The organism is Dehalobacter sp. TBBPA1 (assembly GCF_040931655.1).
Taxonomy (GTDB): domain Bacteria; phylum Bacillota; class Desulfitobacteriia; order Desulfitobacteriales; family Syntrophobotulaceae; genus Dehalobacter; species Dehalobacter restrictus.
In genome coordinates, this window is the sequence record NZ_CP162385.1 from 257,843 (window position 1) to 300,000 (window position 42,158).

The following is a 42,158-nucleotide window of genomic DNA, read 5'->3' on the forward strand; positions in this document are numbered from 1 at the left end:
TACGCTGGAAGATTTCTGGCGCAGAGAGCACCAGAAAAGAGGCTATGTCGAGATCAGAACGCCTATCATTTTGAATACAGCTCTCTGGCAGCAGTCCGGGCACTGGGATCATTATAAGGAAAACATGTATTTTACGAAAATAGACAATGAGGACTATGCCGTTAAACCGATGAACTGTCCCGGTGGTATGATTATGTACAAGACAAAACTGCGCAGCTACCGGGATCTGCCGATCCGCTGCGGAGAACTAGGTCTGGTGCACAGGCATGAACTATCGGGTGCCCTTCATGGTTTGTTGAGAGTAAGAAACTTTACGCAGGATGATGCCCATATTTTTATGCTGCCTTCCCAGATCAAAGATGAGATCATCGGCGTTATTAATTTAGTTGATTACTTTTATAAAATATTTGGTTTTGCGTACCATGTTGAGCTTTCCACCCGTCCGGAGGATTCCATGGGTTCGGATCAGGATTGGGAAATGGCGACAAATGCGCTGAAGGAAGCGCTGGAAGCTAAAGGGATGGATTACAAAATTAATCCTGGTGATGGAGCCTTCTACGGACCGAAAATTGATTTTCACCTGAAGGATTGTCTCGACAGAACCTGGCAGTGCGGAACCATCCAGCTGGATTTCCAGATGCCTGAGCGATTTGACCTGACCTACATTGGGGAAGACGGGGATAAACACCGTCCTGTCATGATTCACAGGGTCGTTTACGGCAGCATTGAGCGTTTTATTGCACTTCTGACCGAGCAGTACGCCGGTGCTTTCCCGGTTTGGCTTTCGCCTGAGCAGGTGCGCATTCTGCCGATCAGTGACAAGCACAGCGCCTATGCTGAGAAAGTTAAGGGACTGCTTATGGACCGGGATATCCGCACCGCGCTTGATGAACGCCGGGAGAAAATCAACTATAAGATTAGGGAAGTACAGACCGATAAAATACCTTTTGCTTTGGTCGTCGGAGATAAGGAAGCCGAAGAGGGTACGGTATCCGTCCGCCGTTATGGAGAGCAGAAGACCAGCGTCATGGAATTGGAAGACTTTATTTCCTTGATTCTGGACGAAATAAGCACCAAAAAAATTCCTGCAGGCAATCAGGTCTAAATCGGATTGACCAGCGGAAAACAATACAAATTCCGGAGAGTGGTGGGTAACTTGACTGAGAAAAAGAATTGGAATGAGTTGAAGTCAGGAGAATCTTTGGTCGCATTTTTCCTGATTCGCAGGGTTGAAACGAAGACTACGGCTGGCGGAAACCGGTATCTTGATATCGTCTTAGGTGACGCCGGCGGGGAGATAACCGCAAGGATGTGGGACTGCAAGCAGGAAGATGAAACACTATATCAAAGCAATATGCTTGTAAAGATCAAAGGCAGTATTGCGGAATGGCAAGGCAAGAGACAAGTTAAGATCGATAAAATCCGTGCAGTTGTTGAGGACGATCAAGTTGACATTAATGCGTTTATACCTGTTGCACCGTATAGTCCGGAAGCAATGTACGCTGAGCTTCTGCAATACCTCTCCGGGATGGAGAATGTCAAACTAAGAGAAACAGTCCAGCTTCTCCTGACAGAAGCCGGAGAGAAACTGCTGATTCATCCGGCTGCTGTGCAGAATCATCATGCCTTAAGGTCGGGACTGCTGTATCATACGCTGACGATGCTTAAAGCTGGAGAAAAACTAGCGGATGTCTATACTTTCCTGGATAAAGATCTTCTTTATGCCGGGATCATGCTGCACGATGTTGCCAAGCTTGATGAAATTGATGCCAATGCCCTTGGGATCGCTACGGAATATACAGTTGAGGGGCAGCTGCTAGGCCATATTGTTCAAGGAATCAAGAAAATTGAAAAGGCTGCAGGCAAGGCGGGTCTCGATGAGGAGACCAGTCTCCTTCTTCAGCATATGCTGCTTTCGCACCATTATGAGCCGGAATATGGCAGTCCCAAGAGACCGATGTTTCCAGAGGCAGAAATCCTTCATTATCTGGATATCATTGATGCCAGGATGTTTGATATGCAAAAAGCCCTGAATGAAACCGAGCCTGGGAATTTTTCCGATAAACTTTGGACACTGAACAACAGAAGGCTATACAAGAGGTGAAAAAATGTTAAAAAGAAATGCAGTGAAAATATGGGGAAAAATGCTTTGTTTGCTTGTTATAGCCTTACTGTTACTGACTGGCTGCGGGATTCTGGGCGGAGGCGGTCAGGACGCACCTTCGGATGACTCGGGAAACTACGCGATCAAGGTCGGCCTGATAACCGGCCAGGACGGAATAGAGGATATTTATTCTGAAAAGGCCTGGGAAGGACTGCAAAAGGCACAACAGGAACTAAACGCCGGGATCGGCTATGCTAAGGTCAAAAATGATAAAGACTATCCGTCAGGACTTGCCGAGCTTAAATCCCAGAACTGTCAGGTCATATTCACCATAGGTCCTGCTGCCGTTCCGGCAGCTCTGGAAGCGGCAGAAAAAAACCCTAAAATTACCTATGTCTGTCTGGACAGCACCATCGAGGGAACCATTCCTGACAATGTTCTGGCCGTGTCGTATAGAGTAGAGGAAGCGGCTTTTCTGGCAGGGTATCTGGCGGCAAAAAGGACGGAAACAAATGTCGTTGGTTTTATCTCAGGGGACAATAAAGAAGCAGCACAGCCTTACTTTTATGGTTTCAAGAGCGGAGTACGGTTCGTCAATCCCAACTGTGAGCTTTTGAAAGGAAATGCCGCCACTTTCACCAATAAGACCAGGGTCGAAGAGATGGCGGAAGCGATGGTCAATTCTGATGCCGATGTTATTTTTCATAACGCAGGTCTGGCAGGAAAAGCAATGATTGAAGTCATGGAGGAAAAAGGCAAGTATGCCATAGGTGCTGACATTGATCAAAATAGTCTGGCACCTGAGACTGTCCTTACTTCAGTCATCAAAGAAAACGGCGAGGTCGCTTACAGCATCATCAAACAAATTGAAGAGAAAACCTTGGCGTCCGGTAAAAATGTATCGTATGGCTTAGCGGAGAATGCCGTCGGTTTGGCAGAGACAACTGAATCTATGGTTTCGGAAGAAACCTATACCAAAATAAATGAATATAAACAAAAAATGATTGACGGAAAGATCACGGTTCCAGCCAATGAAAATGAAACATTTAAAATCACATATTAGATGATTGACATTGAACGCTATACTATGTATAATACTTATGCCAAGTAGAAGCCATCCGCTTCTCACCTCATGACATAATGCCGATGAGGTCCTAGTGAGTTTTCCAGTATGGTTATGCTCATTTTGTATGATGAAGACGGGTGGAATACCGTCTTTATTTTTTTATACTCTTTGGCTCGTTGTAAGCAAAAAATTGGAGGTGATTCACTATTAACAAAGATTTACGGATTAATGAAGAAATCCGGGCTCGGGAAGTTCGATTAGTAGGTGAAGAAGGAGAACAACTCGGGATCATTTCTATTAAAGATGCCTTGAGCGTCGCTGCTGAAAAAGCGCTTGATTTAGTGGAGATTGCTCCTGCTGCCAAACCACCGGTTTGTAAGGTGATGGATTATGGGAAATATAAATATGAACAGGCGAAGCGTGATAAAGAAGCCCGTAAGAAGCAGAAGGTTGTTGAAATTAAAGAAGTCAAGCTCCGCCCGAACATTGAAGACCATGATTTTATGACCAAAGCTCGCAATGCCCAGCGCTTTTTAGGCGATGGCGATAAAGTAAAAGTTACCATCATGTTTAGAGGACGGGAGATAACACACCCAGACCATGGTAAAGTATTGTGTTTGCGAATGGCTGAATTTCTTAGTGAAGAAGCTCTTGTCGAGCGTGAACCCAAAGTCGAAGGTCGCAATATGGTTATGATTTTAGCTCCTTCCGCACATAAACACGATTAAAATGAAAAGGGGGTTATCATAAATGCCTAAAATGAAAACACACCGTGGAGCTGCCAAACGTATTAAGAAGACTGCTACCGGCAAAATTGTTTGTTATCATGCATATAAAAGCCATATCTTGGAGAAGAAGTCGCCAAAGCGTAAACGGAATCTTCGTAAAGCGGCGATTATGCATAGTACCGATGCGAAGCGTATTGCTCGCCTGATCGCTTATGTTAAGTAAGAATATCACTTAAAGGAGGTCTTTAAAAATGGCCCGTGTAAAAAGAGGCGTCAGAGCACATGAACGCCATAAAAAAATATTAAAATTAGCCAGAGGATATAGAGGACGTAAGAGCAAACTTTTCAGAATGGCCAAACAGCAAGTCGTTAAATCGATGGCGTATGCTTATGTTCACCGCAAACAGAGAAGACGCGATTTTCGTAAGCTGTGGATCACCAGGATTAATGCAGCTGCCCGAATGAATAACATTACGTATAACCGGCTGATGTACGGTCTGAAGCTGGCCAATGTCAATATCAACCGCAAAATGCTGGCCGATTTGGCAGTTAATGATGCTGCAGCTTTTACGAAGCTTGTAGAAGTTGCCCAAAGCAAACTCGACAACACCAATGCAAAAGCTCAGGCGAATGCTTAAGTCAAGAATATCTATGATGAACTTGGAGTTCGGTCTTTTCAGGACCGGACTCTTGCTCTATCTATTCCAGGTAATCCGGGAGGATCATCATGATCGTTTCTTTGCAAAATGAACAGGTCAAGCATGTAGTATCCCTGCATGATAAAAAAGGCCGTAAAGAATATAGGGAATTCCTTGTAGAAGGCAAACGTTTTGTACAGGAAGCTATTCTTAGGCAAGCGCAGCTTAAGAAGATTTATTATACGGCTCAGGACGCGGCGATGGAAAAATCGGATTTGCAGCAATCCTTAAGTATTGGCGGACTGGTGACGGAGATACGAGCGCTGGGAATAGAAGCTGAAGAGGTGTCTGAAGCGGTAATGCGCAAAATGAGCGCTACGGAAGCCCCTCAGGGTATCCTCGGAATGATCCGAAAAAACGAATTTGACTGGCAGGATATCAAGGTTCGGAAGGATACCATTCTTCTCGTCGTTGACGGAATCCAGGACCCGGGTAATTTGGGTACGATTTTGAGAACCGCCTTGGCTGCAGATGTCAAGCAAATCATTCTGACAAAAAAAACGGTGGATCTTTATAATCCCAAAGTTCTGCGCAGCAGTATGGGCTCCGTTTTTTCCCAGGTGATTCTGGCGGATAAAACGCCTGAAGAAATAGCAATTTTTTGCAGACAAAAAGAATGTTCCATGGTCGTATCCACCATGGGTGGAACTTCCATATTTAAGACGAACATTCGTGAAGACTATCCTTTGGCATTAATTATGGGAAATGAAGCAACAGGGCCGTCAGCTTTTTTTATGGAAAAGGCCGCTAAGCACTATTCCATTCCAATGTTTAACAATGTTGAATCGTTGAATGCGTCAATGGCTGCCGGAATATTCCTTTATGAAATGCGAAGACAGGGACAATTCTTGTAAACCATGATTGAAAATGATATAATTCTGATCAGGCAAAGAAAACAATTACTTTGCTTTCCGGACCTAAGCCGAGGAAAGGTGGGCTCAAAATGTCAGCGCCTGATTATTTTTGGAAAGCCTTCGAGGCAACCGGTTCTCCCCAATTATATCTTTGGTACAAGAACAACGACAAATTGACAAGTGACAATGAACGGAACAAAAAGCAGGCAGGCCTCTAAAGGGAGGACCGACTCAGACTGAAAGTCGGCCAGGCAGGCAGCTACCTCAACATGGGAGTCTTGAGGTTGAAGTTCATTCCGGGAGTTATATCGGTTGGCAGCCGTTACCAGCTTATTAAGTGTGAACTATGATTTGACGCATGGTCAAAAAAGGGTGGTACCACGGGAATACGAACTCTCGTCCCTAGTCGGACGAGGGTTTATTGTTTTTTTACATAATTAATTGCTGAAAGGGTGACCGCGATGCGAGAAGAAATTCAAAAAATAAAAGAAGATACACTGGCGCAACTGACCAAGCTGACTTCGTCGGAAGAGCTTCAGGAGCTAAAAGTTCGCGTGATGGGCAAAAAGGGATCACTCACATCCTTGCTGAAGCAGATGGGTCAGCTCAGCGCGGAAGAGCGTCCCAAAATGGGGCAGATCGTTAATGAACTGCGCACGCAGCTCGAAGATGCCTGGGACAAAAAATGGAGGGAATTTGAAAAGAATGCTTTGGAAAGCAGACTAAGGGAAGAACGGATCGATATCAGTCTGCCGGGGTATTCTTTGCCTCAAGGACACCAGCATCCTTTAAGCAAAGTGATTGAGGAAATTGAAGATATTTTTATGGGCATGGGTTTTACCATTGCTGAGGGACCAGAAATAGAAACGGATTACTATAACTTTGAAGCGCTGAACCTCCCGAAAGACCATCCGGCCAGGGATATGCAGGATACATTTTTTATCACCGAGGATATTCTGCTTCGGACGCAGACCTCGCCGGTCCAGATCAGAACCATGGAGAAACAAAGACCCCAGCTTCCGGTCAAGATCATTGCGCCAGGTAAAGTCTTCCGCAACGATGATGATGCAACCCACTCGCCGATGTTCCATCAGGTAGAGGGGCTGCTGGTCGATAAGGGAGTCAGAATGTCCGATCTCAAAGGACTGCTTCTGTATTTCTCCAGACAAATGTTTGGCGAATCTCGCGAAATCCGCTTGAGGCCGAGCTTCTTCCCATTTACTGAGCCCAGTGCTGAAGTTGATGTATCCTGCATGCTTTGTGGTGGTGCAGGCTGCAGGCTGTGCAAAGGGACCGGCTGGATTGAAATCTTGGGGGCCGGAATGGTTCATCCGCATGTGCTGGAGATGGGAGGATATAATCCTAAGGAAGTAACAGGCTTTGCTTTCGGTATGGGCGTAGAACGGATTGCAATGCTGAAATACGGCATTGAAGATATGCGGCTGCTTTTTGATAATGATATCCGCTTCCTGGAGCAGTTCTAGGACATTGATCTTTAAATAATTTGATATTTGAGTGATTACAGATAGATTGTTTTTATTGATCCTATAACATGTTAATGTATGGAGGATACTCTGATGAGAGTAAGTATGGAATGGCTAAAACAATACCTCGAGCTTTGTCTCAGTCCTGAAGAACTGGCAGAAGTCCTGACCGGGGGCGGGATTGAAGTTGAAGGGGTAGAATGCTTGAATAAAGGCTTTGCAGAAGTCTATATCGGTGAAATTCTGGATATCCAGCCCCATCCCGATGCCCAAAAACTGCAGGTATGCCGTTTGAATACCGGCAGGGAAGAACTGACCATTGTAACGGGTGCATCAAATGTCCTTATCGGGGATAAAGTACCGGTAGCCGTTCCGGGAGCGGTGCTTCCAGGGGGTAAAGAGATTCAACCGGTCAATATGAGAGGCGTAAAATCGTATGGGATGCTTTGTTCCGACAAGGAACTTGAGATCGAAGCTGTCGGTCAGGAACGCAGTAAAGGCGGGATCCTGATCCTGTCTCCTGACGCGCCTGTCGGTGAGAGCCTGGAAACCTATCTCGGTTTGCAGGACAGCGTCCTGGAACTGGAACTTTACCCTAACCGACCGGATTGTCTGGCGATGGTCAATGTTGCGAGAGAAGCCGGGACTTTGCTCGGGAAGAAGCCTGTTCTGCCGGAATGGGCCCGGGAGGAAATGCCTTCCTGGCCGGAAGATGTCAGGCAGAAGGTTGAAATTGAAGATCCGGAACTTTCCTGGCGTTATTCGGCCCTGCTGGTGGATGATGTCGTCATTCAACCCTCGCCGGTTTGGATGCAGAATCGGCTCCGGGCTGCCGGAGTCCGTCCGATCAATAATATTGTCGATATTACCAACTACTGCATGCTGGAAATGGGACAGCCGCTTCATGCGTTCGACCGGGATAAACTTCAGGGTACGGTCAGAGTCCGCAAAGCCAAACAAGGTGAAACCATGGTCAGCCTGGACGGCATCGAAAGAAAATTGGAACCCGATATGCTGGTTATTGCCGACGATAACGGGCCGCAGGCCATTGCCGGTGTCATGGGCGGACTGGAAAGCGAAGTGACCGGCAAGACCTGCAGGATCCTGTTTGAATCAGCACATTTTCTCGGTTCGAGTGTCCGGCGTACCAGCAGAAAGCTGGGACTCCGTTCGGAGTCTTCCAGCCGTTTTGAAAAAGGCGTCAATCCTTACTGGACAGTCCCAACCCTGGGCAGAGTGGCAGAATTGCTGCTGGAACTCGAGGCGGGTGTACCGATGTCCTTTACGGAAAAAGTCTGTGCGCTTCCGCCCAAGGTTCGGATCGAAATAGCGGTTTCCACGGTCAATCAGGTCCTAGGTGTGGAATATACGGATCAGGAAATTGAAAAGGTGTTTGAAGCTCTTGATTTTGAATATCTGAAATTGTCTGATTGCCGGTACAGTGTTGAAATTCCTTCTTACAGGCAGGACCTTAAAATTGAAGTTGACTTGATTGAAGAGATTGCCCGCATCATAGGCTATGATAAGATTCCTACCACCCTGCCGCAGGGCAGCCAAACGCAAGGGTGCAGGACACCTGAACAGGTTTTCCGGCGCAAACTGCGTAAAATCCTGATCAAAGCCGGGATGAACGAGGTTATTTCCTACTCTTTCAGCAATAAAGAAATGGATGATCAATGGGGGTCAGAAGGCCGGAATATCCCGCTCTTAAATCCATTAAGGGAAGAATTAGGAACGATGAGGACGTCACTTCTGCCCGGACTATTGGAGATTGCGTCCAGAAATACCGCCAGACGCAACACGGATCTGCTGCTGTTTGAAATCGGCAATGTCTATTTGCCAAAAGAGCTGCCGTTAAAGGAGCAGCCCAATGAGGTTTCCCGGATTGCTGGCTTGGCGCAGGGGGAAAGCAAACGCCACTGGCTGAATTCGCAGGTGAAATTTGATTTCTTTTATGTCAAAGGGATCCTGACACAAATTGCGGAAGAATGCGGAATGGAATTTGAATATCGGAGAATTGAGGAAGGCAAGTACTGCAGCCTGCTTCATCCCGGAAGGTCCGCAAGCATTTACAGCAAAGGGGAGTACCTTGGTATTCTCGGGGAAATCTATCCACAGCTCGACCAGAAATGGGACCTGCAGTGTCCGGTGCTGTTTGAGCTCGATTTTGGAGCGCTTTCCAGGAATGCCAATCTCGCGGTTATTGCCAAATCGTATCCGCGTTATCCGGCAATTCAGCGTGACCTGGCCGTTGTGGTTCCTGAAGAGGTATCCGCAGAGGATATTAAGAAAAAGGTCATGGCACTCGGCGGGGAATTCCTGAAAGAAGTAGAGCTGTTCGACGTGTATCAAGGACAGCCCGTTCCGGCAGGACACAAAAGCCTTGCCTTTACGATGCGTTACCAGTCTGCAGAACGAACCTTGAAAGATGAAGAAGTGAACACTTTTAATTTCGACATCCTTTCGGGAATACAGCAGGAATTTGGGGCAAAATGGCGAAAATAAACAATAATGATGATGTAACAAGGTACTAGACAGGAGAGCGGGTGAAGACAGTGAATCCGGAAGAACAAAAAGTATCGGTTCTGATATTCGGAGAACTTCATGTTATTCGCGGCAAGGGATCTGAGGAATATATCAAGAAACTCGCCCATGATGTCGATAAAAGAATGGAAGAAATTGCGTTGAAATTCCCGAGGATACCAGCACATCAGGTAGCTATCCTGGCAGCACTCAATTTTGCAGATGAATTGGCAAAAATAAAAGAAGAACAGATGACGCTTCTTAACATGTTAGGAGAAAGCGGCGGCGAATAATTTTTTTTACATCTGACGGTGATTAAGAAATGGTCGATCCCGCTTATTATTCGGCCATTTCTTTATTATTTTTCGCAGGCACCTAATATTTGAGAAGGACTGCGCTATTTTTGCTTTTGTTTATCAGGAAATGATAGAATAAAATGAAACAAACGGAGGTGTTACAATGAAAGGAATTGTCACTGTAATAGGAAAAGATAAAGTCGGGATCATCTATGGCGTTACCAAGATCCTGATGGAGAATAATGTAAACGTGGAGGATATCAGCCAGACGATTTTGCAGGATTATTTCACCATGATGATGCTGGTCAATCTTTCCAATATAAAATGCGATTTCAGTGTCCTGAAGGAAGAGCTCGATGCCTTCGGTAAAGAGATCGGATTGTCGGTGAAGATTCAAAGAGAAGAGATCTTTGACTACATGCACAATATTTAACTTACAGTTAACAAGGGTTGACAAGTTGCCAGCCAGAAACAGGGGAAGTCTTTTGGAGGTAAATAATGAGTCTCTATAAAAATATTTTTGAAACCACCCGCATGATCGAGAAAGAAAAACTGGATATCAGGACCATCACGATGGGCATTTCTTTGCTTGATTGCATTGACGCTTCAGGAGAAAAGGCCCGCCGGAGAATTTATGACAAAATTACCAGGTTGGCACAAAATCTTGTCAAAGTCGGCAATGAAATCGAAACTGAATATGGCATTCCCATTATCAATAAACGAATATCCGTTACGCCGATGGCTATCATCGCCTCCGGGAGTGAAGACGAAAGCTATGTCGAGTTTGCGAGAACGCTGGACAAAGCAGCCCGGGAGGTCGGCGTTAACTTTATCGGAGGCTTCTCCGCTCTGGTGCAGAAAGGCTTTACAAAAGGTGACAGAATCTTAATCGAATCCATCCCTGAAGCTCTGAATGAAACAGAACGGGTATGTTCGTCTGTGAATGTGGCCAATTCCAAAGCCGGCATCAACATGGATGCAGTCAAGATGATGGGAAAAGTCATTAAAGATACAGCTTATTTGACCAGGGACAGGGATTCTCTGGGTTGTGCGAAGCTGGTGGTGTTTGCGAATGCCGTCGATGACAATCCGTTTATGGCAGGCGCCTTCCACGGGGTTGGTGAACCTGAAGTTGTGATCAATGTCGGGGTAAGCGGTCCCGGCGTCGTTAAATGTGCCATGGAGAAGGTTAAGGGAGAACCCTTGCATGTCGTAGCCGAGAATATTAAGAAGACTGCCTTTAAAATTACCCGGGCCGGCCAGCTGGTTGGCAACGAAGTATCCAGAAGACTGGATGTACCGTTCGGCATTTTGGATTTGTCCCTGGCCCCAACACCGGAAATCGGAGACAGTGTGGCCAGGATTCTTGAAGAAATGGGCTTGGAAGCCTGTGGAACCCATGGCACGACTGCAGCGCTGGCCATGTTGAATGACGCTGTTAAAAAAGGCGGCATCATGGCCTCCTCCTCCGTAGGAGGACTAAGCGGAGCGTTTATTCCGGTCAGCGAAGATGAAGGGATGATCAATGCGGTCAAGTGCGGCGCACTGACCTTTGACAAGCTCGAGGCGATGACCAGTGTCTGCTCCGTAGGACTGGATATGATTGCGATACCCGGAGATACCAAGGAATCGACGATCTCGGCCATGATTGCAGACGAAGCCGCCATCGGCGTCATCAATCATAAAACCACCGCAGTCCGCGTGATTCCTGTCCATGGCAAAGGGGTCGGCGATACTGCCGAGTTCGGCGGCTTGCTGGGCTATGCACCGATCATGGCGGTCAATCCATACAGCGCGGAAGAGTTCATTAACCGGGGCGGCAGAATTCCGGCACCGATCCACAGTTTCAGAAATTAACTGTTTTTAAATTTCAACCAAGAAACCGCAGGGAGTGTTTCCCCTGCGGTTTCTTGCGCTTCAATATAAGCAGCCTCTTCCAGCAAAGGGCTGCTTTGTTATTTTTAGAATTAATTTCCACATATTTTAATTTTTTAGAAGGATAGCAGTGAAGTTTCACGAATATCAAATTAAAAAGTAACCGTTACCAAATTAAGTGCATTTCTGACAAACCAGATCAGTTTATCGAAGGAAGACTTGATGAAAGAAGTTTATAAGGCTGTTTGGATTTGTTGTGGGCTTAAATGGAAAAACTAATTTCTAATATAGTAAGTATTTCCGAACTAGTTCGGAAATACCGTCGTTCTACGAAATCGTACGCATGGCCGCGCCTCCATGCGCGGATTATTCTGGAGGATAGCTTTGTATAAAATTTCAAGAGGAGTACAGATATGCAAAAATTGATAGTAATTATCTGTATGGCAGTTTTTTTGGTAGTTATGCAGACGGGATGTAGTAATAATGCATCTGAAACATCGTCTGCGCTGACACAACAGGAATCACTTTCGGAAACTCCACAAACGCCGAGGACAAATGCTGTTGAAAGTCCTCAAAATAATTTGCATTCAAATAGCTCGTCGGCTCCTAGTGAGGATATAGCGACCATTCCTTATGACCCAAGTAAATACTTTACTGATGACGAATTAGTATTTACCGGAGGTGTTCGTCTAGAGATGAGCTATGAAGAGGTACTCGGAATTATTGGCGGCTATGATGAGTTTTTTGATAACGCCCCTGGAGTGAAATCTTTTAAAAAGAACGGTGTCCTTTACGGCTTTTATGAAAGTGATGGTGTCTACCGCTTGAAGAATCTAAACTTGTCTGTATCTTCGAAGGAAATCTTTCCTAGAGGAATCAAGGTCGGAGATAAGATTGAAGACGTGCTGAATAAATTCCCTGGAGATGATAAAACGTTGCGTAAATGGGCTTATCAAAATATCTATGGCGGGGATCATATGGAAATGTTCTATGCGAAATTGGAATTTAGAATGTATGATGAGTGTTATCATTTAACGGTAAAAACCCCAAAATCTATGATGGCAGTGAATTTCGATAAGAAAAATTGTGTGCGTTTCATAGAAATTTACGGTGAGGGTTTGTAATTAATATAAACCTTTAAAAAACAAAATATTTCCTATCAAGTAGACAGCAGAAAAAAATCTCTGACACCGATTATTTAATTGTAGTTGGTGTCTTTTTTTGTTTAAAAACCAAAATTTTTATCGATTAAAAAAAATATATATAGTGCTCAATGCACTAAAATAAATGATAATTACTAACATCGCGCATATATCTTAACTTGATATTTTATGATTAAATTATCCATGAAAAAGTTATTATAAATTAAATTTAGCTTACTGTCTTGAGAAATACAAAAAGATAACAAAGCAAAGGAGGTGAGCAAATGGCTGGAATGATTTACTCGTTTTTTGTAGGGGCCTTATCTATTTTAATAGGAATTGGAGTTAATAGTCTTGCATCTGCTAACGGAATGATTTTGTCCTGGTACGGCTGGGTGCTAATTTATTTCATTTATGTCTGTATCGTTATGGGAGTTTCCTTCGTTTACATTAATGCTGTGGGAAAGCATAAAGTTGCCACGAGGAGAGGTGCAATACTTCTCTTTGCGGGATCTGCAGCTGGTATTTTAGTACTTTTGCTGTTTTGGCGTTACTGTATGTATCCTTAAAAATTCATGATGATGGAGGGAAATCATGGGGACTTATAACGATAAAGAAAAAGAATCAGTCTACAAAGACTTTAAACAGACCAGAGATCAATATGCCCAGTTTGGAGATACCATTGCGAACGCCGCCGGTATGACGGTTGCCTTTAACAAAGCCGCACTTTCCAGAGTGGGGAAAACCACGACGATTCTTGGAGGGGGAAATTACGGCATTCCAGTCAAACATCTCGATTATTCCCCAAATTATATGGGATCAACGAAAATTTTTGGTCCTATCCCTAGAAAAAGCGCAGAAGATACAGGCTTTAACAGGGCGGGCAGAGGAGAATACGGTCCCGAGGTTGCTGAAGGTTTAAAGAAGATCCCAGAAAGGCATCCTTTGGTAAAATCTCTTTTCAATATGTCACATGTCATTGGCGGTGAAAACGTCGTAGACGGACCTGTAAGAGCCGAGCCTCTTCCTATTCCTGATCCGAGATCCATGACCCAACATATCAAGGATCTCGCTAAATTTCTCAAGGCGGATGAGGTTGGAGTAGGATTGATGCCCGAGTATGCGTATTGGACACACACTGTACCGCATGCTGTCGAAGTAGCCCGTGGCTTGAAAAAGCCCAACGAAAAAACCCCGGTAACCACAAACCATAAATATGTTATAGGCATTCTTATTGATCAAAATTTAGATACGATTCTTTCATCGACGGGTATGGATGGGATCAGCTCCAGTCAGAGCTATTACGCCTATTTCACATCCGGTGTGATCGCGACTTCCATTGCATCTTATATCAGAAACATGGGGTATTCGGCCAGGGCGCATCACTGCGGGAATTATCAAATGATTTTAGCACCGGCTCTCGTTGCCGCCGGGTTAGGCGAAATGTCGCGTACTGGTGAGAGTATTGTGCATCCGAGGCTCGGATTCCGATTTAAGGCGGCCGCTGTAACGACGGATATGCCTTTGGAACCCGATGGACCTATTTCTTTTGGAGCAAGGGAATTTTGTGTAACATGTAAAAAATGTGCAGATTTGTGTCCATCAGGCGCAATTAGTCATGACGATCATCCGTCACAGTTTAACAACTATGAAAAGTGGCCCACAGATATTAAGAAATGCACATCTTTCCGTATTTGCAATACAAAAGGAGCCATGTGCGGCGTGTGTATGAAATCCTGTCCCTGGAACAATAAAGAGGATAGCTGGTTCCATACCGTGGGTATTTACGCTGCTTCCAAATCTAAGCTTGCAGCAAGATTATTGAAGAATGTCGATGATTTCTTCGGATATGGTACCGAAGTTATACAGGAAAACCGCTGGTGGCTTCAGTGGCCTGAGTTATTTAAAAAATAGTTCTCGTACGCTAGGCCTAATCAAAGTTAGAACAAGGAGAGAGTGACTTAGTAAGATATGGCAAAAGAAATCAGTTATTTACCGTTGTTAATTATCGCTATTACCGCAGTCATTGTTCCTCTGATTTTAAACAAAATAAAAATAATCACCATTCCTATCGTTGTCGGAGAAATTATTGCGGGCATGATTCTTGGAAAAAGCGGATTTAACTTATTTGATATTACGGACAATATTAATTTCCTCTATAATCTGGGTTTTTTGTTTCTTATGTTCCTGGCAGGTGTGGAAATAAACCTTGACTTAATATCATCTACTCGGCATCAAAGTTCAAGAACTTATGAGAGACCCGCAATTCTAGCTTTGACTGTGGCTCTCATCACAATGGTCCTATCATTTGGATTGGCTTTTGTGCTCAAACAAGCAGGTTTAATATCCAATTATGTCATTATCGGTCTCGTCCTTTCCACCACATCGGTAGGAGTTGTCGTTCCAATATTAAAGGAACGCGATCTATTATCTTCAGCTTACGGACAGGTCATACTTTTAGGTGCGATGTTTGCTGATATTATAACCATGGTTTTATTGTCGGTATATATAACATCGATAACCTCAGATTCGATTTCAGAAGTATTTTTAATTATCCTGTTAGTTCCAGCCTTCTTCGTCTTCTGGAAGCTGGGACAAAAAGCGATGAATTTTCCCGCTGTTGAAAAGCTTGCCGGAAAAAACGCTCAAATTAAAATCAGAGGAGCCTTTGCCCTTTTAATTTTATTCATTTTGCTAGCGCAGACCTTAAAAACAGAAATCATCCTAGCCGCTTTTATGGCCGGCTTGATAGTTTCTCTTCTTAATGACCGGGAAACTTCACCGATATATTCCAAATTAGATTCTATAGGGTATGGAATTTTTACACCATTTTTTTTCGTCGTTGTTGGTATGAACTTAAATATTACTGACATTATCCGTAAACCAGAAAATATATACCTTCTTCCCATTTTATTATTTTCAGTCTATTTCGTACGTCTTATTCCCGCCTTAATTTTGCGACAGAGTTTCTCATGGAGGAAAGCCCTGGCAGCAGAAGCTCTTCTATCTTCGAGATTAAGTTTAGTCATTGCCATTAGTGCAGTTGGTTTAAACTACGGACTGATCGACGCTAGTTTAAGCGGAACAATCATTTTATTGGCGATATCTAGTTGTATTTTGTCGCCCATTATATTCAATCAATTGTACAAAAACATGTCATAGTAAGTGGGGGTGGTCATTTTTTAATAGTAAAATATATTCATCACTGAAACAAATTTTATCAATTGCAATTCAAAATCATTAATTATTAAAATATATATGAGGTGAAAAAAATGAATACAGAAAACCAAAAAAACCAAGATCAACAGGAGATTCATAAAAGCAGAACTGCACCCGATACGGCAGATAAATCCTTAAAGCCGTCGGTCACGAAAGTAAGATATAGCAAAGCCGCCCTTCAGAAATCCAATAAAGAAACAGTTCTCAAGGCCGGAGACCACGGAGCTGTCTTCGTCAAACGGCATGAGTATAACCCTGAAAATGCGACACAATTAGGTTCAACAAAAATTGTTGGGCCCATTGAAAGGATCAGTGAAACGGAAACAGGGTTTGCCAAAGCTGCTCGTGGTATTTATGGCGACCAGGTAATAAAGTCATTAATTAAACTTGGCGGCAAGCATCCGTTAATGAGTGCCCTATTCACCATGTCTCATTCCATCGGTACGCCCGAATTTGTGGACGGGCCGGTAAGAGAGGACAAACTTCCTTTGCCGCCGCAGGATTTGCTGGCGAACCATATTAAAGATCTCGGTATGTTTCTTGGCGCGTCAGAGGTTGGTGTTGGGCTGATGCCGCCTCACGCTTTCTATTCTCAGAAAGGTCCTGCGGTAGGCCACGGGCCCTATAATGCTTCGAATGCGACCCCGATAACCACAACGCATAAATACGCCATAGGCATCATCGTAGACCAGAGTTTGCCTACCGTATTGAGTTCAACGGGCTACGACGGAATTAGTGCATCCCAAAGCTATATGGCTTATATGAACTCGGGTGTGATTGCTTGTTCTATTGCCGCTTATATTCGTAATCTTGGGTATTCGGCAAGAGCGCATCATTGTGGAAATTATCAGGTGGTAGTGCCGCCGGTATTGGTAGCGTGTGGTCTGGGTGAAATGACGCGTACCGGTGAATGTGTTGCTCATCCCCGCCTGGGTTACCGTTTCAAGGCAGCCGTTGTTACGACGGACATGCCGATGGAACCCGATAAACCCATATCCTTTGGGGCCCGGGAATTCTGTGTCACGTGTAAAAAATGTGCGGATGAATGCCCTTCGGGAGCTATCAGTCATGATGATAATCCTATCATTCATAATGGCTATGAAAAATGGAATACCAATGTCCAAAAATGCGCGACATTCCGGATTAGTAATAAGAATGGTGTGATGTGCGGGCGTTGTATGAAAGTTTGTCCATGGAACAATAAGGAAGAGAGTTGGTTCCACTCGATGGGAGTAGCCGCGGCTTCCAAGTCGCAATTAGCTGCAAGGCTATTAAAAAATATTGATGATTTCTTTGGTTACGGTACCGAAGTCTTAGAAGAAAATAAGTGGTGGCTGGAATGGCCGGAACTATTTTAATGTTTAGATCTCTAGATTACAAAGCAAAGGAGGTGAGCGTATGGTAGGAATGATTTACTCTTTTTTCGTCGGGGCCTTATCTGTTTTAATTGAGATCGGAGTTAATAGTCTCACTTCTGCCAGCGGGAAGGTTATGACTTGGTACGGCTGGGCGCTGATTTATTTGATTTATGCCTGTATCGTAATGGGAACGTCCTTCGTTTACATCAATGCTGTGGGCAAGCACAAGGTTGCAAGGGCAAGAGGGGCAATGCTTCTCTTTGCGGGATCTGCAGTTGGTTGTCTAAGCCTCTGGGCGTTATGGCATTCCTGGATGTAGCCCTAAGAATTAATGATTATGGAGATTAATTATGTACGTCAAAGCGCTAGACAAAGCAATATTGTCTAGCGCCTTTGTTTATTTTAGTCGTTATTTAGATTCAAATTGTTTATGTAGTCTAGAACTTTAAAAGAAAACTGCAGGTGAACTAGAAAATTAATGTCATCTAGATCCACTTCCATGATTTCTTGTATTTTTTCAATACGAAGGCTCATTGTGTTACGGTGAATATGTAAAATGTTTGCGGTTTCAATTAGTTTCTTTGAATTTTCTATAAAAGTATAGAGTGTTTGGGTGAAATTAGTTTTATTTATCTGGTCGTAATCTATAAGGGTTAGGAGGGATGGATGACATAAATCTTTTAAGTCGGTGTAAGATGAGCATAACTCAATAACATGATCTATTAAATATTTTTCATATTCAAAGAAAAACTTTTCTTGAGAAGATTTTACGCCGATATCCATTGCTGTAAGTGATTGCTGGTAAAATTTATAGGTTTCACTGAGGTCTTGAAAAGTGCGACTTAACCCAGCATGTAGGTTATTTTCACTAAGGAACTCAAACATATACTCAAAATCAATTTCGTGAAAGGGAGTATCGATACTCCTGCTAATCAGGATCACGACGTTATCCTCATAAATGATCGGTTTGCTGAAACTAATCAGACTTCCCACCATATCTCTAATGTAGGAAAGGGGAATATTTGCAAGGTCAAATTGAGAGGGTCTTATCGTAAGAATACATAAGTTTTTTTTGAAATTACAATCCAAATACATTAATCTTTCATTGATTACCTTTGAGTCCTTTAACTTTTTACTAAGCAAGTCAGCTAAAAAATATTCGTACATAATCCCTTTTGAGTTAATCAGAAACTTGTTTTTCTGCATTTCAGAGGAAATGACTTTGCATAAAAGTGTAAGAAGATCGATATCTTCATCCTTAATCGGTTGTAATACTTCCATTATTACAACTCTGCCGACAGCTTTTCCTTTAATATTAATACTTGACAGTACTTGAGAAACAGAGGGTTCCGATAGTAAAGGAAATACTGAATAATTGCTATTGGAATGGTCATCCCCAATTTTTTCTTTAGATAAGAACAACACCGGGAGTTTGCTGTTGTTCACTTTTTCTAAAGCTTTTTTGTGTTTCATCAAAGAAACAGTCTCGTAAGAAAAAAATCCTTTTGTTGTCAGTTCAATCCACATAGGATCATTAACCGTAATATTTTTTGTATAAGCAAGCAGCTTAAGACTTTTATCTAAAACCATCATTGGGTTTCCTATTAATGGGAATGCCATATCGATAATATGTTGTATTCCCTGCCCCTGAGCGAGAGAATCTAGTAAGATTTCAGAATCAAGGGAGTGTTTGGTTTTATTGTCGAAAATATCCTGTATCGTATTAAAAACTGCATTAAAACTAATTTCTCCCTCAATTTTCAATAGGTTAAAGGGTGGATTCTTTTCGAAGTAATCTGGCAAAGCCTCATCTGTTATCAAAATAAGATGAGTTCCGCCATTGTTGGCAAAAGTTTCAAGGTTAGCGTTAGTACCCATATACAGAATATCGGATTCAAAGGTCTGCTTTCCAGTTTCTATTAGTTTCAAGGTTCGGATCGCAGATAGCCCATTGGCGGATTTATAGAGTTTTGGATTAAATGCATTTAATTTTTCCAGAAGTGTGGTCATGTAGATATCCAGCGGATATACCCCCCAAGTATAAAAGTCATATACTTTTCAGTTGGAACGAGCCTTATTGGTAATCTTCTTTATAGTATAGTACAAACTGCGAAGTATTTCATCTTATAGTCTTTAATGCGTTATTTCAGTGATGAAATGGAAGATCTAAGACTTTCCCAATCATTAATAATGTTAATCGATACACTCCATTCCTTGTAGTTGAAGCCGTATAATCGACCTTAGATGTAGTAATTCCGAATAATATTAATTCAGAGGACGTCAGGACGGCGGCCCCTACGATCCTGTTCTACGACGTATCGTGCCCCAGACTCAGCAGCGCCATTTACGGCACTGCCTAAAACGTACGCCAAAAAAATCCTGTAAAACTAATTAACTATATTATGAGATATAAATACTATAGCCTCAGTTTTCTTATCTATGTAATATTGAAAACACTCTTTCTGTAATACTGTCAAAGAGGATAGATTATCCAAACCAATATTAGCACGAATATTGGCCATGTCCTCCTCTGTAGGAACAAGACCATGGAAGCTACAATAATCCAAAGTTATTTTATAAATGGTTAGTCCGTTTTTGTTATATGTTTCATACTTTTGAAGCACATAGATCGGCTCTTCTTTAATGCCCTGTGGAACTGCGATGTATTTCTTACCATCATAATCCCAACCCTTTCGCATAGATTCATGAGTAATCTCTTTAACATCAAAGTGAGTTTGAATAACCTGCTCAACATATTCTCTAGTCATTATGCCTTTATCATCTCCCCAATTATAAAGGTTGATAGCAAAGGCATAAAAAAGGTATTCTACACTAGTGGTTGGAGCTTTTCCTTCATCGAAAAAAGGTACATAGTCCAAACGATTTTTTATACTAAAATCAAAATATTCCCCACGTAGTGCCAGTATATCATTTGATGCACCCACTGTCGGAGTTGTATTTTGTTCAGTGGATGTTGATTGGCTCGTACTATGATTACTTGTACACGCAGAACAAATAAATATTATTAGAATTAATATGATTGCTTTAACTTCTTTCATATATCCCCCTTTCCATCCGCGCCAGGACGGTGCGGCCTTTGCATGATATGTCGTAGAACGGTTCTCGTATTGCCGACGCGCCCCAACGGCATGCATCTTTTTCAAGCTTTGGTAATAAGCTGTTCGACGGACTATGTCCAAGATTCAGAGACGACCATGGATGGGAGTCCCTTTGATTTCTAGAAAATATACAAAGTAACAATTTGTATATTTTTTATTTGATTTTTTATAATTGAAGCTATATATAAGTAAGAAACCTAATGTACCCTTTGTACAACATGGTGTACAAACTAAGAATCGAATTAATTAGATTTATTAATCCAGTGGATAAATAATACAGAAGAAAAGACTATTGATAGTAAAATTAAGGACACTCCTATTATTATCGGAAAATATATACAACTTGAAATTAATTCTTGGGATGTTGTCCATCCATTTGTACCCTCTGGTCTTGATACACTTATTGCTATATCACGACCTCTAAAAAATCCTACATATACAAATAGAACGCCACCCAAAAACAAGGTAACTATAGAAATGAGTGCTTTTGTTTGTTTTTGGAACATCAATATATCCTCCTTGTCCTTGATATCCTACAGATGTGCATTAATTCAAGCACACACAAAACTTTTCAGAACCGGGCAAGGATGCCCGGTTCCGCATGGTCTGTCGTAGAACGGTAGGGTGTTACCGTAGCGTCATATTACTTTCATATTGGCAAAGTTACGGTAACACCTTGTTAAGTGAAGTTGGGCGCCCTGTTACTCAGAGGTCGCCAAGGATGGCGGACCCTTTAATTACTTAAAAAACTCGTCTATTTTTCTTTGTATAATATTTATATTACGACTTGTATCTTTATCAATTCCATTAACCACGTTACTTTTAGTTTCTTCATCCTTAAAATATAAAGCAACTATTGCATTTTTAATATCTTCGCAATTCATTGCAAATTTAATCTTTTCGATATCATCGGTTGATAATATATTTTCAAGCATGAAGTCTGTATTATTACGGACTCCCTCATATTGATATGCTCTGTTTGTAAAACTCTCTTTAAAGAAATGTGAATAACTGTTATAAGATGCTCTGCCCTCATTGTCATAGTCTAATACAACTAAAAATTTTTCACTGCAAGAAATCATAATAGATATTAATTCACGTAAATGTCCGCACCCAGCACCTGGAATAATATTGATATTATTAAAATTGAAAAACATTTTATAGAAATAATAATCTACAATTCCCTCAACTAAAACACATTGTTTTAATATATTTTCATGGAAGCCAAATTTTAAATGCAATGCATCATTTAGGGCTGAGAAAGCTCCCAAACTTCTTGTTAAACTACTATTACCGTAATCAACTAAACTAATATGACTATCAGCTTTAGACACGATTTTTATTCCGCCAATATTAATAATGTCTGGATCAAGCAAATATTGTGAGTGAGTACAATAAATAATAGTATTATTTTCAGCAATATTACATAGTTTTTTGAGAAGTTCTGTTTGAGCTGATGAGTGCAAGTAAGATCCAGGCTCATCAAGCAAATAAATGGCATTTTCCGGATTCAACTTGTATTTTGGGTTAAATTTTAATTTCATTATAAAATTAAAAAACCATTGGAAACCTTTACTTCTTTGACTAACATCGAACATCCTATCGTTTCCTGAGTTTTCACTATCAATTACTTTAAACTTGAACGTCGGTTTATTTGAAGGTATATATTTAATACTCAGTTCCAGTTTGTCACTATCATCAGAGAATTGAGAAAATGCAGTCTTCAATTTTTGCCACTCTTCAATTATTTCACGATTAAGAGTATTTGTAACATCGCTCAAGTAATTATCTTGGTCATCATCATCTGTAAGTTTTAAAAACTTAGTAAGCGAAAACTCCTCTTGTAAAGCCCTAGAGAATATCTCAACAATTATTTCTTGCCATTCACGATCCTTACCTCGACTCAATGCGCCATCGTTTACATAGTTTTCTGGAAAGGAGACTACTTCAGGTACCCTATCACTAAAATCATCAAAGTAAAGAATGTTAGGTAATCTTTTCACTAATGCGGTAATAAGTGAACTTGCCTTAGGATTTGAGATAATGTCATCACTCTCATTAACTAAAGAATAATTTCTCTGTAAAGCACCATCCCCATAGTTTCGCATAATCGATATTTCTCGTTTATCAACAAAAGCTGACTTCAACCAATCATAAAGAGGGTTATCCATTCTTAAACGTATCTCTTCCCCAATACTTCGAAATTCATCTTCATTCTCTATCTCTATGCTAGCTATTAATTGGCATGAAGCTTGGGTAGTTTTATACTTGTTTTTTGGGTTAGCATGTCCACCGCCTAAAATATTATCTTTATCTTTGTCAAAAGCAAGTATAGCTTGTAATATAGATGTTTTTCCAGATTCATTTACACCAATTAAAGGAATTACATTTCTGTTGAGGTTAATCGCCAAATCTTCTATTGCCTTGTAATTTCTAATACAAAATTTTTTATATCTCAAATTAAACCCTCCTTAATAATTCAGTATCAATTACACAATATGGCTAGGTCTGTATACCTAAACTAACAGAAAAATGTTATTTGTTACCTAAATTGCTATGTCTATACATAATTTACCATAGATTGATCTTTATTGAAACTTAAGATATAAAATTAACCGCTCCAGACGACGCGGCTTTGCGACCAATTTCACTTAACGTCCCGAGAATCGCCGACGCGCCCCTATCACATTCATATATTCAAAGTGTAGGCAATTCTCTGTTAAATGAAGTTGGTCGCCCCCAGTGTCAGAAGCCGACAGGACGTCGGCCCCGTAAAATTATTATAAATAAACTTAAACGGACATAGAAAAAGTATTAAGAAATGTATTTGTATCACATAAGTTAGCCCACTTCATATTATCAATCTTTATGATATAAGAACCATCATCATTAGTTGGGAGGGATTCGTTAGAACCGTCCACAATTAGTCTCCACTCGTTTTGATTTTTGTATTTGCTGCTCTTAACAAAATATGGATCATATACACTACCCTTAATGTTATAAGCATTTCGATAGCTACCAGCATCTGTAAAATCATTTAGATCGCGATAAATTATCGGCCCACTCGTAAAACCAAATTTGGGATATGCATTTATTTGAGCATTACGTAGCAACGTTAAAAGTTCTTCACAACTGAATAAAAGTACATATTCTCCAAATTCCTTTATTGCTGATTTATAATCTTCAGTGAAAACATAATTTTGATTATTGTAATATAATATGTTTTCTGTAATTATTGAGGCACAAAATGTTAAAATCGAATCATCACCAACTATTGATTGCATTACAGTTGTAGGTCTAGGTATAAAATTGAAAATATCTTGACCTGATTTATCAAACATTTTCAATTCTGACGGATCAATTGGAACTAACCCCTCTTTATTATCACCACGAAATACAGTTGTATCATTACGATATTTTGAAATTGGATTAAAGTAAATATAACCATTAGATAACATTTCTAAATATTCTCGTTCACCAAACTTTGCAAGTAAATAGTTGTTATCTGTCAACTTTAACACCTCATAGAAAGAAAAATACAAATATTTTTTCTATCCGCGCCAGGACGGCGCGGTCTTTGCGACCAATTTCATTTAACGTTTAGCGGTTCCCGCAGCGTCCTAACCACATGCATCTATGTAAAGTGTTATATGAAGTCGCGGAAAATTATAACTTAATCAGCCTTTGTTTTAAACTTGAGAATCTTTTCTGAATTCAAGTTTCTTGCTTCCTCCCAAAAGGCAATAGTATTTGAGATTTTTCTCTCAACGCTTTCGTCAACTGGAAACTGACTAAGATCAACAATTGTGGCTGGATCTAGTGGACCGGTTTTATCCATCCATTTATAAACATCCATACTCATAAAAAATACTCTGATTCTTGCTGGAGTTTTAAGTACATCAAGAAAATCCTCGTTAGCCCAATTAATAATATATTGATCTTGAATAACACCAACTTTTATTGGTATATCTCCCCTAACAAGATACCCTTTCTTCTGAAGAAAATCTAAGGCATCTGAATAGTACTCTTGAATATACTTAACACAGCTATTGTTGATGAACGCACCAACCCACTGTTGCCTCTCTCCATTTTCATATGCTTCTATTAATGCCTTCCCAAAGAATAAATCGTTATCTACATAAAATTCACCTTTTGAAATACTACCTCTGATTGGTATACCTGCAACAAAACAAGAATATACGAAAACCTTACAGACATGAACTAACCTACTAAACTCTTCCTTCTTCGTTCCTGTGGTATAAAAAACAATGGAATCGGAAAATTGTAAGAAACTTACCATCTGTTCAGAAAGTGCAACACCATCTTCATCATAAACAGAATTAGAAAACCTTAGTACAGACCGAAAGACATCATTCATTAAGCTTGTTATATCGCTTAAATTATGATTATTTACTAAGTTTCTAAAGCCTAATATATCAAAGAACGCAAGAAATCTTACATTTTCTGTTTCGGAATTAATATGGTTTCCATCTGAACTCAATTATATCTCCTCCAATAAAAATGCTTAGCGATTTCATATAACGTCCTGAGAATTGCCGAAGCGTCACAACCACATTCATCTTTACAAAGTTTCGGCAATACTCTGTTATGTAAAGTCGCGCGCCCCCAGACTCAGAGGCCGACAGGACGTCGGCCCCTACATTATAACTGTCACAGAGCTGCGTTTTTCGTTAATCTATGGATATTACAAATACATCTCTGTATAAGGTTTTATCCTATCTTTTCCGTATACTTCGTAAACCTGATTCTCATGCTCCTTAGACATATTTTCCTTTATATTATCTAAATAGAGAAAAAATTCATCTAATGTATTCATACTAAAAATTCTTGTATCATTATATCCGATTTCACTCTTAACCTCTTCTAATAAGCTTGCACATTCCTTATCTATAAATATAGCATCACAGTAGGAGAAAATATTTGATATTGTTTTTATATCGTTAAAAATGCTTCCTTTTGGAATCCTTTTTTGTTTTACTACAGCTGCTCTTCTTGCTAATGCTGTCCACATTAAAGATGATATTCTTAATGGTGGCAATTTTTTATAATGGTCAGAAAGAAAGAATTCAAAAGTTTTTTCTAACGAATTTTCGCTTTGAATTCCTTCAGATACCAATGAGCTCTTAACAGAATGTACCAAAATAGATATGTTATTTCCCATTAGTATTTCTGGATTCACTGAGGTGTCCCCTTTAAAAATTCTGTCGCATTGTTGTAAGTATTCCATATATATCTTTACAATCATTTTTCCACTCTGATCAAGCTCATATAAATAATGCTCATTAAAATTGAAATTATCTGAACTACGCCATGCTTCAAACAAATTAGTTATGTCATCACGGCACCTTTCATTATGAGTTTCAATTTCGTCAATAATCAAATCATTATTACCGAGATCAACAGAAATAATAAATCTATCCTGCCATTTGTTAAAATCTCCGCGTATTACGGATTTTAAGTCTAAGAGTGAATCATTTTCGATAACTTCATTTCTAACCCACTTCCGAGCATATTCACAAGTTATAAATCTTTCTAAAGTAGAAAATTCTTCAAAGGTGATACCATATGAAAGCAATTCATACATCCTCTTCAATTGCTTATAATTGCTTGATACTACTGACTCATCAAAATGTGTTATTGAATCTGGACATATAATCAACTGATATTTAGATAGAATATCAAGCTTCTCAAACATTTCTCTCCAAAATGATTGTGTTACAATTCCCTTGTCCTTCCACTTCGGATTAATAACTTTCATCATGTTACTTATGACAAATTGATCAAGATAAATAATTGTCTTTCTTATATTGGGTAATCTGTAGCTTTGTGATTTCATACATGTTTTACATCTTCTAGTATAAGAATTTGTGTGAATCATAAGAACACCAAATGAGTTCTTGTCTTTACAAAAAGGGCAATCCCCATATGGTGAGTTAATAAAATCTTTTGGATTAAACATAAATTCCATTGATTACCTCCAGATACAAGACAATCCACTACTAATAAAATATCCGCCGCAGGACGCGGCGGCCCCTTGTATTTAAGAATTAAGCATTTTACCATAAGGCTTAAATACAATTTCAACAAGATCATTGTTCAAATCGTATCCTAATAATTCAATGACATAACGCCCAATAGCTAATAAATAGTCCTTACCTGATACAGCGATTGCAAACATAGCTTTTTCAGGAATAACCGGATCTACATGAGCCCCACCGTTCTTATTTGCCCAGGCATTAATAACCTCTTTGACATTCATAGAATCCCATTGTCGGCTCCAAACTATTTCTTGAGTTAACCAATCGTCTAAAGGTATAGTTTCCTTAGATTTGTCAAATAGGTTTTCGCTTAATATTGATTTGAAGTCATCTGTACCCTCAAATACTTTACCAGTATGTGGATGGAACATTGGATTTTGAATAACTGAACTAATAACGGGATTAATATCACACAAAAGAATTCTTAGCTGAACAGCAATAACATTATAGAATGCTTCAATTTTTAATCCTTCACAGAGAAATATGTTTACTTCAAGTATACGGACAATTTCGTCTAGTTTCTCTTTAAACCCCATCTGACTTCTCTCGAATTTAATAGGGGCGTCGAACTCATCGTTTCCACAAGAACAACATTGTAAGATTTCATCGTTAGTATTAAGTATTACAATCGTTCCGCACCTGCAACATTTGTAAGTGTTTTTGCCCCAATTTTTTCCAGCTTTACACTTCATTAAAACATCTCCCCAATTAAAATTTCCCGCCGCAGGACGCGGCGGCCTCGCGCGCGATTTTATATAACTACGGTATTTCCGAACTAAGTTCGTATATACCTCTTTTTCGGTGGTATTTCCGAACTAGGTTCGGGAATACTTACTATATTTGAAATTAGTTCTTCCATTTCAGCCCCCCGACAAATCCAAACAGCTTATAAACTTCTTTCATCAAGTCTTCCTTCGATAAACTGATCTGGTTTGTCAGAATGCACTTAATTTGGTAACAGCTTTTTACTGATGGGCTTCCGCAGCTATAACCTGTTCGATCAGGAAAGAATCAATCCGGTTACTTTTTAATTTGATATTCGTGAAATTTCACTGCTATCCTTCTAAAAAATTAAAATATGTGGAAATTTATTCTAAAAATAACAAAGCAGCCCTTTGCTGGAAAAGGCTACTTATATATCAGAAAGGATTTATACTTTCTAATAAAAAAAGTGCTGTTCGCACTTTTTTGAAACTATAGTTTTCATCAACTGCCCACTTTTATGAAATGGTCAATAGATGCTGGGAATAGAATGATTGTAATCAATCTTTATCAGCTCAGCGATAAGGTTGTTTATTTTCTGTAAGCCCGACCAGATAGTCAACGCTGGTTTTATAAAACTGTGCGAGTTTAATCATGATGTTCAGTGGAACATCACGTTCCCCTCGCTCATATTTGGAGTATAAAGATTGATCACACATCAGGTATTCTGCAATTTGTTGTTGGGTTAGATCATGATCTTCACGAACATCACGTATTTTTAAGCGCATTATCATCACCAAGGCAAGTATATATTAGGACGATAAGTCCTATTGACATATTGGACTATTTGTCCTAAAATTATTCAACGAAAGCCACTTATGTGATTGTGGAGGAATACGTGGAGGAGATGAGTATTGCTTACTATCGGCATTTGCGATGACAGGCCGTTGTGTCGCCAGTTATTGGAGGCATTCATTCATTTATATGAAAAAGAAAAGGGGGTTTCATTTGATATTTACCAATTTGGCAGTGGTGAAGAGCTTCTTGAAGAACTTAATAAGCTTGGGATGATTTTTGACCTTCTTTTTCTTGATAATAGTATGAAAAAGCTGACCGGTCTTGAAACCGCCAAACAAGTACGGCAATTCGATTCCATGTCAACATGCAGCATCGTGTTTGTGACATCTGCCGATGATCATGATCAATTCATGCAGGTACAGCCTTTACAAGTATTATGCAAGCCCGGTACTCAGGAGCGTATTGATGCTATATTAGACAAAGCTCTGGCCAAAAATACAAGGTAATCAATGACATGTACTATTTTTTGAATTTTTTATAGTTCAAACTTAGCTAAGGTTCATATAATAATATGAACAGTGATCAGGCAAAAGATGAGAGGGGGCGAGGCCGCCGGCAAATCCTGATTGCCGTCAGCCCGCCCCCTCTCTTAATCTTTTATGCGTACTGCCCGCTTACACTTGTGGAGGATCATAAAGGTCATTGGTCGTGGTTTCAATGACCTTTATATCCTTTACCCCTGTAAGGGCACCGTTTGTCGTGAGGAATATCCCGCTTGCTATAAGCGAGTTCATAACGTCCATGGCTTCAGTCAGCAGGATATCCTCTCGCGGTTGGGGAACCGTTAGGGAAAACGTGTTCCCTCCGGTGGTAGCGAAAGTTAATCTTGCTGTTCGGTTGGTGGTCACAGCCAATTGAATCACCTCCTTGACGCCTGAAATTGCCCTCCGCTTTACGCTTCGTTTGTCAATTCATCCGTTCTTCTGAAGTAAACGTCAAGCAGCGTATATTCCGACAGACCGAAGATGGCGTGAGCCGCCTCATAGACAGCTTGATTCGAAGCATTGTAAACAATATTGTTAAGGGTTCGCTGTTTGGTTATCGGAGCACCGGAGGTGCTGACTCCGGTCTGATAAACCAATACCAGAGCGGCGCCGGATGGCGCTGAAACAACGGCCATTCCAATCATCTCCTTTCCCTTTTATTGGACAGCTTACGGCTGTCTTGTACATACTATGCTTGGCTTGTCCAAAGGTTCCCAAAAAAAATCAGGAATTAAATCTAAGCGGCTTCTTGGGGGGCGGCCACTCTTTAATCGTCTCTGCCATGTATTCAATCAGCCGGTTGGCTTCTTTTCTTTTTTCTTCTTTCAGGTTCGGATCGATATGCGCCAGATTGGTGAGCGCTGTCGTCAGATTGAAGAAGGTATCGGCGATCGTTTTGCAGCAAGTGTCGCATTTTTCTACATACTTGATGTGAGCGTCCGGGTCATATTCGGTTTTAAGGTTGTGGGTCGGCAGGGCGGGTTGACCGGCAGAGGGGGCTTCTGCTTTGACATTCTCCGGATTCGTTGGCATTGATGCAGCCTTAGCCTGCTCATTCTTTAATTCGGAGATGGTGCTGTCGATCGTCTCCAGCCCTTTTTTAAGTGCTTGATTCTCCTGAAGAGCCTGCTGCAGCTTCTTGGTGGTCATACCGCCGACATCATTCTGCTCGATGAATTCCTCCCGCTCCTCTGCCGGTAAACCCAGAAGGAGGAGGGCCTGGGTGTAAGTCATATTCGACATTGATGTCGATTTTGACGTGTCCAATCCGTCAGAGAAGTTTGGCCCGTACTCTTGGTAGAGCTTTATCAGTCTTTCGGCAGTTTTCTGGGAATAGCTCACAGACTCTAGCCACTTACCCCATTCCCCGTGTTTGACCAGAGCCTTGGCTTCCTGCAAACGACACCCGATTTCAATGGCGCCGGCAAGCAGGATTTTTTTGGTTTGGCAGGTTATCATATTTATTTCAGCCGCTATGACAAGCGGCGTGCGTTCGCCGGTCGAGTTATCCATTCCGCCCGCCCTTTCATTATGAGTCTAATTACAGCATATGCAGATGGGCTTGGGGTGGTGAGGGCTTGGCCGCTTCGGCTCAGGACATTTGGCCAATTCCGCTAAAGCCAACTCCAATTAAGTAAAATAATGGGGAGGAATTTGTAAATATAATGAAGAATAAATGTTATCAATGGTAAATTTATAGATCATTTGGACTAATTGAGGTTATTATTGGAGTTTGGACGTTCGTTATATAAAATTAATTATAAGGACAGAAAAAATGAGTACAGATAGCAAAAGGCGAAGAAGAGAACGGGTAACGGTTGAGAAAATGATTAATATTTATTGCAAGAAAACCCATACCCCACAAAATAGAAGGTGTGAAGACTGTGAGAGATTATATAAATATTCAAGCAAAAAAATAGAACAATGCATGTTTGGTGAGAACAAACCAGTCTGTGCAAGATGTAAAATACATTGTTATAAACTAGAAATGAGAGTAGAAATAAAGAAAGTTATGAGGTATTCTGGGCCAAGGATGCTGTTTAAGCACCCAATATTAACGTTCTATCACATAATAGATTCTAAGAGAAGTAATAGGAAAGCATGATTGGCTCTTAAATTAACTGCCTTTATTGAAAAAGAACGGCTAGCAATCGAAATAAGACGCATCGGAAATGGCTGAACGTTTTACGACGACATATCGTGCAAAGGCCGTGCCGTCCTGGCTCGGATGAAATGGACTTAAAGTATTTCTTTGTGGTAATCAGATCTCGTGCGACAGTTAAATCACTGATGAGGTACTGTATAAGATGAACAAAATGAGAGAAGAGTTGATTGCTCCTTGCGGGATGAATTGCAGACTTTGTATGGCAAATCAAAGGGAGAAAAATCATTGCAAGGGATGCCGAAATGAGGACGATATAAGGTATAAAACAAAAAATAGCACCAGTTGCATAATCAAAAATTGTTCTGTAATTCAAAGTAATAAATCCGGGTTTTGCTTTGAATGCGACAAATTCCCTTGCATAAGACTAAAACAGTTGGATAAGCGGTATCGAAGTAAATATCACATGAGCATGATTGAAAATCTTGAGCACATTAAGCAATATAATCTGGATTCATTTTTACAGCATGAGGAGATTAGATGGAGTTGCAAAGAATGTGGTAATTTTGTCTGTGTACATAAACATATTTGTTTAGTTTGTAAAACTTCATTTATTGAGTGAAGGGCGGCAGTGTATTCCTTAATGGTTTGGTTCTTTGCTAGGGAGCTTACTCTGTAGAATAAAAAGGACCCGCCGGGGCGTGGAGAACAAGATTTTGCAATATTTTAATTAATTAGAAATTATAATAAGCTAGACATCATGGGATATTCTTCGTCAGAAACAGTACCACCCGCAATTGAACCCAGTCCACTATGTAGGAAGGATGCTCGGAAAACTGATTTTAGACCAAATCTATTACGAATTTCATCGACAGCGTGATCCATTGCACGCTGTTTTTCTATGTCTCGTTCGAATAAGCTTGGCTGAATAAAACGATTTATACATAATTCAGAAACCCTTACTCCAAGATGCCTTATAGGTTCTTTTTTCCATATCTCATCGAAAAGTTCACAGGCAATTTCATGTATGGTATTTGTACAATCTGTAGGAGCAAAGAATTTTCTCTGATGCGAATAGCAATACAATTCGTTCGTCCTGATAGAAACAGATACAAGTTGGGTTAAATATTCTGCCTGACGTAGCCTAGTTGCAACACTTTCAACCAAAGAGAGTAAAACCAGATGCGCTGTTCTTGTATCATCTACATCAAAAGGAATCGTGGTCGAATTCCCAATGCCCTTAATAATGGGTCTTCTATTTATTTTTACGAATGATTCATCTCTGCCATTAGCAAAATTCCAAATCATGAGTCCGTAACTTTTCAGAAAAAGTTCCAAACGCTGTAGCTCGGCATTTGCCAAATCACCAATTGTCTGAATCCCTCTATCTCGAAGTTTAGAAGCAGTTGCTCGGCCAACACCGAAAAGTTCCTCGACAGGCAGCGGCCACATTTTAGTGGACATTTCCTCGGGGAAAAGAGTATGGACCCTATCGGGCTTCTTTAGTTCCGATCCCATTTTCGCCAGAAGTTTATTTGAAGAAATACCAATATTGACTGTAAAACCCAGTTGTTCTTTAATTTGGTCTTTAAGACGATAAGCAGCAGTAACGGGATCACCAAGTACCTTTTCCATTCCTGTATAATCCAAAAAATATTCATCGATTGAGTATTGCTCGATCAAAGGAGAGTATTCACGCAGTACATCTCCGAAAACAGTACTGCATTGCATATAAAGAGAATAATTTGGCGGGACAACAATAAGTTGTGGACATTTTATTTTTGCAGCAAAAACAGATTCTCCTGTAATGATGCCATATTTTTTTGTTGGAATTGATTTAGCTAAGATAATCCCGTGCCTTGTCTCCTGATTACCGCCAACAACTGAAGGTACGGTTCTTAAATCTAGAGAATCTCCATGTTGAAGACGGTGAACAGCTTCCCAGGATAAATAGGCAGAGTTAGCATCAATATGAAAAATAATGCGTTTACTCACAACAACCACCTTAAATCTTATATAAAAACCATTTACCAGTACTAGGTTCAAATTTTAATTCAAAAACCTTTAATACACCATTAATTGTACTCTGGCACCGAAACGTGATCATCTTGTTTCCGGCTGATTTTTCCTCTGAACGAAAAGCGACATGCTCAATGGCAATGATAGAAGGAGCATCGTTTCGTTCTTGAATTTTAAACTTTAATGGTGTAGACACTCCATCAAGTTTAAAGGAAGCTAATACTTCTATGGGTTTCATAACAACTTTCATACGATCCCACCCACAACGCGATAGAACACATGTTCGTATATAGATTATACAGTTGATAAGTTTTTATTACAACAGTTTTGGGGATGGGAATATTCTCCTATAAAGATAAAGCGCCTTTTTATACGAATATATGGACAAAACATTAAAGGAGCGAGTGTAAAAAATTTGCCGCAAAATGATAGTGTGGTATGATTAGAAGAAAAGCAGAAAAAGACGAAACAGGAACGGAGAACGCGATCATGCATTCAGATTTTGGCAGCAGTGCGCGGCAGCATACAAATAAAAAGATGGAACTTCTTGCACCGGCCGGAGGTTACGAGGCATTGAAGGCTGCGGTGGAAAACGGAGCCGATGCCGTCTATCTCGGAGGCAAAATGTTCAATGCCAGAGCTTCGGCCTCGAATTTTGATTCGGAGGAATTGTCTAAGGCGGTGACGTACGCGCACGAACGCGGCGTTAAGGTCTATGTGACGTTAAATATTCTTGTGGCTGACAGCGAATTCTCAGAGCTGGCGGACTATGTCTATCAGCTTTATTCACTTGGCGCAGACGCGTTGATCGTTCAGGACATCGGGGTTGCGAATTTTATCCGGAAAGTTCTGCCGGAGATAAAGCTTCATGCCAGCACGCAGATGACTCAGAATAATATCTACGGGCTGAAGCAACTTGGAAAAATGGGTTTTTCCAGGGTTGTTCTAGCCAGGGAGACTTCGGCGCCGGAAATAGAAAAAATGGTTCAGGCGACGGAGTTGGATGTCGAGGTTTTTGGACATGGCGCACTGTGTATCAGCTATTCCGGACAGTGTCTGATGTCGAGCTATATCGGGGGACGGAGCGGCAACCGCGGAAGGTGTGCGCAGCCTTGCAGGATGGCCTACAGTCTGGTCGACGGCAAAGGCAGGGATCTGCTGGAAGGAAGGAAGACCGGGGAGCACCTTCTAAGCCCGCGTGATCTGAAATTGTTGGACAATCTCGGGGAGCTGCAGCGGATGGGTGTGCGCTCACTGAAGATAGAAGGCCGGATGAAAAGGCCCGAATATGTGGCAACGGTCATCCGGGTCTACCGTAAAGCCTTGGACTTTTTACAGGAACAAAAGGGGCAGGAAATCACAGCCCGGGATCTATATGAGCTGACTCAGATCTTTAACCGGGATTTTACAACCGGATACTTTCAGGGTTACCAGGGAGCGGAGATGATGAGTTTCAGCCGCCCAAACAACCGCGGTACCATGTTGGGCCGAATTACGGATCTAAAAAACAACCGTCTGACACTGAAGCTGGACCGCGAGCTGGGACTCGGAGACGGCCTGGAAATCTGGACAAAAAGAGGCCGCGAAGGGATCAGCGTCGGGAAAATAGGGGTACCCGGAGGCAAAACGGTCGAATGCGCGGCACCCGGAGATACGGTCACCATCGAATTTGAAGGCGCTGCGAATATTGGGGACCGGGTATTCAAAACCCACGATGAGCAGCTGATTACCCAGGCCCGGCTTAGTTTCCAGGAAGGCAAGGAAATGCGCAAGCGGCCGTTAAAGATGCAGCTTTCCGGAAAAGTTGGTCAAAAACTGCGCCTAACTGTCTGGGACGATCAGCAGCACGTTGCGCTGGAATCGCAGTGTGAGGCTCAGGAAGCACAGAATCGGCCACTGACACAGGAGGTTTTGGTAAAACAGCTGGGGCGTCTGGGGAATACCCCGTTTTATCTCGGAGAATTAACGACAGCACTGGAAGGGGATCTGATGATACCGGTCAGTGCGTTGAATGAATTGCGGCGTGCTGCGGTGGAGAAGCTTTTGGAACCGTCTCACAGCAAGCCGGTGCTGACCTTGAATGCGTATCAGGAGCGGACCCACGCTTGGAATCAGCAGCTCAAAACCGGCCGGACCGTATCGGGAAAAACCGGAGCAGGCAAGCATTTGCTCAGTGCCGCGGTGACGGATTCTTCCATGATTACGCCGTTGCTGAAGGCCGGTGCGGACAGAATCATTCTGGGCGGAGAACACTGGCGGTCCAGACCGCCCCTTACCCCGGCAGAGCTGCAGAAGGCACTCGATACGTGTCAAAGCAGGGGAAGAGCGTTGCTATGGAGACTGCCGCGAATCCTGAATCAGACCCAGTGTGAGCAGGTGCTAAAGGATCTGACAAAGGTGGCAGGCTGGTCGTCAAGGCCGGTGATCATGGCCGGGAGCCTGGCGGAAATCGAAATGCTGAAGACCGTTGATCCCGAGTGGACTTGGGAGACGGATTATTTTCTGCATTGTTTTAACGAAGCGGCGTTGGAATGGGTTCACAGGGCAGGCGGAAGGCAGGCAGCCCTTTCCATGGAATTAAGTCAGGAACAGCTTGCCGTTCTGGGCAAATCCGAAGGTATTGAGTTGCTGGTGTTTGGCGATATGGAAATGATGGTCAGTGAATTCTGTCTTCCCGGCGCTGTGCTGGGGGAGGGGAAAGACGGAGCCCGCAACAAATGCGGAAAGGCCTGTCAAAACAGAGACCTGTACCTGAAGGACCGCATGGCTTATCACTTCCCACTGGCTGCGGATCAAGAGTGCCGGATGCATGTCTTCAATGCCAAAACCTTGAATCTGGTAACCGAACTGTCTAAAATAGCCGATATGGGCATCAGAAATATCCGGCTGGAACTGCTTCGGGCATCTCTGCCCCAGGCTGAACGTGCCGTTACAGTATTTCACCAGCTTTGGAAAGAAACGGCTGGAGGCAAGAATATAGGCAAAGAGGAAACCGAGGAAGCGATGAAAAGCTTGGAGGAGCTTTATCCCGATGGCTTTACCAGAGGACATTTTTATAGAGGGGTGCTAACATAAATTGATAGCTTCAGATAAAGTCCTGGCAAAACTGGATTTTGGCGCAGTCAGAGAACGGCTTAGGAATCATTGTATGCTTCCCGGAGCGAAAGAATTAGCGGAAGCACTTGCTCCGGAGTCTGACCTGCGTACCGTAAGGGCGTTGCTCCGCGAAACGGACGAAGGGAAAATTCTCCTTAGGATTAACCCTTTGTTTTCAGTCAGGGGAGCGCGGGAAATTCGTCCTTATCTGGAAAGATGTGACCGGGGAGGAACCTTAAATCCGGAAGAATTACTGGAAATCAGAGATACGTTGAAAACTGCCCGCCGCCTAAAGAATACGCTGATAGATGGCGGTCAGTCTGGAAAAGATCAGTACAGCGAATTATATGCCCTCAGAGAAACGGTCGATGGGATTGTACCTCAGAAAGAGATAGAAGATGATATCTCCCGCAGTGTCTCCGAGGACGGGGATATCAATGACCGGGCTTCCGAAGAGCTGGCCAGACTGCGGAAAGCGAAAGGGATAAGTCAGCAGCGGATCAAGGAAAGCCTTGACGGTATTCTAAGAAATCCGAGCTATCAAAAGATGCTTCAGGACAATGTCATTACAAGCAGAGGGGACCGCTATGTGGTTCCGATTAAAATGGAATACAGTTCAGCTTTTCCCGGAATTGTCCATGATCAGTCAGCCAGCGGTGCGACCCTTTTTATCGAACCGATGGCAGTGGTCCAGCTCGGCAATGAACTGAGGGAGATCACCCTGATAGAGAACAGGGAAGTTCAAAAGATTCTTCAGCAGCTCACAGCAAAAGTTACTGCCAGGATTCCGGAAATCCTGCTGTTGAATGAAGCCTTGATTAAGCTGGATTTTATTCTGGCGAAAGCCCGTCTAAGTGAAGATATGGAAGCCGGGTCACCGCTTGTAATGAATAAACAGGAGGTCAAGCTGATTGGCGCGAGACATCCTCTGCTCACCGGGCCTGTTGTACCGATATCCGTCGGACTGGGGATAGATGATCAATTTCTGATCATTACCGGCCCGAACACCGGAGGAAAGACTGTGACGCTGAAGACGATCGGCCTTATGGCGGTGATGATGCAGTCCGGGCTGCATATTCCGGCTGAAAGTGAATCACGGCTCGGGATCTTTACCCGGATTTTTGTCGATATCGGTGACGAGCAGAGTGTCGAACAGTCTTTGAGTACGTTCTCCGCCCATATGACCAATATTGTTGATATTACCCGGGAAGCCGACAGCTGTTCCCTGGTTCTGCTGGACGAACTTGGAGCCGGGACGGATCCGGGCGAAGGGGCAGCCCTGGCCATGGCGATTCTTGCGGAATTATTGGAGCGCGGGAGCTGCGGGGTGGCTACGACGCACTACGGCGCGTTAAAGACCTTTGCCTACAATACACCTCGGGTAGAAAATGCTTCAGTAGAGTTTAATCCGGAAACGCTCAAGCCCACCTACCGCCTGCTGATCGGTATTCCCGGACGCAGCAATGCCTTATCGATTGCCCAGCGGCTCGGACTTGGCAGTGGCATTCTGGAAAAAGCCCGCTCCTTTATCTCTGAGCGGGATACGAAGGAGAGCGATCTCCTGGAAAACCTCGAGGATACGCAAAGAGAGATTGAACTTAAAAAACGGAGCGTGGAAGAAGAGCAGAAGAAGGCTGAATATAAAGCCGCGGAGCTGAAGAAAAAGAATCTGGAACTGGAAGAAAAATACGAAGATATTATCCGCAAAGCCAAAGAAGAGGCTATCGACGTTGTCCGTCAGGCCAGACTCGAAGCCGAAGGTATCATCAAAGAAATCAAGGAAGCCCAAAAGAAAGAACGGCGTGAACAGGAAGCGGCTCTGGAGAAAACACGTCAGGGGCTGAAAAAACTCTCTGAAAAGGTGTATGAAACCGAGTATACCGGAAAAAACAAATCCGGACCGAAGCCCGGGCAAGTAGAACCGGGGCAAACGGTCTATATGCCAAATCTTAGACAAAAAGGCCAGGTCCTGCAAAAACCGGATAACAACAATGAAGTGTTGGTCCAGACGGGTATCTTGAAAGTCAGCGTTCCGCTGTCTGAAATCCGGTTGGTCGATGAGACAAGAAAACCGGAACACTTTGCAAAAACCATTCAAGGTACTTTCGGGCTGAGCAAAGCGGTAAATCTCAGAAGTGAAATCGACCTCCGGGGAAAACTGGTCGAAGAAGGCATCCTGATGCTGGATAAATATCTGGATGATGCTGTGATTACAGGAATTAATCAGGTCAGCGTGATTCATGGCAAAGGGACAGGCGCCCTGCGGGCAGGCATTCATCAGTTCTTGAAGAGACATCCCCATGTTGCTGCTTACCGCTTAGGTGAGTTTGGCGAAGGCGATTCCGGGGTCACGATCGTTGAATTAAAGTAACCCAAACTAGCCACAAAAAAAACACTGCCGAGGTTATCTAAACCATCGGCAGTGTTTTTTTGAGAGGATTATTAATTACTGATTTCCAACGTCACGGGATTTGACGGAGGACCCTCTGTAAAAGAGTCATTGTCCATCAGAACACCCCAGAAGGTGTAGGTTCCGGAGACTGCTCCGGCACCGAAAAGATCTAAACGGTATTGAATCGTCCTCTTGTTTCCGTCTTCTGGCACATACGTTTCAAGATAGGATTGTCCCGGTTTCTTGATATACAGCTTAACAGTATATTTTTTACTGTTATAGTTGGAAACCGGAAGCTGAACAAGCGTGCTCGATCCGTCATAATACGGAGAAGATAAAGACAACTGAGGAATACTTGAATCTCCTGCCGGTGGAGTCTCACCGCTGGTAGAGCTGCCACTTTCATTCACGTATTTGTCCGGAGCCTTATAGGGGGCTTCGTCCGACGGCCAGGTCACATCTTTAGGCCGCCCCAGAACGTTCAGGCAAAGCCTCGATACGGCATTCATGCTGCCTACGGGGGCTAAAAGATTGGGGTTATTAGCATCGACCATCACTTGGACCCAAACATCACTAACTTTTGTTGGAACACTGTCTGCCGCACATATTTCTGATTTAACAAATTCTGAAGGAGTCAGACTGCTTGGCAGAAGACCTGATTTGGAATCGAATTTTACGGTTGTAAGCCCTTCGGGACGGCTGATACTTGACTGAACTGCCAGTCCTTCGTGGGCAACCGTCATGACCTGTTTCCAGATGCTGGCCGGGTAGCTGCCGCCATATACCTTATACAGGTAATGGCTTGTATCTGTCTGATCATACCCCATCCAGACAACCCCCGCGTATTTTGGGCTATAGCCGGCAAACCAGGCATCGGGATTACCGGACCTATTGCCAAATTTAGCAGGATCCAGGGATGTTGTACCCGTCTTACCGCAGATATACCAATTGCCAATCCGGGCCTTTGTGCCTGTTCCGTAGGTTACAACGCTCCTAAGGAGATCATTCATCAAATAGGCAGTGGTTTCTTTCATCACTCTTTTCTCGGAAGGCGTGTTTTCGACCAATGTTTTACCATCGGGGCCTAAAACTTTAATAACACTGTAAGGTTCAGCTTTGACACCGTTATTGGCAAATGTTCCGTAAGCTGAAGCCATCTGCAGGGTGGAAATATCAAATGTCCCGAGGGCCATACTTAATACTTTGTCATTGTTGGTTAGGGAAAGCCCCAGATTATTCTTGGCGAACTGCCAGCCGTTTTCAACCCCGAGAGAGCTTAAAAGTTTTACGGCGTAAACGTTTACAGAGTCCTCAACAGCTTCGCGCATCGTGATCAAACCCCGCCAACCGGAAGTAATTGTGTCATAATCCGTCGGGGCCCAGACAGTGCCGTCACCGTTATTAAATTTAACGGGCATATCATCGAATACTGTTCCAGGATAATAACCGCCGTGTTCAAGTGCCGGCGCATAGACAACCAGTGGCTTGGCAGTCGATCCAGGCTGTCTTTTGGACTGGTAAGCGCGGTTCAAACCCATCGGGGTGTATTCCCGGCCGCCTACCATGGCTGCGATCGCCCCGCTATCGGGCTCTAGTACAGTCATCGCACCTTGAACGGAAGTCCCGTCCTTACTGTTAGCAGGGAAATTCTTGGAGTCTGCAAAAGCTTCCTCGGCTTTGGTCTGGATTTTTGAATTTACAGTCGTATAAATCTTTAAACCACCGCTATAGATCTGTTCAGGTGTAAAGCCATATTTAGCCTGAAGCTCGGAAATTACATAGTCAACAAAGTAAGGGTGTTGTTTGTTGCGCGTTGCAATTTCGGGCATTTGGACATTCTTTTGTTTGGATTTAACCTGGTCAACAAACGTGAAAGGTGTATCGACATACTTGTCATAATCAGCCTGTGTAATAATGCCATTGTCTCTCATCACACCCAGGACGATCGTTCGTCTTGCTTTGGCTTTTTCCGGATAAAAGTATGGGTCATAACCGCTTGGAGCTTGAGGGAGGCCGGCCAGCATGGCGATTTCAGCCGGATTCAGATCCTTAAGTTCTTTGTTAAAATAAGTCAAAGAAGCGGTCCGGATTCCGAAAGACGATTCCCCTAAGTAAATCCGATTCAAGTAAAAGGTCAGAATTTCGTTCTTGGTGTACACATGCTCAATCTGAAGAGCTAGAACGGCTTCCTGGATCTTGCGCGAAAGCTTCTGCGCCGTCGGATCTTCAATAAAAGCGTTTTTGGCGAGCTGAATCGTGATGGTGCTGCCGCCTTCGACGACTTCGCCGGCTTTCAAATTATTAAAAGCCGATTTGATAATCCGGATCGGGTCTGCCCCAAAATGTTTATAAAACCGTTTATCTTCCACCGCGATAAACGTTTCCTTCACAGTGTCCGGAATGTCTTCATAGTCGACCAGCAGTCTGTTTTCGGAGGAGTGAAGCTGGGCAATCGAATTTTGTTCATTGTCATAGACCACAGAGGATTGTTTCTGACCTGTCAGCAGCTCAACATCTAATTTGGGGGTTTTTGCAACAGCAACAATTAAGTAAATACCTAAAATCACAATAAGTAGAATGATGATAAGAAGAGGAATTCTGAAGTAGGGTGTATTAAAAAACTTTTTTTTCTTTTTGACAGGGTGAACCCGCCTGTTTTTCTGATCTGCGTTACGGTTATGATAATCATTGTTATTAGCCATTTTTTGCCTCCTAGATAAAGACTTATTAATAAGCATTTAGATTAATAAGCTCAAAACATTATATCATATTTTAAAGGCTGTAAAAACAGTATCAATTTGGTAAGAGGTTGATATAAAATTTATATTTCTTTATAATATAAGATACTTAAAGCGCAAAGAACTTTATATAGCACCATGTCAGCTCCAAATTTTATTATTCTGGCGGTGTATTTGATAAATTAATTTTATTATCCTTTATAAGGAAGACAAGGTACTTAAAGTTATATCGAAGAATGGAAGGAATGTTTTGAATTGATCAATTTAGACAAAGAAGTACAAAGACAAATGGAGATATTAAGAACAGGTGCTGCTGAGATTGTGCCGGAGGATGAGCTGAAAGAAAAAATAAAGAATTCCCTTTTGTCAAATAAGCCGCTGACGGTTAAGCTTGGGCTTGACCCGACGGCTCCAGATATTCATTTGGGACATACTGTTCCTTTGCAGAAAATGAGACAGTTCCAGGATCTGGGGCATCAGGCAGTGATCATCATCGGAGATTTTACGGGCAGGATAGGTGATCCTACGGGAAAATCCGAAACTAGAAAGGCATTGACCCAAGAAGAAGTGCTTCGGAATGCGGAAACCTATAAAGAACAGATATTTAAAATTCTCGATCCCGCTAAAACAAGGATTGAGTTTAATGCCACCTGGCTTTCAAAGCTCAGTTTTGAAGAGGTCATTAAGTTAGCTTCCAATTGTACGGTTGCCAGAATGCTGGAAAGAGATGATTTTGCCAAGAGATATCAGGAGGAACGGCCGATCAGCATTCATGAATTCTTTTACCCATTGATGCAGGGCTATGACTCGGTAGCGTTGCAAAGTGACGTCGAACTAGGAGGGACAGACCAGAAGTTTAATTTACTTATGGGCCGTACGCTGCAAAAAGATTATGGGCAATTACCGCAGGTTGCTTTAACAACGCCAATCCTTGAGGGACTTGACGGCGTTCATAAAATGAGTAAAAGTCTTGGTAATTACATCGGAGTCTATGAAAGCCCCAGAGAAATGTTTGGAAAAACGATGTCTCTGCCGGACGAATTGATGATTCGCTATTTCGAATTGGTCACAAAAGTGCCTGTTGACGAAATTCGCCGTCTCGAAAAGGGCCTTGCTGACGGCAGCGTTCATCCGCGTGACTTAAAAATGCGTCTGGGATGGGAGATTGTCCGAATTTATCATGGAGATGCCGAAGCTGATCAGGCAAAAGACGAATTTATTAAAATGTTTCAGAAAAAAGAA

39 protein-coding genes and 1 other annotated feature (2 of these 40 running past the window's edge) are annotated in these 42,158 nt (G+C 42.2%); of the genes, 24 read left to right on the plus strand and 15 right to left on the minus strand.

Going from position 1 to position 42,158, the window contains the following annotated elements:
• The 18 genes from thrS to AB3489_RS01370 all read left to right on the plus strand — a co-directional run.
• Nucleotides 1–1,105: the 3' portion of a threonine--tRNA ligase gene (gene thrS, locus AB3489_RS01285; RefSeq protein ID WP_368293676.1), read on the plus strand. Its footprint begins 821 nt before the window's first position; 1,105 of the gene's 1,926 nt are visible here — the last part of the coding sequence; the start codon falls outside the window, past its left edge; the stop codon is at nt 1,103–1,105.
• 96 nt (nt 1,106–1,201) lie between these two features.
• Nucleotides 1,202–2,104: a 3'-5' exoribonuclease YhaM family protein gene (locus AB3489_RS01290; RefSeq protein WP_019226615.1), complete on the plus strand. Its 903-nt coding sequence runs from the start codon at nt 1,202–1,204 to the stop codon at nt 2,102–2,104.
• Nucleotides 2,105–2,108: 4 nt separating this feature from the next.
• Nucleotides 2,109–3,167: a BMP family protein gene (locus AB3489_RS01295; RefSeq protein ID WP_019226614.1), complete on the plus strand. Its 1,059-nt coding sequence runs from the start codon at nt 2,109–2,111 to the stop codon at nt 3,165–3,167.
• A 36-nt stretch (nt 3,168–3,203) separates the two neighbouring features.
• Nucleotides 3,204–3,333: a sequence feature (ribosomal protein L20 leader region), on the plus strand.
• A gap of 73 nt (nt 3,334–3,406) precedes the next feature.
• Nucleotides 3,407–3,898, plus strand: a complete 492-nt coding sequence (gene infC, locus AB3489_RS01300) for a translation initiation factor IF-3 (RefSeq protein WP_368294554.1) — start codon at nt 3,407–3,409, stop codon at nt 3,896–3,898.
• Nucleotides 3,899–3,920: 22 nt separating this feature from the next.
• Complete coding sequence (rpmI, locus tag AB3489_RS01305; RefSeq protein WP_368293677.1) at nt 3,921–4,121, plus strand: 50S ribosomal protein L35; 201 nt, start codon at nt 3,921–3,923, stop codon at nt 4,119–4,121.
• A 28-nt stretch (nt 4,122–4,149) separates the two neighbouring features.
• Entirely contained in the window at nt 4,150–4,536 is a 387-nt protein-coding gene (gene rplT / locus AB3489_RS01310) for a 50S ribosomal protein L20 (protein WP_015044027.1), read from the plus strand.
• An 89-nt stretch (nt 4,537–4,625) separates the two neighbouring features.
• Nucleotides 4,626–5,450, plus strand: coding sequence for a TrmH family RNA methyltransferase (locus tag AB3489_RS01315; RefSeq protein WP_368293679.1), 825 nt, complete (start codon nt 4,626–4,628; stop codon nt 5,448–5,450).
• A gap of 461 nt (nt 5,451–5,911) precedes the next feature.
• Nucleotides 5,912–6,934 (plus strand): phenylalanine--tRNA ligase subunit alpha, encoded by a 1,023-nt coding sequence (gene pheS, locus AB3489_RS01320; RefSeq protein ID WP_368293680.1) that lies wholly within the window; start codon nt 5,912–5,914, stop codon nt 6,932–6,934.
• 93 nt (nt 6,935–7,027) lie between these two features.
• Nucleotides 7,028–9,439, plus strand: coding sequence for a phenylalanine--tRNA ligase subunit beta (gene pheT / locus AB3489_RS01325; RefSeq protein ID WP_368293681.1), 2,412 nt, complete (start codon nt 7,028–7,030; stop codon nt 9,437–9,439).
• Between the two features lie 41 nt (nt 9,440–9,480).
• Entirely contained in the window at nt 9,481–9,750 is a 270-nt protein-coding gene (locus AB3489_RS01330) for a cell division protein ZapA (protein WP_015044023.1), read from the plus strand.
• A 166-nt stretch (nt 9,751–9,916) separates the two neighbouring features.
• A complete protein-coding gene (locus AB3489_RS01335) occupies nt 9,917–10,186 on the plus strand; it encodes an ACT domain-containing protein (RefSeq protein ID WP_019226607.1) in 270 nt (89 codons plus the stop codon).
• Between the two features lie 65 nt (nt 10,187–10,251).
• Nucleotides 10,252–11,610 (plus strand): PFL family protein, encoded by a 1,359-nt coding sequence (locus AB3489_RS01340; RefSeq protein WP_368293682.1) that lies wholly within the window; start codon nt 10,252–10,254, stop codon nt 11,608–11,610.
• Nucleotides 11,611–12,041: 431 nt separating this feature from the next.
• Nucleotides 12,042–12,752: a hypothetical protein gene (locus tag AB3489_RS01345; protein WP_368293683.1), complete on the plus strand. Its 711-nt coding sequence runs from the start codon at nt 12,042–12,044 to the stop codon at nt 12,750–12,752.
• 302 nt (nt 12,753–13,054) lie between these two features.
• Nucleotides 13,055–13,339 carry a dehalogenase gene (locus tag AB3489_RS01350; RefSeq protein ID WP_368293684.1) on the plus strand — a complete coding sequence of 95 codons (285 nt, stop codon included), beginning with the start codon at nt 13,055–13,057 and terminating at the stop codon, nt 13,337–13,339.
• 25 nt (nt 13,340–13,364) lie between these two features.
• A complete protein-coding gene (locus AB3489_RS01355; RefSeq protein ID WP_368293685.1) occupies nt 13,365–14,684 on the plus strand; it encodes a reductive dehalogenase in 1,320 nt (439 codons plus the stop codon).
• Nucleotides 14,685–14,741: 57 nt separating this feature from the next.
• Nucleotides 14,742–15,932, plus strand: a complete 1,191-nt coding sequence (locus tag AB3489_RS01360; RefSeq protein WP_368293686.1) for a cation:proton antiporter — start codon at nt 14,742–14,744, stop codon at nt 15,930–15,932.
• A gap of 110 nt (nt 15,933–16,042) precedes the next feature.
• Nucleotides 16,043–17,347, plus strand: a complete 1,305-nt coding sequence (locus AB3489_RS01365) for a reductive dehalogenase (RefSeq protein WP_368293687.1) — start codon at nt 16,043–16,045, stop codon at nt 17,345–17,347.
• 40 nt (nt 17,348–17,387) lie between these two features.
• Complete coding sequence (locus AB3489_RS01370) at nt 17,388–17,666, plus strand: dehalogenase (protein ID WP_368293688.1); 279 nt, start codon at nt 17,388–17,390, stop codon at nt 17,664–17,666.
• An 83-nt stretch (nt 17,667–17,749) separates the two neighbouring features.
• Here AB3489_RS01370 and AB3489_RS01375 read toward each other — a convergent pair whose 3' ends face one another.
• The 9 genes from AB3489_RS01375 to AB3489_RS01415 form a co-directional block, all read right to left on the minus strand.
• Nucleotides 17,750–19,357, minus strand: a complete 1,608-nt coding sequence (locus tag AB3489_RS01375) for a PucR family transcriptional regulator (protein WP_368293689.1) — start codon at nt 19,355–19,357, stop codon at nt 17,750–17,752.
• A 377-nt stretch (nt 19,358–19,734) separates the two neighbouring features.
• Entirely contained in the window at nt 19,735–20,406 is a 672-nt protein-coding gene (locus AB3489_RS01380; RefSeq protein ID WP_368293690.1) for a hypothetical protein, read from the minus strand.
• A gap of 302 nt (nt 20,407–20,708) precedes the next feature.
• Nucleotides 20,709–20,972 (minus strand): hypothetical protein, encoded by a 264-nt coding sequence (locus AB3489_RS01385; RefSeq protein ID WP_368293691.1) that lies wholly within the window; start codon nt 20,970–20,972, stop codon nt 20,709–20,711.
• Between the two features lie 231 nt (nt 20,973–21,203).
• Nucleotides 21,204–22,925: an AAA family ATPase gene (locus AB3489_RS01390; RefSeq protein ID WP_368293692.1), complete on the minus strand. Its 1,722-nt coding sequence runs from the start codon at nt 22,923–22,925 to the stop codon at nt 21,204–21,206.
• Between the two features lie 333 nt (nt 22,926–23,258).
• Complete coding sequence (locus AB3489_RS01395; RefSeq protein ID WP_368293693.1) at nt 23,259–23,978, minus strand: hypothetical protein; 720 nt, start codon at nt 23,976–23,978, stop codon at nt 23,259–23,261.
• Nucleotides 23,979–24,139: 161 nt separating this feature from the next.
• Nucleotides 24,140–24,967 (minus strand): hypothetical protein, encoded by an 828-nt coding sequence (locus AB3489_RS01400; RefSeq protein WP_368293694.1) that lies wholly within the window; start codon nt 24,965–24,967, stop codon nt 24,140–24,142.
• A 204-nt stretch (nt 24,968–25,171) separates the two neighbouring features.
• Nucleotides 25,172–26,455, minus strand: coding sequence for a hypothetical protein (locus AB3489_RS01405; RefSeq protein WP_368293695.1), 1,284 nt, complete (start codon nt 26,453–26,455; stop codon nt 25,172–25,174).
• A 72-nt stretch (nt 26,456–26,527) separates the two neighbouring features.
• The gene (locus AB3489_RS01410) at nt 26,528–27,217 is read right to left on the minus strand and encodes a hypothetical protein (RefSeq protein ID WP_368293696.1); all 690 of its coding nucleotides are present in this window, start codon (nt 27,215–27,217) and stop codon (nt 26,528–26,530) included.
• 585 nt (nt 27,218–27,802) lie between these two features.
• A complete protein-coding gene (locus tag AB3489_RS01415) occupies nt 27,803–28,015 on the minus strand; it encodes a helix-turn-helix domain-containing protein (protein WP_015044008.1) in 213 nt (70 codons plus the stop codon).
• Nucleotides 28,016–28,141: 126 nt separating this feature from the next.
• Between AB3489_RS01415 and AB3489_RS01420 the strand changes: the two genes are divergently transcribed.
• On the plus strand, nt 28,142–28,531 hold the full coding sequence (locus AB3489_RS01420) for a LytR/AlgR family response regulator transcription factor (protein ID WP_368293697.1): 390 nt from the start codon (nt 28,142–28,144) through the stop codon (nt 28,529–28,531).
• Between the two features lie 168 nt (nt 28,532–28,699).
• Here the strand turns inward: AB3489_RS01420 and AB3489_RS01425 are convergent, their stop codons facing one another.
• The 3 genes from AB3489_RS01425 to AB3489_RS01435 all read right to left on the minus strand — a co-directional run bounded on the left by AB3489_RS01425 (nt 28,700) and on the right by AB3489_RS01435 (nt 30,082).
• Nucleotides 28,700–28,939, minus strand: coding sequence for a DUF2922 domain-containing protein (locus AB3489_RS01425; protein ID WP_119775784.1), 240 nt, complete (start codon nt 28,937–28,939; stop codon nt 28,700–28,702).
• Between the two features lie 38 nt (nt 28,940–28,977).
• Nucleotides 28,978–29,205: a DUF1659 domain-containing protein gene (locus AB3489_RS01430; protein WP_019226592.1), complete on the minus strand. Its 228-nt coding sequence runs from the start codon at nt 29,203–29,205 to the stop codon at nt 28,978–28,980.
• Between the two features lie 88 nt (nt 29,206–29,293).
• Nucleotides 29,294–30,082, minus strand: coding sequence for a DUF3102 domain-containing protein (locus AB3489_RS01435; protein ID WP_368293698.1), 789 nt, complete (start codon nt 30,080–30,082; stop codon nt 29,294–29,296).
• A gap of 262 nt (nt 30,083–30,344) precedes the next feature.
• On the opposite strand from AB3489_RS01435, the gene AB3489_RS01440 reads away from it, so the two are divergent.
• Together AB3489_RS01440 and AB3489_RS01445 are read left to right on the plus strand one after the other, a co-directional pair.
• Nucleotides 30,345–30,674 carry a nitrous oxide-stimulated promoter family protein gene (locus tag AB3489_RS01440; protein ID WP_083221911.1) on the plus strand — a complete coding sequence of 110 codons (330 nt, stop codon included), beginning with the start codon at nt 30,345–30,347 and terminating at the stop codon, nt 30,672–30,674.
• A gap of 211 nt (nt 30,675–30,885) precedes the next feature.
• Nucleotides 30,886–31,293 (plus strand): DUF3795 domain-containing protein, encoded by a 408-nt coding sequence (locus AB3489_RS01445; RefSeq protein ID WP_368294555.1) that lies wholly within the window; start codon nt 30,886–30,888, stop codon nt 31,291–31,293.
• 119 nt (nt 31,294–31,412) lie between these two features.
• On the opposite strand, the gene AB3489_RS01450 is transcribed toward AB3489_RS01445, so the two are convergent.
• Together AB3489_RS01450 and AB3489_RS01455 are read right to left on the minus strand one after the other, a co-directional pair.
• The gene (locus tag AB3489_RS01450; protein ID WP_368293699.1) at nt 31,413–32,666 is read right to left on the minus strand and encodes a DNA polymerase IV; all 1,254 of its coding nucleotides are present in this window, start codon (nt 32,664–32,666) and stop codon (nt 31,413–31,415) included.
• A 10-nt stretch (nt 32,667–32,676) separates the two neighbouring features.
• Nucleotides 32,677–32,940 (minus strand): hypothetical protein, encoded by a 264-nt coding sequence (locus AB3489_RS01455; protein WP_368293700.1) that lies wholly within the window; start codon nt 32,938–32,940, stop codon nt 32,677–32,679.
• A gap of 239 nt (nt 32,941–33,179) precedes the next feature.
• Between AB3489_RS01455 and AB3489_RS01460 the strand changes: the two genes are divergently transcribed.
• Entirely contained in the window at nt 33,180–35,765 is a 2,586-nt protein-coding gene (locus AB3489_RS01460; RefSeq protein WP_368294556.1) for a DUF3656 domain-containing protein, read from the plus strand.
• A 1-nt stretch (nt 35,766) separates the two neighbouring features.
• Nucleotides 35,767–38,157 carry an endonuclease MutS2 gene (locus tag AB3489_RS01465; protein ID WP_368293701.1) on the plus strand — a complete coding sequence of 797 codons (2,391 nt, stop codon included), beginning with the start codon at nt 35,767–35,769 and terminating at the stop codon, nt 38,155–38,157.
• A gap of 71 nt (nt 38,158–38,228) precedes the next feature.
• Here AB3489_RS01465 and AB3489_RS01470 read toward each other — a convergent pair whose 3' ends face one another.
• Nucleotides 38,229–40,880 carry a transglycosylase domain-containing protein gene (locus AB3489_RS01470; protein ID WP_368293703.1) on the minus strand — a complete coding sequence of 884 codons (2,652 nt, stop codon included), beginning with the start codon at nt 40,878–40,880 and terminating at the stop codon, nt 38,229–38,231.
• A gap of 291 nt (nt 40,881–41,171) precedes the next feature.
• Here AB3489_RS01470 and tyrS point away from each other — a divergent pair, with 291 nt between their 5' ends.
• Nucleotides 41,172–42,158 carry the 5' portion of a tyrosine--tRNA ligase gene (gene tyrS, locus AB3489_RS01475; RefSeq protein ID WP_368293704.1) on the plus strand. The gene runs 249 nt beyond the window's last position, so the window shows 987 of its 1,236 coding nt (coding positions 1–987); the start codon lies at nt 41,172–41,174; the stop codon falls past the right edge of the window.

Bases quoted from the DNA above. Each gene is read 5' to 3' on its own strand.
- AB3489_RS01295 (WP_019226614.1), top strand. From the start codon at position 2,109: ATGTTAAAAAGAAATGCAGTGAAAATATGGGGAAAAATGCTTTGTTTG.
- rpmI (WP_368293677.1), top strand. From the start codon at position 3,921: ATGCCTAAAATGAAAACACACCGTGGAGCTGCCAAACGTATTAAGAAG.
- rplT (WP_015044027.1), top strand. From the start codon at position 4,150: ATGGCCCGTGTAAAAAGAGGCGTCAGAGCACATGAACGCCATAAAAAA.
- AB3489_RS01315 (WP_368293679.1), top strand. From the start codon at position 4,626: ATGATCGTTTCTTTGCAAAATGAACAGGTCAAGCATGTAGTATCCCTG.
- pheS (WP_368293680.1), top strand. From the start codon at position 5,912: ATGCGAGAAGAAATTCAAAAAATAAAAGAAGATACACTGGCGCAACTG.
- pheT (WP_368293681.1), top strand. From the start codon at position 7,028: ATGAGAGTAAGTATGGAATGGCTAAAACAATACCTCGAGCTTTGTCTC.
- AB3489_RS01335 (WP_019226607.1), top strand. From the start codon at position 9,917: ATGAAAGGAATTGTCACTGTAATAGGAAAAGATAAAGTCGGGATCATC.
- AB3489_RS01340 (WP_368293682.1), top strand. From the start codon at position 10,252: ATGAGTCTCTATAAAAATATTTTTGAAACCACCCGCATGATCGAGAAA.
- AB3489_RS01345 (WP_368293683.1), top strand. From the start codon at position 12,042: ATGCAAAAATTGATAGTAATTATCTGTATGGCAGTTTTTTTGGTAGTT.
- AB3489_RS01350 (WP_368293684.1), top strand. From the start codon at position 13,055: ATGGCTGGAATGATTTACTCGTTTTTTGTAGGGGCCTTATCTATTTTA.
- AB3489_RS01355 (WP_368293685.1), top strand. From the start codon at position 13,365: ATGGGGACTTATAACGATAAAGAAAAAGAATCAGTCTACAAAGACTTT.
- AB3489_RS01360 (WP_368293686.1), top strand. From the start codon at position 14,742: ATGGCAAAAGAAATCAGTTATTTACCGTTGTTAATTATCGCTATTACC.
- AB3489_RS01365 (WP_368293687.1), top strand. From the start codon at position 16,043: ATGAATACAGAAAACCAAAAAAACCAAGATCAACAGGAGATTCATAAA.
- AB3489_RS01370 (WP_368293688.1), top strand. From the start codon at position 17,388: ATGGTAGGAATGATTTACTCTTTTTTCGTCGGGGCCTTATCTGTTTTA.
- AB3489_RS01375 (WP_368293689.1), bottom strand. From the start codon at position 19,357: ATGACCACACTTCTGGAAAAATTAAATGCATTTAATCCAAAACTCTAT.
- AB3489_RS01380 (WP_368293690.1), bottom strand. From the start codon at position 20,406: ATGAAAGAAGTTAAAGCAATCATATTAATTCTAATAATATTTATTTGT.
- AB3489_RS01385 (WP_368293691.1), bottom strand. From the start codon at position 20,972: ATGTTCCAAAAACAAACAAAAGCACTCATTTCTATAGTTACCTTGTTT.
- AB3489_RS01405 (WP_368293695.1), bottom strand. From the start codon at position 26,455: ATGGAATTTATGTTTAATCCAAAAGATTTTATTAACTCACCATATGGG.
- AB3489_RS01410 (WP_368293696.1), bottom strand. From the start codon at position 27,217: ATGAAGTGTAAAGCTGGAAAAAATTGGGGCAAAAACACTTACAAATGT.
- AB3489_RS01415 (WP_015044008.1), bottom strand. From the start codon at position 28,015: ATGCGCTTAAAAATACGTGATGTTCGTGAAGATCATGATCTAACCCAA.
- AB3489_RS01430 (WP_019226592.1), bottom strand. From the start codon at position 29,205: ATGGCCGTTGTTTCAGCGCCATCCGGCGCCGCTCTGGTATTGGTTTAT.
- AB3489_RS01435 (WP_368293698.1), bottom strand. From the start codon at position 30,082: ATGGATAACTCGACCGGCGAACGCACGCCGCTTGTCATAGCGGCTGAA.
- AB3489_RS01440 (WP_083221911.1), top strand. From the start codon at position 30,345: ATGAGTACAGATAGCAAAAGGCGAAGAAGAGAACGGGTAACGGTTGAG.
- AB3489_RS01445 (WP_368294555.1), top strand. From the start codon at position 30,886: ATGAGAGAAGAGTTGATTGCTCCTTGCGGGATGAATTGCAGACTTTGT.
- AB3489_RS01455 (WP_368293700.1), bottom strand. From the start codon at position 32,940: ATGAAAGTTGTTATGAAACCCATAGAAGTATTAGCTTCCTTTAAACTT.
- AB3489_RS01460 (WP_368294556.1), top strand. From the start codon at position 33,180: ATGCATTCAGATTTTGGCAGCAGTGCGCGGCAGCATACAAATAAAAAG.
- AB3489_RS01470 (WP_368293703.1), bottom strand. From the start codon at position 40,880: ATGGCTAATAACAATGATTATCATAACCGTAACGCAGATCAGAAAAAC.